Raw genomic sequence first — 57671 nt, 5'->3', positions numbered from 1 at the left:
GGACGGGGTCTACGCCACCTTCATGCCAAGGGTGGCATTTTGCTAGGCGTTTGAGGCCAAGATAAATGCCTTTGATAACGCCAAATCGTTCAATAGCTTCAATCATATAATGAGAACAGCTCGGATAGAAGCGACAGTTGTTTCCCAATAATGGGCTAATGGCGTATTGGTAGCACTTCACCAGTATTAAAAAAAAACGCTTAATCATAAAGGGTACTCTTTGGCTTATATCTAATGCTTTGCTATTTATTCATCTTGATTGGGCGGGATGTCGTTATTTTTGCCTACATGTATCCAATCAAGCTTTCTAATACAATTTTTTTAAAAAGACGGTTTTATGACGGGTCAAATTCAATTAGAAGCATCACAAATTGTCGCCTATCAAGGGGAGCCTGGGGCTTATTCTCATCTTGCCTGTAAACATACTTTTCCAGATCTTAAAACCATACACTGCGCTACCTTTGGCGAGGCACTGCAAAAGGTTGAGCAAGGTGAAGCCTACTACGCAATGATTCCGCTAGAGAACTCCACCGCTGGTCGCGTTGAAGAAATTTATCGCGAACTTAAACGAACTCAGTTGCACGTCGTCAAAGAGCATTTTGAGGCCGTCAATCATTGCCTTATTGCACGACATGGCGTTGCCATTGAGCAGATTACTCGCATTGGTAGCCATCCTCAAGCACTGGCTCAGTGCGATGATAATATTAAGGCATTGGGCGCCAAAAATGTTGCGATGTATGATACCGCAGGTGCGGCAAAGTACATTGCAGAAAATAATGAGCCAGGTTTTGCCGTCATTTCTTCTGAATTGGCAGCAGAGCTGTATGGTTTAAATATTCTCAAAACGCATTTTAATGATCGAGATGGCAATACAACGAGGTTCTTGGTTTTTTCAAAGCAACAAAAAATGCCCGAATACGAGTCGGGAAAAATCTATATTACGACCTTTATGTTTCGAGTCCGCAATATTCCCTCTGCTCTATATAAAGCCATGGGCGGGTTCGCTACCAATGGCATCAATATGTTGAAACTAGAAAGCTATATGGTGAATGGACACTTTACTGCAACACAGTTTTACATAGATGTTGAAGCACATTTTCAAGACCCTGCCATGCAGCGAGCCCTTGAGGAGCTGCGATTTTTTTCCGAAGATATCCGTATTTTAGGGACGTATTATGCGGATGCGTTTCGCACGCAGCAGTCTCAATAATACTAAATTATCTACGAAAGAGATAAGTGTAAGAAATGTGTAACTGATCCCTGTTACCTTGGAGCTATATCATGTTTGGTTGGCCCAAGGGGGATTTCAGATGAGCAGTCTCTTTAAAGTTATTTTTAATCGATGTATTCGCTTAGCTGGTAATCTGATAAAAGGCATATCGTATCTGTTTCACTTTCTTTTGCCATATTGGCGTTTCACGATCCCTGCAAACTCCCCTGCAAAAATTGCGAGTCGCTGTGATGCGTCGATACCGAAGATTATTTGGCAGACGAACTACTCGAGTCGCTGTGCTTTGCCCATTTATGTTAACTATTTGTTTAATCGTTTGATGTCACTTGAGTATGAATATCGCTACGTTAGCACACAAGAGCGTGAAGTATTTATGCGCGATCATGCACCGCAAGAGGTGTACAAAGCCTATTTAAGGTTAAATGACGGTGCAGCTCAAGCGGATTTGTGGCGAGTCACTTGCCTCTATCTTCATGGGGGCGTATATATGGATATTGATGCCGTGCTAGTGTGGCCTCTAGGAAAAACTCTTAAGCATGATGATGAGGCGCTGTATATCAAATTCAAAAAAGACTACAGCGAGTTTACGAACTACTTTTTGGCAACGGCACCGAAAAACTCTGATTATCAAGCCATCTTAAACCAAATAGTTTACAACATTAACCATCACTCAGAGCTGGTTAATAAACGGGTGTACGATACCACGGGACCATCTGCGTTTAATGAGGTACTTCAAGGCAAAAGTGTTAATGCGAAGAAGCGTGGGCATGTTTGTATTCAAGGTGCTTTCACGAATGAATACTTTCAGTATCTGGATAAGCCACGAGGAAAGTGGACGTATCTAAGGGATGATGAAGTGGTGAAGAAAAGTAGTTGATTCAGATGACTTTTTATAAAAATGCCCTGTTGTATCAGGGCATTTTTATAAGTAGCTATAGATGGGATTATTTATTGAGAAAACGTTTTACAAGGCTGCTAAAGGGAATGGGCTTTTCTGCATGCAGCCAATGCCCAGTGTCTGGAATCATTTTGAATTCCGCATTGGGGAAAAGACCTATAATGTCTTGTTGGTAATCCGCAATAATATAGTCTGATTTCTCCCCTTTAATAAACAGTGTTGGGGTTTGAATAGGGCTGTCTATTTCTGGTTTTTTTAAAATCGTCGTATAACTTTGTGCGATATTGTCGAGTGAAATAGCGAGCTTGAAGCCATTATCAGTGCGTTCTAGGTTTTTAAGTAGAAATTGACGCACAGGTAGAGACGGTTCGTATTTACTAAGTAGGCTATCCGCCTGTTTACGGGATGTAAGGTCCGCTTCATCAATGGCTTTTAGCCCTTTGATGATTTGTGTGTGGCTTGGTGGGTAGTCAACTGGAGCAATGTCTGCGACTACCAGTTTGATGATGTTGTCCGGTGCAAGGGCGGCCATTTGCATAGCAACCTTCCCTCCCATTGAGTGACCAAGTAAGTAGAACTTGTCTAAGCCTGTTTCTTGAGCCCATTGCAATATCGCTTGGGCCATATTGGTATAGGAGGCATCACTCAGGGCGCTGGATTGGCCATGATTTGGCAAATCGATACAATAGACACGAAAGGTTTCGGACCAGTTTTTCGCGATGGAATGCCAGTTGTCTGCGTTGCCAAAAAGCCCATGAAGAACGACGAGTGCTGGGCCGGATTCACCGTATTGTTTTGCGTGTATCATAGTCACCTTGTGTTTTAATAGGGCATGAGTTAATTCGCTCTATTGTATCAAGTCTTTTCACCTCCCAATAGAATTAAGGTCGCTTGAGTATGTTAGATACCTTTTTTGTCAAAGTTTTAAAGCAGCCATTGCACCTGATTGCCCTAGTAGTCGATAAATGCGGTGTCAAAGCAAACTGGATTACCGTGATCGGTTTTGTGATTGGTATGCTGGCGTTACCTGCCTTGTATTTTGGTAATGCGTCTCTGGCATTAGTGTTTGTGTTGATCAATCGAGCGATGGATGGTTTAGATGGGGCGGTAGCAAGGATAACAGCCCCATCAGATTTTGGGGGCTATTTAGATATTACCCTAGATTTTATTTTTTATTCGGCGGTGGTGTTTGGTTTTGCTCTGATGAACCCTGACGCCAATGCTTTAGCGGCAAGCTTTTTGATTTTTTCTTTTATGGGAACCGGCAGTAGCTTTTTAGCGTTTGCCATTATGGCCGAAAAGCGTCGAATCGAGCGCTTGGATTATGGAAAAAAGTCTTTGTACTTTTTAGGTGGGTTAACAGAGGGGGCAGAGACGATTGCGTTTTTGGTGTTGATATGCCTCTATCCTTTGCATTTTTCCATATTCGCCTATATTTTCGGTCTGATGTGCTGGGTAACAACGGCAACCCGTTTATATGCAGGCTACCGAACGTTGAAATGATCACACCCAAAAGAGCGAAGTGTCTTATGTGATAGGGAGGTGCTTAGAGAAGTCGTCTAGTCGCTAAAAAATGCAATTTCAATATCGCTTTTAACGATCGCGCAGCAAGCCAGCATATAGCCACTTTGCACCCAAGCAAGGGGTTCAAAAGGGTATTCAACCTGGCCCCATAATAGTTTGATGGAGCAGGAAGAGCAGTAACCTTCACGACACTGGTATTCGACGTGGATCCCTTCTCTTTCCAACTGTACAAGCAAAGGCTCATCTTCGGTTACCAGAATTTGCTTTTTCCCTAGTAGAACGCGATGAACCTTATCTCGTATTTTATCCGGTTTATTAGAGGTCAAAGTCGTCAAAGTCAGACTCGCTTAGATCGTTGTCGATTTGTCCAACAAGATAAGAGCTGATTTCTGCTTCTTGGGGGGCAACTTGGACATTGTCACTGACTAGCCACGCGTTAATCCAAGGGATTGGGTTGTGCTTAGTTTCGAAGGCGGTATCCAGTCCGACGGCTTGCATGCGAACGTTAGTGATGTATTCCACATATTGACCAAGAATTTGCGCATTGAGACCGATCATGGAGCCATCCTTGAATAAGTAGGATGCCCAATCCTTTTCTTGTTCTGCGGCTTCAACAAAAATATTGCGCATCTCTTCCTTGCATTCTTGCGCAATGATGGCCATTTCTGGATCGTCTTTACCGGATGCCATCAGGTTAAGCATGTGTTGTGTGCCTGTTAAATGCAGTGCTTCATCCCGGGCAATCAGCTTAATGATTTTAGCATTGCCTTCCATCAAGGTGCGTTCAGCAAAGGCAAAGCTACAGGCAAAACTGACGTAGAAACGAATCGCTTCAAGTACGTTTACAGAGGCCACTGTCAGGTAGAGGGCCTTTTTGAGAGAGCGCATGGATATTTCAATATCGCCATGTTCTGGCACGTGGTGCGTTCCTAGCCCTAGGGTATTGTATAGGCTAACCATTTCGATCAAGCGGTCATAATAAACAGACACGCTGTCTGCTCGCTTGGTGATTTCTTTGTTAACGGTGATGTCGTCAAAAATTTTCGTCGGGTCGTTCACAATGTTACGAATAATATGCGTATAAGAACGGCTATGAATTGTTTCACTGAATGACCAAGTTTCTATCCAAGTTTCTAATTCTGGCAAAGAAACAATAGGTAATAAAGCAACATTGGGAGAGCGACCTTGTACACTATCTAGCAGTGTTTGATACTTTAAATTGCTCAAAAAGATGTGCTGCTCGTGCTCTTCCAGTTTTTGAAAATCTTTGCGGTCAGAGGATAGGTCGACTTCTTCAGGGCGCCAAAAGAAAGACAATTGCTTTTCGATTAACTTCTCGAAAATAGGGTGCTTTTGTTGGTCATAGCGTGCAACGTTGACGTTTTCACCAAAGAACATTGGTTCTTTCATGCTATCGAACTGTTTGCGGTTGAAAGTCGAGTAACTCATTACTTGGCGGTTTCCTTAAATAGGTAGCGTTAAAAAGCGGATACCAGCTAGTGTCAGTGGTGTTTACTTTTTAAATGTCATTTTAAGTACGTGTATCTGGCGCTATTCTACTGCTAACACGGCTTTGCGAAAAGCAAGTTTGCAAAACATGAAACAAGACAACACCCCATGCCAGTGAGGTGTTGTCTTGTATATTATGGCTTAGATTTTACACGCACCACTGGCGCAATCGTCCATATCATCTTGTTGGTCGTCTGCCCCATCACGTGTGTTGTGATAGTAAAGAGTCTTCACACCCAGTTTGTAGGCCGTTAGTAGATCTTTTAAGATGACTTTCATTGGCACTTTTTGCGATTCGAACTTCTGTGGATCGTAGTTCGTATTCGCCGAGATGGATTGGTCGATAAACTTCTGCATGATACCCACAAGCTGTAAGTAACCATCGTTCGATGGGATACTCCACAATAATTCGTATTGCTCTTTAAGGCGTTCGAATTCAGGAACAACTTGTTTTAGGATACCATCTTTACTGGCTTTGACAGAGACGAAGCCGCGTGGTGGTTCGATGCCATTTGTGGCGTTACTAATTTGAGAAGAGGTTTCTGAGGGCATCAGCGCACTTAGAGTAGAGTTACGAAGGCCATGTTCCACAATGTCTTTACGTAGCGTTTCCCAATTATAGGTCAACTCATTCGATACGATGTTGTCGATTTCCTTTTTGTAAGTATCGATTGGCAAAATGCCTTTCGCATAGGTTGTTTCATCAAAGGCTAGGCATGGACCAAATTCTTTAGACAATTTGTTAGATGCCTTCAGCAGGTAATATTGAATAGCCTCAAAGGTTTTATGAGTTAAGTCATTTGCGCTACCGTCTGAATATCTGACGCCATTTTTCGCTAGGTAATAAGCGTAGTTGATGACACCCACACCCAGAGTGCGTCGCATTTCAGTGGCTCGTTGAGCTGCAGGAATTGGATAATTTTGGTAATCCAATAAGGCATCCAATGCTCGCACGATCAATTCAGACAGCTCCTCCAGTTCGTCTAGGTTGTCAAGCGCACCTAAGTTGAAGGCAGACAAAGTGCATAGGGCAATTTCCCCTTCTGGATCGTCAACGCGATTTAGTGGTTTGGTTGGCAGAGCGATCTCAAGACACAGGTTACTCTGTTTAACAGGGGCAACAGCTGGGTCAAATGGACTGTGAGTATTGCAATGGTCTACGTTTTGTAGATAAATACGCCCCGTGCTGGCACGCTCAGAAGCGAACAAGGTAAACAGGTCTGATGCTTTAACGGTCTGTTTGCGAATGGAAGGATCTTGTTCGTACATAGTGTATAAACGATCAAATTCTTCTTGGTCTGCAAAGAAGGCATCGTACAAACCAGGTACGTCCGATGGGCTGAACAGGGTGATGTTGCCCCCTTTGATTAAGCGCTGATACATCAAACGGTTAAACTGGACGCCATAGTCCAGATGACGAACACGGTTTTCTTCTACACCACGGTTGTTTTTAAGTACCAGTAGGCTTTCTACTTCTAAATGCCAGATTGGATAAAATACTGTTGCGGCACCACCACGAACACCACCTTGAGAGCAACTCTTAACAGCGGTTTGAAAGTGTTTGTAGAACGGAATACAGCCGGTGTGGAACGCTTCACCTCCACGAATAGGGCTACCTAAAGCGCGAATGGCCCCCGCATTGATGCCAATGCCAGCTCGTTGACTGACGTATTTTACAATTGCACTGGACGTTGCATTTATGGAATCCAGTGAGTCACCACATTCAATCAAGACGCAGCTGCTGAACTGGCGTGTTGGTGTGCGAATACCTGACATGATTGGGGTGGGGAGAGATATTTTAAATTTAGATACGGCGTCGTAGAAACGGCCAATCAAATCTAAACGAGTGGCTTTATCATAATTTGCAAACAAACACGCTGCGATCAAAATATAGATGAACTGCGGGCTTTCATAAATCTCGCCAGTCACACGGTTTTGAACTAAATATTTACCTTCTAATTGTTTAACCGCCGCATAGGAAAAGTTCATATCACGGGAGTGATCAATAATGTTATTTAGTTCATCAAACTCGGCTTTTGTATAGTTATCAAGCAAGCTTTGATCATAGCGATTTTGCTCAACCAAGTTTCTGACATGGTCATAAAGATGAGGTGGCTCAAAGTTACCATAAGCTTTTTTGCGTAAATGGAAGATAGCCAGACGAGCCGCTAAATACTGATAATCTGGTGTGTTCTCAGAGATTAAGTCTGCTGCGGACTTAATCAAGGTCTCGTGAATATCGGTAGTGCGGATGCCATTAAAAAACTGTATTTGTGCTTTTAACTCAACTTGTGACACAGAAACATTATCTAGGTCTTCTGCCGCCCATGTAATGACCTTGTGAATCTTCTCTAGATTGATGTTTTCTGTCTTACCGTTACGCTTAGTAACTGTGAGGGTGCTCATGGCTTAACTTCCCATTCGTGCAATGTGTAAAAAAAGAGGTGATAACTGTATCTAGTGTGTGTTTGGTATCTGACATACTAGATGTAGTGTGTATTAATACTGATGACGAGAACAATAGTGTGCATTGCTCTGAAAATCAAGGCTTGAAAATTACGCTAAAATAGGAGTGAAACCTTTCTGTGAGTAGCTACTTACCCTGTTGCCCTTGGTTAGTGGAAACTCGATGATAGGCAAGATGTAGTGCGCTTTTTTTTATGTTTTTTTATATGTCCAAAAGCGATTTTTTCTTGCCCAAACATTGATCTGAATTAATGGCTAAGCACCATTTTGGCGCTCGCGACTAAGGTAAATAAAATTAACTGATGCAGCAAGTAGATAGGTAGGGCATAGCGTCCCATCCAAGCGAGTATGCGGGTAACGAAGTGCTCAGGGATGGGGAGTTGATGAATCTTAAAGTATCCAAGTGCTATGCCGATTAAAGCAACGCCAATCCAAGGGAATGGGAAGGCAATATCCAGCGTGCTAGTGGGAAGATGCAAGGTATGGACGATATAAGGTAGTACACTAGGGAAAGACAGCCAGTTGGTAGTGTTGTAAATCAGTACAATGATCGCGCCGATAATAAACGATATAATTGGCCATTTCGTCATGGGGCGGACGAGAAATGTCAGCAGGAAGATAAAGTGCAAAATGCCAAAATAAATCCAGTTATTGGGAAAGGCTAGGTAAGTGCCCAAAGAAATTATGATAATGGCGAGCAAAAGCTTAAGGTCACGTTTCCATAAGATGATCGAATGATGCTTTTGCATCGTAAGGTAAGCGGACCAGCCAACAGCAGAAATAAAAATGGTGACGATAATGTCGCGAAAATGATTCCAGAAAGGGTTAGCAAGGGAAAACTCAATAAAGCCAAAATTGCCCAGATCCCAGCTGAAGTGAAAGATCATCATGAGTAACACCCCAAGACCTCGATAGGTATCTAACAAGGAGCTACGGAAGGCTTTCAAAGAGGCAGGTTTTTCGGGCATTGTCGACCATTATGTAAAGGTGAATGAAGTGCAGCCATCATACCGTTACTCCTTGGCCTGCTCAAGCAGTGAACTGAATCCGTTAGCGCAAGCAGGTCTTTTTGAGCAACTAAAATCATCGTTGGCTTGGGAGCAGGAGTCATTGTTAATGTTTGGCCGTGATGTACTCGTGCCAAGGCGAGTCGCTTTTATTGCGGATGCAGGGCTGTGTTATCGCTACACGGGTAAAGACCATTACGGAAAAGGTTGGCCAAATTGGTTAGCAGAGATCAGAACGCAAGCAGAAAACCTTGCTGGCCAACCTTTTAACTCTGTGTTATTGAATTGGTATCAAAATGGCGATGATTATATGGGGTGGCATGCTGATGATGAAAGAATATTGGGGCCAGCTCCTGTTATCGCTATGTTGAGTTTGGGGGCAACCCGAGACTTTCTCTTTCGCTTTAAAAGGGATCATAGTGTCAAACATAGCATTGCATTAGAGGGCGGCAGCTGGCTAGTGATGTCAGCGTCGACGCAAGTGCTATGGCAACATTGTTTGCCAAAAAGAAAACGGGTTCAAGAAGAGCGTATCAGTTTAACTTTTCGCACTCTGTTGAACCCATAGGACGCCCTTTGGTTTGACAATATCTAGTTTCAGCACCCAGATGATTATGGGGCTTTACGTTCGCGTAACCAGCTTTCTAGCTGCTTGGTAAAACACAGGCGGTCATGCAAACGGCTCGGGCGTCCTTGCCAGAATTCGATGTAATTTGGGGCTAACACATACCCACCCCAGTTGTCTGGGCAGGGGACTTTTTGGTTGGAAAAGTTGTCTTCCGCTTCTTTATAAGCGTTTTTCAGCGTCTCCCTATTATTGATTGTGGTACTTTGTTTTGAAATATAAGCGGCTAACTGACTGCCCCTAGGGCGGCTAGAGAAGTAGTGTTCAGAGTCTTCGCGGCTGATTTTTTTGATCTCTCCCTCGACCCGTACTTGCCGAGATAGCGCTGGCCAAAAAAAAGTTAGACAGGCTTTGTTGTTTTTCGCTAACTGTTGTCCTTTGTCACTGTCGTAATTAGTGAAAAAGCAAAAACCTGCATCGTCCCGCTGCTTAAGTAAAACGACACGAGCGTGGGGTTGGCCAGAGTCATCAACTGTACTGATTGTCATGGCGGTTGGGTCTTCTTGGTTAGAGGCAATGGCTTGTTCTAACCAGTGATCAAAAAACGCAAATGGATCATTACCAACGCTGTCTTCTAATAGATCTTCAAATTGATAGTCACGCCGAATAGAGTGTAGATCGCGATTCATAATTAAATCCTATAGGTTGACAGGGTCATAATTTTTGACACCTGTGTCATGAGCGCCATGATTGGTTTGGGAAACACATAGCCGCCTGACTGGAGTGCCATTTGTTTGTGTTTGGCTTCATCAATATGCATTTGTGTGAGGACAGCTTGGCTTTTTCTGTCTTGATGAGGTAACTCCAACATGTGTTTATCAAGGTGAACACAGACTTGATCTTCTGTTGCAGCAACAAAACCAAGGCTCAGCTTGTCACTAATGAGTCCAGCGCTTGCACCAATAGCAAAAGAGGCGCCGTAGAAAAATGGATTTAGAAGGCTAGGACGACTGTTTAGGTCATACAAACGTTTTTCACACCAGACGAGGTGGTCTATTTCCTCTTCCGCTGCGTGCTCCATCTCTTCTCGAACTGTCTCTAGCTTTGCTGTGGTCGCTTGGCCTGCATACAGTGCTTGTGCACAGACTTCACCGGTATGATTGATGCGCATTAAGCCAGCTGCGTGTTTACGTTCCTGTTCACTCAATGTCGCTTCAGGGTATTGATTCGCCGGCGAAGGGCGATGTTCTTTTGCGACGTGGGGAATCAGCGTTTGTAATGCACGATCAAATTGCATTACCGCTCTATCTAAAAAAGAATACATCTTATTTCCTTGTTTAACCTGGGGGCCAGGTCATTTGACGTCCACCAAGTACATGCATATGAATATGGTAAACTGTTTGACCCCCCATTTGATTGCAATTCATGACAACCCGATAGCCGTCGTCACTGATGCCAATTTGTTTGGCGACTTTGGCGGCGGCAATGGGCAGTTTACCAACAATGCTTGCATCCTCATCGGTTAAGTCATTTAGCGTACTAATGTGTCTTTTGGGTATCACTAAAAAATGACTGGGTGCTTGAGGCATGATGTCTTCAAAGGCAATGACATCATCATCCTGGTACAAAATGGTAGCAGGGATATCGCCATTAACTAACTTACAGAATAAACAGTCCATATTGTCCTCTTGTGTCTATTATTGATATTGCGCTTATTCTAGCAAGGTGCTTCTTAAGAACGTTTGACTCTTGACAAAGAAGCGTCTCTTAAGCGCTCGCCCTTGCGAATTAGGCGTGATAATTGCGTTTCAAGATGGCTATCTAAATCGCTTACGGGCAACAAGTCATCGAAACCGATTGTCTTAGCGTATTCACGCGACATTTTAACATTATCTGAAATCAGTAAGCATTGATCTTCTAGTTTCATCAAGGGGCGTATTTTTTTGTGGATGATGTGAGGAATTTGTCCCTCGTGATCAAAGGCTAAGATGATGCTGATGGTTTTGCGTTGATCTGGTTTATCTAAATAGTCCAGCAAGTCGTCAAGGTCGTTAAAATGCTCGATAGCATTAAGGTTAGAATGAAGAATTCCTAGTGCTTGATTCAGGTCATTACTGTGTTGGCCAAAAACAATAATGGAGTAAGTGTCATTATCCAATGTGTTTAAGTTGGTGTGCCGTATCTGCCAAGTAATAGGAAGTTCAATGGTGAGACGATGAAAGCCATTTTCTTCAGATATCACACAGGAACCATTTAAGGAGTTGACGAGTATATGGATATAGTTCATGCCCATATCAAACAGATCATTATTCAAGGTGAGATGAGTCGGTAATGGGTAGCTGTTTATCTCCAATATAGTGTTGCCTTCGTGACTGAGTTCACGACGGCTGATATCGACTGTCAGAGTTTGATCTGTGAAGTGTTTACACTCTTGTAAAATGGTTTCAATCAAGTGCTCTATTACTTCTGTATTATGCAAAATTTCCAAATGATTGGTGTTGTCACTGGTAATCTCAATAACCGAGTTGTCTTGATCTAGTTGCTGGAAGTGATTATAAGCGTTATCAATCAATTTAGACAAAAACAGAGGAGAAGAATCCTGTTGAGGAAAGCTATTTTTGTCTCTCGCATAGTACATGTTATCTAACCGTACGAGCAGGTTTTTTAAGTTGTTGCTCGCAGCCAAGCCATTGAAAATGAAGTTTTTTGAGAGGCTCCGGCTAGAGGTTTTTTGAACATGTTTTAATCCGTTATCAATGATGTTGACTTGGCGACGAAGGCGACTAGAGATATCGGCGATCAGTTCAAATAGGTCATTTTGCGAATGGTTCACGACATTAGCATGGCGCTTAAGCAACGGGTTTAGTTGGGCGATCATACCAACAAAATAGATCATAGTTTCTAGAACAACAGTGATCGTCAGCCCCCATTCATAAATGACGGCACTGGATATAATACCATAAGCGGACATGAGCCAAGTGGCATAACCAAGTAAAAACGTGATTCGAGCAATTAGGTAATAACCAGAAAAAGGAGTACCCGTAGCGAAGGCGCAAATGGCTAATATGGTTAAAGCTGAGATAGAGATAAATGATAACAGTGACAGATAGATAATATTTAGAGAATTTGGGTAAGCGCTATAAATAATGGCAAACAGAAGGTTTAGGCAGGCTAAGGCAATTAAATATTTATCTACCTTGGGAAACTGCAATCGTGTATCTAGGTAAAACTTGGAAAACAATACAATGGCCGCTGTACCAGCAAGGGCTGTGAAATTGTAGATACGCTCTTGGATGCCAATGGAATTAGGAAAAAACTGATAAAGCTGCCCATGAAGAGCTAGGTGAAACAGTGCAATACAAAGCAATAGCACACTGTATGCCATATACATGGGATGAGTGCTTTTTATATAGAAAAAGACATTGCTAATAAATAGGATAACTAAAAAGCCTAACAAAAGTCCGGTCAGAGAAAAGTCTCTTTGTGAGTCGACCGTTGCTTTAGATAAGGTTTTCAAATTCAACTGGACATTGATTGGCAAATGGGACGACAGTTTGAGGTAGACAGTGAAAACGGGTGGAGCATTCGTCGGTAAGGGATAAAAGTAATCGGGATGCTCAATGAGTCGATTGCTATAAGGGCGACCTTCGCCAAGCAAGGCTTGAACTTGGTCGCCAAACATAGTCGGTAAATAAAGATCCAAATATTCAAGGCGAGGCGCGTTGATATCCAAAAGTGATGGCACGTTTTTGGTTGTGCGAATAGCGATGTTAATGCGTACCCAGACATTTCCTTTGACCAATCCTAGCTGCAAAAAATCGGAGTTGATCGGTAAGAAGCGCTTGGAATAGCTTTCCGATGCGATATCTTGGATGGATAAACGACCACTTTCGTCAATTAAATATTGAGCTGACTTGGCAATGTTTAGGTCTTGATGGTTATCATCAAGCAATGCTATGTCGTTAGCCGCCCATAGAGTGCTGCTAGTCAGTAATAAAAATAGTAGAATCAGTTTCGAAAACAAAACGCTAGCTCAGTTGTCTTATTTATAAGACCACCATTATTAACTAGATAGGGGATGAAATGCTATATCCAATTTTAGAGCAATACTATGTTGTATTCGCTTTACTGCTCTTGGTCATTACTTGGTTTACACGACAGAAAACCCCTGAGGCAAGAAGAAACTATTTATATGGTTACGCTTTGATTAGCGTGGTTGGTTTCTTGCTCGGTTTTAAGTGGGTATCTGGTGTGATTTTTGGACTCATTGTTCTTGAAGTTGGGCGTTATTTTAAGAGATGGTTAGATAAAAAAGAACAACAGTTAAAGAAATAGATTCTCCGTGCAGGCATGAGAGTAAATCTCACAATGTTGTCATGCTAAACGATATTCAAAAAAGGAATAGGTTTTCTTAAGTGGAGGCCTTTTTCAGTTTCCTGTCTGGCTTTTCCTGTCATCAGTATTGTCTTCTGAGTAAGAAATATCAGGTACTTCGCTTTATCGCCTTGTCTAAGGGGCTGAGATATTTTAATTCATACAGATCTATTTTTTGCAAAGCCAATTCCGACTTTAATAGTAGGTCTTTATTTAATTTACAATATATTTACAAAGTTTTTGTTTAGTATTGATAAATAAAAAGGACAAAATATCCTCTATCTAGGAAAGATTGTGGTGCTTTGTTGTCTGACTGTCATGGCGCTATACGAGATCTAGATAATGCGAGTAGGATAACTATTGTCCGCTGTGGATGTTTCTTATACATCTGATTTCCAGCAAAGTGACGCACAGAATGTTTTGGCTTATGGGTCGAATCATCGAATCTCTTAGATGATAATGATTATCATAAATATTGCAAACTTTTTGTTGCGCCGTAAATAATGAATTGGGCAAGGTGGTATTTCGTGCCTCTGCCTGAATCGAACCTCCAAGAAAAAGTATGGCATTGACTTATCCCAACGGGTCGATGTTTTTGTCTAACAATTTATTAAGTGTTGTTTTCTATGTCTACACCTGTTGATGTAATCGCCCATCATTGGGCATTTGCTGTGTTTATAGTGGTCTCTATAGGCTTAGGTGCTGCCATGTTGGTAGGAGGGACTTTCTTAGGCGGTAGGGCGCAAGCTCGTGCTAAGAATACCCCTTTCGAATCAGGTATTGCATCGGTTGGCTCAGCTCGTCTTAGACTGTCTGCCAAATTTTATTTGGTGGCGATGTTTTTCGTCATTTTCGATGTTGAGGCTTTGTATTTGTACGCTTGGGCCGTCTCTATACGAGAAAGTGGCTGGGTGGGGTTTGTCGAAGCCACCACTTTCGTCGTTGTATTGCTTGTTGGTTTGATCTATCTGATTCGAACAAAAGCACTGGACTGGGCTCCTACCCGATCAAAAGAACTTATTAAGCAATCTGAAATCATCAAAATCGTTGACGGTTCACACAAATAATCACGAGGTCAAAACATGGATTATACGCTTACACGCATTGATCTGGATGGCGAAGATGATCGCTATCCATTAGAAACCAAAGAAACTGTCGGAGATCCGCTGGAGCAACATGTTCACCGTAGTGTTTACCTAGGCAAGCTGGAGCATGCTATGCATGACATGGTTAATTGGGGCCGTAAACACTCACTTTGGCCTTATAACTTCGGCTTATCTTGTTGTTATGTTGAAATGACCACTTCTTTTACAGCTGCTCACGATGTAGCGCGCTTTGGTTCTGAAGTATTGCGGGCGTCACCGAGACAAGCAGACTTTATGGTCGTCGCTGGCACGTGTTTTACTAAAATGGCTCCTGTTATTCAGCGCCTATACGATCAAATGTTAGAGCCTAAATGGGTGATTTCAATGGGGGCTTGTGCTAACTCAGGTGGCATGTACGATATTTATTCTGTTGTTCAAGGCGTAGACAAATTCTTGCCCGTCGATGTTTATATTCCAGGTTGTCCTCCTCGCCCAGAGGCTTATATTCAAGCCCTAAATTTGCTGCAAGATGCTGTGGGCAAAGAGCGCCGCCCATTGTCTTGGGTCGTTGGCGATCAAGGTGTTTATAAGGCAAACATGACGCCAGAGCGTGAACGTAAGCACGATGACCGTATTGCCATCACCAACCTAAGAACGCCGGACGAAATTTAATCGGGCAAGATTTGTTTTAGGCTTATCAAGATAGTGAGCAAAAATGACAAAAGCAACAAGTAAACTCGTACCTGAGTCTTGGCAGACCAGTGACCATCGCAATGATCCCGTGGTTGGTGAGCTTATCGAAAAGTTTGGTGAGTCCGTGTTTCGATTACAGCCAAGCCGAACTGGAATGCCCATTGCGTGGGTTGCTCGTGAACGTATCAAAGACGTTTTATTGTTTTTGAAAAACGTTTCCAAACCCTACTCAATGTTATATGACCTCCATGGTGTAGATGAGCGCCTTCGTACTCATCGAGAAGAGATTCCTGATGGGGTCGATTACACGGTCTTCTACCATCTTATTTCGATGGAGCGTAACCATGACATTATGTTCAAGGTGGGTCTAAGCGAAAAAGATCTAGAGCTAGCCAGTATTGTTAGTCTGTTTCCTAATGCCAATTGGTATGAGCGTGAAACATGGGAAATGTTCGGTATTGTCTTTTCTGGACACCCTAATTTACGTCGCATTATGATGCCTGACACATGGGAAGGCCACCCATTACGTAAAGATTACCCAGCTCGTGCCACAGAGTTTGATCCATTTGAGTTAACTCGTCAGAAAGAAGCGATCGAAATGGAAGCGCTAACGTTTAACCCCGAAGATTGGGGAATGGCGCGCAGCAAAGAAAATGAAGACTTTATGTTCCTTAACTTGGGGCCGAACCATCCTTCTGCACATGGTGCGTTTCGTATTGTTCTGCAACTTGATGGTGAAGATATTGTCGATTGTGTGCCTGATATCGGTTACCACCATCGTGGTGCAGAAAAAATGGGCGAGCGTCAGTCTTGGCACAGTTATATCCCCTATACCGACCGAATTGAATATTTAGGCGGTTGTGTCAATGAAATGCCTTATGTTTTGGCTGTTGAGAAATTGGCAGGCATTAAAGTGCCTGAGCGAGTGGAAGTGATTCGTGTCATGCTGTCTGAGTTATTCCGCATCAACAGTCACTTACTTTATATCTCAACCTTTATCCAAGACGTAGGCGCTATGACGCCAGTATTCTTCGCCTTCACGGATCGTCAGAAAATATACGACTTAGTTGAAGCCATTACCGGTTTTCGTATGCATCCGGCTTGGTTCCGTATCGGTGGTGTGGCCCATGATTTGCCAAGGGGTTGGGAACGACTATTAAAAGCCTTCTTAGATTGGATGCCAAAACGTCTGGAAGAATATGTGACAGCGGCACTTAAAAACACCGTACTTAAAGCCCGCTCTCAAGGGGTGGCAACCTACAATGCGAAAGAAGCTTTGGAGTGGGGGGTGACAGGTGCAGGGTTACGAGCCACGGGTATAGAGTTTGATGTACGAAAATGGCGCCCCTATTCAGGCTACGAAAACTTTGACTTTGAGATTCCCGTCGGCGGTGGTGTGAGCGATTGTTACAACCGCGTCATGCTCAAAGTGGAAGAAATTCGCCAAAGTTTGAAAATTTTGACTCAGTGTTATCACAATATGCCGTCTGGCCCGTTTAAAGCGGATCACCCATTAACCACTCCACCACCTAAAGAACGTGCCTTGCAACACATAGAAACCTTGATTACGCACTTTTTGCAAGTGTCTTGGGGACCTGTGATGCCAGCTAACGAATCTTTCCAAATGATTGAAGCGACAAAAGGGATCAATAGTTACTATCTCACCAGTGATGGTAGTACTACCAGTTATCGTACCCGTGTACGTACGCCGAGCTTCCCTCATTTACAGCAAATTCCATCAGTGATTAGTGGTAGCTTGGTATCCGATCTTATTGTGTATCTGGGCAGTATTGATTTTGTTATGTCAGATGTGGACCGTTAATCATGAATCAACCGATTAAAATAGTCACCGTAAGTGATGACAGCGATGGTTTTGTTTTGAGTGATGCCGATGCTCAGGCTATTGAGCATGAAAAACATCATTACGAAGACCCACGAGCCGCTTCCATCGAAGCTTTAAAGATTGTTCAGAAGAGTCATGGCTGGGTGCCTGATGGTGCCATCAAAGCGATTTCTGATCTTCTAGGGATACCTGCCAGCGATGTTGAGGGCGTGGCGACTTTTTATAGCCAAATTTATCGTCAGCCAGTCGGGAAACATATCATTCGCTATTGCGATAGCGTGGTGTGTCATATTACAGGCTTTGAAGACATTGTCACTGAGTTAGAAAAGCAACTCAAGATCAAACCAGGTCAGACGACGCCGGATGGCCGCTTTACCTTGCTCCCAACCTGCTGTTTGGGGAATTGTGATAAAGGGCCAACTATGATGGTGAACGATGATACTCATGTGCGTTTGGTTCCTTCTAATCTGGCAAACATTTTGGAGCAGTATCAATGAGCCTATCGATCAATAAGACGGCAGAAAGTCATCCGTTAACGTGGTGTCTTCGCGAGGATGAACAACCCGTTTGGCTGGATGAGTATCGTCGCAAAGAGGGGTATGTTGGCGTTGAAAAAGCGTTAGCTATGCACCCTGATGAAGTGGTTGGCTTGGTAAAAGACGCAGGCTTACGTGGTCGCGGTGGGGCGGGTTTCCCAACGGGACTAAAGTGGAGTCTGATGCCGAAAGATGAGTCAATGAATATCCGCTATATGATCTGTAACGCGGATGAAATGGAACCGGGTACCTACAAAGATCGTTTGTTGATGGAACAAATGCCACACCTTTTGGTGGAAGGCATGATCATCGCTGCACACGCTATCAAAGCTTATCGTGGCTACATTTTCTTGCGTGGAGAATACGTTGAAGCGGCAGAAAACCTCCGCAAGGCCATTGAAGAGGCTAAATCAGCTGGGTTGCTTGGTAAGGACATCTTGGGCAGTGGCAAAGATTTTGAGCTGTTTGTTCATACTGGTGCAGGGCGTTACATCTGTGGTGAAGAAACCGCATTGATTAACTCTCTTGAAGGCCGCCGTGCTAATCCAAGGTCCAAACCGCCATTTCCTGCTGTGTCGGGTGCTTGGGGGAAACCCACTTGTGTTAATAACGTGGAATCCATTTGTAACGTGCCAAGTATTCTTAATCGTGGTGTGGATTGGTACAAGGGATTGACAGTCAACGGCAGTAACGATTGTGGCACTAAGTTAATGGGCTTCTCGGGGCGTGTGAATAACCCAGGTTTATGGGAATTGCCGATGGGTACGACAGCGCGTGAGATATTGGAAAATTACGCGGGTGGTATGCAAGAAGGCTTAGATTTAAAAACTTGGCAACCAGGCGGTGCTGGCACAGATTTCTTGTTGCCAGAACATTTGGATTTGCCAATGGATTTTGAGCATATCCAAAAAGCAGGTAGTCGTCTTGGAACCGCGCTTGCTATGGCAGTGGATCATAAAATCAATATGGTTTCTTTGCTGCGTAACTTGGAAGAGTTTTTTGCTCGTGAATCCTGTGGTTGGTGTACCCCCTGCCGTGATGGTTTGCCCTGGAGTGTGAAAGTTCTCAGAGCAATTGAACATGGCGAGGGACAACCAGGCGACATTGAAACACTTGAGCAGTTATGTCGTTCATTAGCACCTGGTCATACCTTCTGTGCCCATGCACCTGGGGCAGTTGAGCCGTTACAAAGTGCAATAAAATATTTCCGCGAAGAATTTGAAGCGGGTATTTCAGGTCAAGCTAATAATTTGCGTGAGATTCGCGGTATTCAACCGAATCAACAGTAATTTATTCAGTTTTATTTTGTGTGTTTACGCCTATCGAATGTCGATGGGCCTGTGGGAAGCATAAGACTTATGGCAACCATTCATGTAGATGGCAAAGAATATGAAGTTGATGGAGCAGATAACCTATTACAGGCTTGTTTGTCTCTAGGGCTTGATGTTCCCTATTTTTGCTGGCATCCGGCACTGGGTAGTGTCGGCGCATGTCGCCAGTGTGCAGTAAAACAATATAAAGATGCCGATGATACGCGTGGTCGTTTGGTGATGTCGTGTATGGCGCCTGCGAGCGATGGCTCTTATATCTCGATTGAAGATGAAGAAGCGAAGGCATTTCGAGAAAACGTTGTGGAATGGTTGATGTCGAATCATCCTCATGACTGTCCAGTGTGTGAAGAGGGCGGTAACTGCCATCTACAAGACATGACGGTGATGACAGGCCACAATTCTCGACGTTATCGCTTTGCTAAGCGAACTCATGAAAACCAAGAGCTTGGGCCTTTTGTTTCCCATGAAATGAACCGCTGTATTGCTTGTTATCGCTGTACTCGTTACTACAAAGATTACGCTGATGGTACAGACTTTGGAGTCTATGGGGCGAATAATAATGTGTACTTTGGTCGTCCAGAGTCGGGCACCTTAGAAAGTGAGTTCGCCGGTAATCTGGTTGAAGTCTGTCCAACGGGTGTGTTCACCGATAAGACGCATACTGAGCGTTATAACCGTAAATGGGACATGCAATTTGCACCGAGTATCTGTCAGCAGTGTAGTGTGGGTTGTAATATTAGCCCCGGTGAACGTTATGGTGAAGTCCGCCGTATTGAGAACCGCTACAATGGGGATGTGAACCACTACTTCCTTTGTGACCGAGGCCGTTTTGGCTACGGCTACACCAATTTAGAAACACGTCCTAAGCAGCCGTTTACCTATCAAGGTGAAGAACAAGTTTCTCTTAATACAGAGCAAGCCGTACAAACCGCTAGTGACATTATCAAGAGTTCTACACGCGTGATTGGTATTGGGTCGCCACGGGCCAGTTTAGAAAGCAATTTTGCTTTGCGTAAACTGGTTGGAGCAGACAACTTCTTTACGGGTATTGAGGCTGGTGAGCAGCAACGTCTAGAGAAAATGTTGCAGATCTTGAAAACCTCTGGAGTGTATACCCCAACACTGCGTGAAATTGAAAAATACGATGCGGTGGTTATTTTGGGTGAAGACATTACGCAAACCGCTGCTCGCGTTGCTTTATCTGTACGACAAGCGGTTAAAGGAAAGGCTCGGGAAATGGCGGCTGTACAAAGTGTGGCTGAGTGGCAAATCGCGGCGATTCAAAATATTGGCCAGCATGCCAAGTATCCGATTTTTACCACACACACAGATCGTACTCGACTGGATGATGTAACGGCTTGGCATTATAGTGCGCCCGCCGCAGATCAAGCGCGTTTAGGTTTTGCCATCGCTCACGCTATTGATCCAAGTGCTCCTGCAGTAAAAGACCTTAATGATGAGTTACAGAAAAAAGCCGATTTTATTGCCTCTGCCTTAAAACAATCTCGTAAGCCTTTGATTATCTCTGGTAGCCAAGCGGGCGAAATGGCGTTGATTGATGCCGCCGCAAATATCGCCAAAGCACTCAAATCACAGGGTGTGGATGAGGTTGGTATGACATTGGTTGCCCGTGAAGTGAACAGTATGGGCTTGACCATGTTGGGTGGTAAATCACTAGATGAGGCCTTGTCTGCTATATCAGAAGGGGCTGACACAGCCATCGTACTAGAAAATGATTTGTATCAACGGGTGTCGGCGCAACGGGTAGATCAAGCCTTGGATCAATTGAAACACTTGATCGTCGTCGATCATCAATATTCTGATACATCGAAAAAAGCAGAGTTGGTGTTGTCTGCGGGAAGCTTTGCTGAAGCTGACGGGACGGTTGTCAATTTAGAAGGGCGTGCTCAACGTTTCTTCCAAGTATATGACCCAAGCTATTACAAGCCCGATACGCTTGTTCTTGCTGCATGGCGTTGGTTGCATTTAGTAAGTTCTGTGAATAATGCCCAGGCCTCTGATGCTGCTAGCCTCGACCAGTTGATTGCTGAGATCGCAAGTGACATGCCGCAATTAGCCGGTATTGTTGAAGCAGCGCCAAATGCTGATTTTAGAATTCATGGTCAGAAAATGGCTCGCTCTCCTCACCGTTACAGTGGTCGCACTGCCATGCGTGCCAATATTAGTGTTCATGAGCCTCGCCAGCCGCAAGACCAAGACTCACCGTTTGCTTTCTCTATGGAAGGCAACAATAACCCGAAAGCAGATCGTAATGAAGTGGCGTTTGCTTGGGCGCCAGGTTGGAACTCTCCACAAGCTTGGAACAAGTTTCAAGACGAAGTAGGCGGGCACTTGCGTAACGGTGATCCTGGTGTACGTTTGATTGAGGTGTCTAATCAAGGGGAATACTTCTCTGAGATTCCAGCGTCTTTTGTGGCGACAGAAGGTCAGTGGCAAGTCGCTGCAAATTACCGGTTGTTTGGTAGTGATGAACTATCGCAACGCAGTGCAGTAATACAAGAGCGTGCGGGCCAGCAGGCTGTGACGATACATCCTGCCGATGCCAAACTATTGGGCGTGAATGAACATGCCACAGTGAGCTTTGCTTGGGGTGGTCAACAATGGCAATTACCCTTGTCATTCAGTGAACACATCTGCTCTGGCACAATTGGTTTGCCGCTGGGAACGAATGGCTTACCAGCCAGTCTTGCAGGTCAAATGATCGATAATTTGCAGGAGGGACACGCATGAGCATTTTTACTCCCGAAGTTATCGCCGCTTTAATTGCCATTGGTAAAGCGTTTGCCATTTTGATGGTTGTGGTGGCGTGTGGTGCCTTTATGAGTTTTGGCGAACGTCGTTTGCTCGGCTTGTTTCAGAACCGCTATGGCCCGAACCGAGTGGGTTGGGGTGGTTCTTTGCAGCTTGTTGCCGATATGATCAAGATGTTTTTTAAAGAGGACTGGATTCCACCTTTTTCAGACCGCTTTATTTTTACCTTAGCACCTTTGATTGCTTTTACCTCTTTGTTATTGGCCTTTGCCATCGTGCCTGTCAGTCCTGGCTGGATTGTTTCCGATTTAAATATCGGCCTGTTATTTTTTCTGATGATGGCAGGGTTAGGGGTTTACGCTGTGCTTTTTGCTGGCTGGGCTAGCAATAACAAATACTCTCTTTTAGGGGCGGTGCGTGCGTCAGCACAAACATTGAGCTATGAGGTCTTTTTGGGCTTGTCTCTGATGGGCGTTGTGGCAAAAGCCGGTTCGTTCCAGCTAACTGATATCGTCAATAACCAAGCTCATATGTGGAATATTATTCCGCAGTTCTTTGGCTTTGTGACCTTTGTGATTGCGGGCATCGCGGTTTGTCACCGTCATCCTTTCGATCAGCCAGAGGCAGAGCAAGAATTGGCCGATGGTTATCACATTGAATACGCTGGTATGAAGTTTGGTTTGTTCTTTGTCGGTGAATACATCGGTATTGTGACGGTTTCTGCGTTGATTGTGACCTTGTTTTTTGGTGGTTGGCAGGGGCCATGGTTGCCGCCAATTATCTGGTTTGCTTTGAAAACAGGCTTTTTCATGGTGATGTTTATCTTGGTTCGGGCCGCGTTGCCGCGTCCTCGTTACGACCAAGTTATGTCGTTTGGATGGAAAATATGTCTGCCGATTACGCTGATCAATTTACTGGTAACCGCAGCCATCGTGCTGATTCAAAACAATTAATTTAGGGGACAACCATGACACTAAAAGAATTACTGGTTGGTTTCGGCACGCAAGTGCGCAGCCTTTGGATGATTGGGATGCACTCGTTCGCGAAACGCGAAACGCAGATGTACCCAGATGAGCCTGTGTATGTTCCGCCTCGTTACCGTGGTCGTATCGTTTTGACTCGTGATCCGGATGGCGAAGAGCGTTGTGTGGCTTGTAACTTATGTGCAGTCGCTTGTCCTGTCGGCTGTATTTCATTACAAAAAGCAGAGGACGAAGAAGGGCGTTGGTACCCTGACTTTTTCCGAATCAACTTTTCACGCTGTATCTTTTGCGGCATGTGTGAGGAGGCTTGTCCGACGACGGCAATACAGTTAACACCTGATTTTGAATTGGGTGAATACAACCGTCAGGACTTGGTTTATGAAAAAGAAGATCTGTTGATTTCAGGCCCAGGCAAGTATCCAGATTATAACTTCTATCGGATGGCGGGTATGTCTATTGCGGGCAAACCAAAAGGCTCTTCCGAAAATGAAGCGGAACCGATTAATGTGAAAGGTTTGTTGCCGTAAGGAGCGCTGCTGTGGATATTGTTTTTTATGTTGCGGCGGCCATTGCCGTACTGACCACCGTTCGAGTCATCAGCCACACAAACCCTGTGCATGCTCTGTTGTACTTGATTGTGTCGTTGCTGGCGGTAGCCGTTGTGTTTTTTTCTATGGGTGCAAACTTTGCTGGGGCGTTGGAGATCATCGTTTATGCCGGTGCCATTATGGTGTTGTTTGTGTTTGTGGTGATGATGTTAAACCTTGGTGGCGAGGAGATTAGGCAGGAGCGTCAGTGGCTGAGTCCATCTTTATGGATTGGACCTGGGATTATCTCTGCTCTGCTACTGATCGCCATGGTATATGGTATCAATAGCCTTCAACATGGTGCGATTCATTACCACATGTTGGGGGGTAAAAGTGTTGGTGTTAGCCTATTCGGCCCTTATGTTTTGGCCGTTGAGTTGGCGTCACTATTGCTTCTGGCTGGACTTGTTGTGGCATTTCATGTGGGACGAGATAAAACCAAGCTGGATTCTATGGAGGAGGAAGCATGATTCCGTTATCCCATGCGTTGATTCTAGCCTCAATACTATTTGTATTGGGTCTTAGCGGTTTGTTAGTTCGTCGAAACTTATTGTTTATGTTGATCTCTCTTGAAGTGATGATTAATGCGGCGGCGCTCGCATTTGTTGCAACGGGGAGTTACTGGCAGCAAGCAGATGGTCAGATTATGTACATTTTGGCTATCAGTCTGGCTGCGGCAGAAGCCAGTATTGGTTTGGCTTTGTTGCTGCAATTGCATCGACGTAACCAGTCTTTGAACGTAGATACTGTCAGTGAGATGCGCGGATGAATTTACTTTACTTAACTATTCTGTTGCCGTTAATCGGTTTTCTATTGCTGGCGTTTTCTCGTGGCCGCTGGTCGGAGAATTTTTCTGCTGTCATTGGTGTTGGTTCTGTTATGCTGGCGGCATTGACGACTGTTTACATTGGTATCGATTATTTGCCGAAGCTCTATGCAGGTCAGATCGTATCATTCAATCAACCTTTGTGGACCTGGATTCACCAAGGGAATTTTGATATTCAAGCCACGCTGCATTTAGATGGTTTGTCTTTCACTATGATGTGCGTGATAACGGGTGTTGGCTCGCTTATTCATCTGTTCGCTTCGTGGTATATGCGTGGTGACAAGGGCTATTCTCGCTTTTTTACTTACACCAACTTGTTTATTGCCAGCATGTTGATATTGGTGTTAGCCGATAACTTATTGTTGCTTTACCTTGGTTGGGAAGGCGTAGGGTTATGCAGTTATTTGCTGATTGGTTTCTATTATGAAGGTCGTGATAATCTCGCAGCGGCATTAAAAGCCTTCATCGTGACACGTGTTGGTGATGTCTTTCTAGCCTTTGCGCTCTTTATTCTATATACCCAGTTTGGCACGTTAAATATCGAAAAATTGGCCTCTATTGCGCCTGGTCAAGTTGCGGTGGGCTCGTCGGTTATGTTTTGGGCAACCTTAATGTTGCTTGGTGGCGCAGTAGGTAAATCTGCTCAGCTACCATTGCAAACTTGGTTGGCTGACGCGATGGCTGGTCCAACGCCAGTGTCTGCCTTGATTCATGCTGCGACCATGGTAACCGCTGGTGTGTACTTGATTGCACGTACGCATACTTTGTTCTTATTGTCGCCTGAAGTGTTGCACTTAGTCGGTATCATCGGCGCAATTACCTTAGTCATTGCTGGGTTTGCCGCGTTGGTTCAGACTGATATAAAACGTGTACTCGCTTATTCCACCATGAGTCAAATTGGTTATATGTTTTTGGCTTTGGGAGTACAAGCGTGGGATGCCGCGATTTTCCATTTGATGATTCACGCCTTCTTTAAAGCGTTATTGTTCTTGTCTGCAGGATCGGTCATTATCGCCTGCCACCACGAGCAAAATATCTTCAAAATGGGCGGGTTACGTAAGCATATCCCATTCGTGTACACCTGCTTCTTAGTCGGTGGTGGCGCTCTGGCGGCACTACCGATTGTCACAGCAGGTTTCTACAGTAAAGATGAAATTCTTTCTGGTGCGCTGGCCACTGGGCATATCAATTTATTGACTGCAGGTTTGGTAGGGGCGTTTTTAACAGGCTTGTATACCTTCCGTATGATTTTCATTGCTTTCCATGGTCAAGACCAGATCAAAGCCACTCCGGGGCGTGGTATTTCTCATTACCTTCCACTGCTTGTTTTGATGGTTTTGTCTACTTTTGTTGGTGCTCTTATTAAGCAGCCTCTTGAAAAAGCGTTACCCGCGATGCCCGGGCATGAGTCCATGGTGGTGCAGTTGATTTCTGGTGGCTGTGCTGTTGCTGGTGTTTTGATTGCGGCCTTCCTATGGCTAGGTGATAGACGTTTGGTGAGTAAAATTGCCAAGACTGGTCTGGGTCGGTTGTTGGGTCAATACTGGTTTCATGCATGGGGCTTCGATTGGTTATACGACCAATTGTTTGTGCGGCCTTACTTGGGTATTGCGCGCCTGCTTCGCCGAGACCCTATTAATGCAACGATAGACAGTCTTCGTTTTCTCGTGATCGGCTCTAATAAAGGGCTAGCTCTAAGTGAAAATGGCCAAGTTCGTTGGTATATCGCATCGATTGGAATGGGTGCGGTGGTCGTGTTAGGCCTATTGCTTTGGAGCTAATCCAGATGGGCTTTAGTGAGAGTTATCAATTGAAGAGGATCATATAACGCCATGCTATTACCTTGGCTCATTCTCCTGCCTTTTATTGGCGGTTTGTTGTGTTGGCAGAGCGAACGCTTTAGTCGAGCGTTACCTCGTTGGATAGCTGTGCTCTCCATGGTGCTAACTTTATTATTATCACTGATGATGTGGGGGCAGGGGCATTTTTCATTGGCCATGCCCCAGGGTATCCCACAATGGCAATCTGAGTTTATTTTGCCGTGGATTCCTCGATTCGGTATTTCGTTTCATTTCGCGTTGGATGGCTTATCACTGCTGATGGTGGTGTTAACGGCTTTTCTAGGCTTGCTTTCTATCGTGTGCTCTTGGAACGAAGTGGATAAGCGAGAAGGTCTTTTCCATCTAAATCTGTTGTGGATTGTCGGTGGTGTAATGGGGGTCTTCCTAGCGATCGATATGTTCCTATTCTTCTTCTTCTGGGAGATGATGCTGATTCCTATGTTCTTCTTGATCGCACTTTGGGGTCATAAAGGGTCGGATGAGCGTACACGAATTGCGACCGCGATTAAGTTTTTCATCTATACCCAGGTCAGCGGCTTGGTTATGTTGGTGGCAATCATTGGTCTGGTGTTTGTGCATTATCGTGCAACAGGGGTTTGGACCTTTGATTATAACCATCTGATTGGCACCAAGATGAGCAGTCCAGTGGCTTACCTGTTGATGCTTGGCTTCTTTGTTGCTTTTGCGGTGAAAATGCCTTTGATCCCATTGCACGGATGGTTAGCGGATGCTCATGCTCAGTCGCCTACTGCCGGCTCAGTAGATCTTGCTGGTTTGCTTCTGAAAACAGCGGCTTATGGCTTATTGCGCTTTGTGTTGCCATTTTTTCCACATGCTTCTGCCGAGTTTGCGCCGATTGCGATGTGGTTAGGGGTCATTAGTATTTTCTACGGAGCTTGGTTGGCCTTCTCTCAAACCGACATTAAGCGGTTGGTTGCATACAGCAGTGTGTCCCATATGGGGCTCGTTATGGTGGCCATCTACACTGGCAGCCAGCTTGCTTATCAAGGTGCGATTGTCATGATGATCGCTCATGGTTTGTCTGCTGCTGGTCTATTCATCCTTTGTGGTCAGCTCTACGAGCGTATAGGCACTCGAGACATGAGAGAGATGGGGGGCCTGTGGGGGCGTTTACGTTATTTGCCCGGCTTATCGATGTTTTTTGCGGTCGCCTCTCTGGGGATGCCGGGAACAGGTAACTTTGTAGGTGAGTTTATGATGTTATTTGGTAGTTATAAGGTTGTGCCTTTAATTACCATTATTTCGACGTTTGGTGTGGTGTTTGCGTCGATTTACTCTCTCGTCATGATTCATCGTGCATATTATGGTGAAGCGAAATCGGACGCGCCATTGGCAGTTATGTCGATAAGAGAGTTCTCAATGATTCTTTCTTTAGTGGTGTTGTTAGTGCTGTTGGGTATCTTTCCGCAAGGTGTGCTTGAGACGTCTCATGCTGCGATTGCCAATATTCAGCATTATTTTATGACGGCTTCATCTCTATCAATCACAGGTATATCAACCACAGGGCTGTAATTTTCCATGAGCATTAGTATTCAACAGCTGGCCGCTTTCTCGCCACTTTTGATCGTTGATCTATCGGTCATTGTGGTGATGCTTGCCATTGCTTGGCGACGTTGTCATAAAATGACGGCTGGTCTTAGTATAATTGGGCTTATTGCCGCGATCTTGTCATTGTTTTTTGTTTCCGGTGATATTCCGGCTCATCTTACGTCTCTGCTACAAGTAGATGGCTTTACCCTGTTCTATTCAGCTTTAGTACTGATAGCAGGACTCGCTACTTGTATCTTTGGCTATTCATGGTTGAAAGAGCATCAAGATAATAAAGATGAATTTTATTTATTGGTATTGATTTCAACTGGCGGGGCTATTTTGTTGGCTTGCGCAAATCATATTGCCACACTGTTCTTAGGCATTGAGCTGGTCTCTTTGCCATTGTTTGGTTTAGTTGGTTATGTTTTTCAGCAGAAGCCTTCGTTAGAAGCGTCGATAAAATATATGCTGCTATCTGCAGGAGCCTCGGCGTTTATGCTGTTTGGCATGGCGCTTTTATATGCTGACACGGGGACTTTGTCTTTTGCGGGTATTGCAAGCGGCTTAGGTCAAAGTATGGATCAGCAGCCTTTGCTGTTGGTGGGGATCGGTATGTTGCTAGTGGGGATTTGCTTTAAGCTGTCCTTGGCACCATTCCATTTATGGACACCCGATGTGTATCAAGGTGCGCCAGCTCCTGTTGCAACCTTCTTAGCAACCAGCAGTAAGATTGCGATTTTTGCTGTGTTGGTGCGCATCTTTATTGAAGCGCCTTTGATTGATTTGCCATCAGTGAAATTAGTTTTGAGTGTGATAGCAATTGCCTCGATTCTGTTTGGTAACTTTATGGCAGTTTCGCAAACGAATATTAAGCGTTTGTTGGGGTATTCTTCCATTGCACATTTGGGGTATTTGCTCATTGTGCTTGTGGCTATTAAAGACCGTCAATTGGCGATTGAAACAACGGGTGTATACTTGGTCGGCTATCTATTCGCGAGCTTGGGGAGCTTTGGAGCAGTGAGTTTACTGTCCAGCCCTAACAGAGGTCAGGATGTTGAAGAAATCTCTGACTACCGAGGTCTCTTTAAGCGTCGTCCACTTATTGCTGTGGTTATGAGTCTTATGATGTTGTCCTTAGCGGGTATTCCTATGACGCTTGGCTTCATTGGTAAGTTTTATGTTCTTGCTGTCGCGATGCAAGGCTCATTGTGGTGGTTAAGTGCCGCTGTTGTGGTGGGTAGTGCGATTGGTCTTTACTACTATTTGAGAGTGGCCGTCAGTGTTTTCTTACCTTCTCTTAATGGCCATGTTGCAGAGGTGGTTGAAACAAGTAGTTTGTCTATAAAAGCGGGTGCTTTGGTACTGCTTGTCTCTGCCGCTATTGTGGTTATCTTAGGGGTATATCCTCAACCATTAATTGACTGTGTTCAATTCGCTAAACCTTGGTAGTCTTGTTATTGGCTAGTGTGCATATTTTGTCGTTGCCAATACTCCAATAAAAATGGAAACAACAAAAAAGGCTCGTTGATGACGAGCCTTTTTTTTACGAGTGCGAATGTTATTTCTGTTCGCGAGAAATAGCACGATGACCAATGTCGGTGCGAAAGTAGACATTTTCCCAAGACAATGTATTCACCACTTCATAAGCCCCTGCTTGAGCGTCTGCAACGGTATCACCTAGAGAGACGGCACATAGTACACGGCCACCGTTGGTGACGGTTTGGCCATCTTGTATTGCTGTACCCGCTTGGAATACTTTCTGATGTGCTGGAAGAGGGGTGTTCAGACCAGAGATAGCATCGCCTTTTGCGTAATCGGCAGGGTAGCCGCCAGCCGCTAATACTACACCCAGACTAGCTCGAGGATCCCAATCGGCTTCAACGGTGTCCAGTTCGCCATTAATGGCCGCTAAACACATTTTCGCTAAGTCAGAGCGTAAACGCATCATAATTGGCTGTGTTTCAGGGTCACCAAAACGGCAGTTATATTCAAGCGTTTTAGGAGTGCCATCAGGGGCAATCATCACGCCAGCATATAAGAAGCCACGGTAGCGATTACCTTCTGCATTCATGCCTTTTACGGTTGGCATAATGACTTCATTCATAATGCGATCATGGATCTCAGGCGTCACCACTGGAGCAGGGGAATAGGCCCCCATACCACCTGTATTAGGGCCTTTATCACCGTTGTCACGGGCTTTATGGTCTTGGCTGCTGGCCATAGGGAGGACGCTTTCGCCATCCACCATACAGATAAAGCTGGCTTCTTCACCCACTAAGAACTCTTCGATGACAACGCGATTTCCTGCATCACCAAAGGAGTTGCCTTGTAACATGTCTTCCACTGCAGCAATGGCTTCGGCTTCAGTTTGCGCCAATATCACCCCTTTTCCAGCGGCTAGGCCATCTGCTTTGACAACGATTGGTGCACCTTGTTCTTTAATGTACGCGACAGCAGGCTCAATTTCTGTGAAGTTACCATAGGCTGCGGTTGGTATATTGTGACGAGCCAAAAAGTCTTTAGTGAAAGCTTTAGAGCCTTCTAGTTGAGCGGCGGCTGCGGTTGGTCCGAAAATAGACAGGCCTTCTTTTTCGAAGGCATCAACCACACCAATAACTAGAGGGGCTTCAGGGCCAACAATGGTTAGATCGATGTTTTCTTTTTTCGCAAATGCAACCAGTTCGGGGATGTCTGTCACACCAATATTAACATTTTCGACTTTGTCTTCTGTTGATGTGCCCGCATTACCTAGCGCCACAAACACGGTAGTGACGTCGTCTGATTGGGCGGTTTTCCATGCTAAAGCATGCTCGCGGCCACCGTTACCAATAATAAGAACCTTCATTATCTTATCCTTTATATTGTCAGTCAGAGGCGAATATTAGCCTCTGACTAGTCGTTCAATAGCGTTCTTTTAAAGTGACGTTTTATAATGATGTCTCTTTAGTGACGTCTCTTTAATGGCGGAAATGACGCATACCAGTAAAGACCATTGCCATGCCAGCTTCGTCTGCCGCAGCGATGACTTCTGCATCACGCATTGAACCACCTGGCTGAATGACAGCGTTAATGCCTGCTTGAGCCGCTGCATCAATACCATCACGGAATGGGAAAAAGGCATCAGAGGCCATCACAGAGCCAGCCACTTCTAAGTTTTCATCCGCTGCTTTAATGCCGGCAATTTTGGCACTGTAAACTCGGCTCATTTGTCCTGCGCCGACGCCGATGGTTTGTTCCGCTTTGGCATACACAATAGCATTGGATTTAACGAATTTTGCAACTTTCCAAGCAAACAATAAATCGTTTAATTCTGCTTCGCTAGGCTGGCGCTTAGAGACAATTTTAAGGTCATCAAGTGTGATGGTGCCATCGTCACGATCTTGAACCAACAAACCGCCGTTGACGCGCTTGTAATCAAGTGCGGCGGGTTTGTCATTCGACCATTGGCCACATTCAAGCAAACGTACATTTTGTTTCGCCGCCACGACTTCTGCTGCTTCTTTGCTTACGCTTGGAGCGATGATCACTTCAACAAACTGACGATCGACAATGGCTTGGGCTGTTTGCGCATCCAACTCTTGGTTGAAAGCGATGATGCCACCGAATGCGGAGGTTGGATCTGTCTGGAAAGCTAATTCATAAGCGTCCAACTGGTTGCTAGCGGTTGCTACGCCGCAAGGGTTGGCGTGTTTAACAATCACACAAGCGGGCTTGTCAAAGCTCTTAACACACTCAAGGGCCGCATCCGTGTCGGCGATATTGTTGTAAGATAAGGCCTTGCCTTGAAGTTGCTTCGCGGTGCTGATAGAGGCTTCTTTGGGGCTTGCTTCAACATAAAACGCGGCTTTTTGATGTGGGTTTTCGCCGTAACGCATTTCTTCTTGCTTGTTGAATTGTAAGTTGAAGGTGCGTGCGAAATCTTCACTGCCGCCACTGACTTTTTTACCAAGGAAATTAGCAATCGCTCCATCGTAGTGAGCGGTATGTTCGAACGCTTTTACCGCAAGATCAAAACGTTGTTCGTAAGTTAGGCCACCATCTTCTTTCAATGAGGTCAGAATCTCCTCGTAGTGAGTAGGAGAGACGACAATGGCAACATCTTTATGGTTTTTTGCTGCGGAACGAACCATGGTAGGTCCACCGATATCGATGTTTTCGATGGCCATTGGCAAATCGCAATCAGGGCGTTCAATAGTGGCTTCAAATGGGTAAAGATTCACCACCACCATATCGATTTCGTCGATACCATGTTCTTTCATGATGGCGCTGTCCATATCGCGACGACCAAGAATGCCACCATGCACTTTTGGATGTAACGTCTTGACTCGGCCATCCATCATTTCAGGGAAGCCTGTGTAATCGGATACTTCAGTCGCTTTGACATCATTATCAAGTAGTAGGCGGTAAGTACCACCCGTTGATAAAATCTCAACGCCTTGGGCGGTTAATTCACGAGCGAAATCGACAATGCCTGTTTTGTCGGAAACACTGATTAACGCGCGCTTGATTGGAGTAACTGTGTTGTGATTTGCCATCATGGTTCTCGCAATTGGTTTTTACTAATTAAACAAGTGAGGGGACGATCTAAACAAAAAAAGGGCGAAAATCGCCCTTTTAAAATTTTACTATAACATACCGTATTGTTTCAGTTTCTTGCGCAACGTCCCTCGGTTTAATCCTAGGATGGTTGACGCTTTAGTCTGATTGTCTTTAGTGTAGCTCATGACAGACTCGAGCAGAGGTGCCTCAACCTCGGCTAAGACTAACTGGTATAAGTCAGTCACTGGCTGCCCATCAAGATGAGCGAAGTAGTTTTGCAGGGCTTTTTCAACATTATCACGCAGTGTTTGTGATTGTTCCGAAGAAGCGGCTTGAAACGTTTGAGTATGAGTTTGTTCTACCACAGAATGACCTTCTAGTTTAAAGCTAACCGTTTATTAATACATTGTTATGATAGATCAATAAGCCCATGGCTGCTGATCTTCATAACGCTACATTAAGTACGAGGTTCGTTTGTCATATGACAAACAAAGAATTCGTTCAATTGATCGAGCTGTTCGCGCGTATTATCTATACGGTTAAATTGGCTACGAAATTGTGTTTTGTCCGCTAACGTTTGTAAATACCAACCAACATGCTTGCGAGCAATGCGCACACCAAGGTAATCACCATAAAACTCGTGCAAGGCTTTCACATGGTTGGTAACAAGTTGTTGCACATCATTAAGAGAAGGAGGTGCTAACAGCTCATTGGTCTGTAAATAGTGATTTATCTCGTTGAAAATCCATGGTCTTCCTTGAGCTGCACGACCTATCATGATGCCATCTGCTTGAGTGTAATCCTTAACAAATTTAGCGGATTTTGCATCAGTAATATCGCCATTGGCAAATACAGGGATAGACAGATGTTGCTTGATTTCAGCTATCGTATCGTATTCGGCATGACCCTGAAATTTACATTCTCGGGTACGTCCATGAATGGCTAGGGCTTGGATGCCAATATCTTGCGCCATTTTTGCCACGGCTAGACCATTCTTCTGATCTTTGCTCCAGCCTGTTCTAATTTTTAATGTAACAGGAACGTGAACACTATTTACAACCGACTCTAGTATCTCTCGAACAAGTGATTCGTCTTTAAGTAATGCTGAGCCAGCGGCTTTATTGCATACTTTTTTAGCAGGGCAGCCCATATTGATATCAATGATTTGCGCGCCTAACTCAACATTTTGTTGAGCCGCTTGAGCCATCATTTCTGGGTCGCCACCCGCTATTTGAATAGACCTCGGAGAAACTTCATCATCATGAATAAGACGATGACGACTCTTATTTGAGCCCCATAAACGAACATCGGAAGTGACCATTTCTGACACAACCAATCCGGCACCTTGCTGGTGGCATAGACGGCGAAATGGCAAATCTGTTACGCCTGCCATAGGGGCAAGAATAACGGGTTTGTCAACGCGATATGGGCCAATAGCAAATGCCATATTGTTCCTGAATACTAAATCGAATGTTAAAGATCGGCGACACCGTCGAGCGGGCGTGAATAATACCTAGTCGATAGGGATTTTTGAAGTCTTGACAGAGAAAAAATTGACTAAATTTTGTGCTTATTTCACATCTGAAGCAAAATAAGCACAAAACTAATAGGAGCGGGTGTCTGCTGGGAAAATTCTCAGCTGATGGGTAACTGCTCTATCGCCGGGATCTTGTATAGGGATAACAATGTGGATAGGGGTCTTAGGTGGCATATAAGTGATGTCTAGGAAATCTTTATCAAGGTAATTATGGGGGGCAAAGAGTCGAGCTGCGACTGGGGCTCCATTGAGGTCAAAAAACTCTAAGGCTAGTTTGGGCATAGGTTGAGCGTATCGGCTGTTATTAGTCATGATTGCATTAACAAGCAAGGCGTCAGGCTGGTTTGGGTGGCTTTGTATCCGAACGTGTTCAATGCTGATAGCTTTGATATTTTCAAACGAAGGGAGTGTGCAACCTGAATAGGCGCAAAGGGTGCGATAAAAGCCTCGGAAGGTTTCAGAGCGGCTACCTTGTTCAAAAAAAGTGGATGTCATTTGTGCAATTAATAACATCAGTCCAAGGAAGCAGCCCAGCGTCCAAATCCAGGTTTTGGCTGTTTTTTTCTTATCTACCTGCTCGGTATAATAATCGCCCATTAATGGGTCTGTGGTGCCGTAAGCGCCGATGGTATTGAGGGTGTAACTAGGTGTTGTCTCTCCTGCAGGTGAGCTTTCAGCGACGTTTTGCGCTAATGAATGCAGGGCTTGCATATAATCTGGTTCTGGCTGGTTGGGCTGCGAGTTAATACGGCTGTCTATTTTGTCTATGAGGTCACTTTGTTGTAAGTTTTTAAGCGTTCCTTCCTTTTTAGGGGGGAGGGTACTCGTACTAGAAGGTTTGGTACGAATGGCTTGTTCGACTTCTGCCAGCTCTCTTTCCCAAGGGGCTAAGTCTTTTTCCGCATGTTCTGATAACTTGGGGGAAGCTTGTTTTTGCTCCGATACAGTCGCTTGAATATCGGGGTTATCTTGCTTAACTTGTGCTGGTTTTTTAGTCGCGTTGGTAGATTTTGTATCGGCCGATCTGTGAGTGTCTGTTGTTGGCTGTGGTGATTGGTGTGAAAAACGAAAGTCTTCGGATGAGCCGGGAGCCAGATCATCTTCTGTAAACAAGGTTTGTAGCCATTCTGGGTTAACGGGTTCCTCATCTGCAGAGGTAAAGAGCATTGTGCTACTTTTGGGTGATTCAGGAGGGTTTTTAGGTGCAGGTTTTGGGGAGCTTGATGCTTCTGTCTCAGAAAGCCTGTTTTCTTGAGGTGTTTGGTGAGTGTTTTTTTTTGCCGCGTCAATATGTTGTTTGGCATCGAAAATATGGAAGCACTGACCACAACGTACCTTGCCTTTAGCCATGCTCAATACGTCATTGTTCACACGAAATGCAGTGGAACATTTTGGACAACGAGTGATGAAGCTTTCGGTCATTAGAGGGCAGCCTTCCAGTAATCGATTTCTAGGGTAAATGTCAATATTCGCTTAAAAAATCAAATTTTACAATGTGATAGACATTGTGAGCAGATTTTTATTCGGGGTTTTTGGTGCCCACGATACGAACCCATTCATCCTGCTCGACAACAGACTCAATGGTAAACCAATCTTGGTACGCCAGAATGACTTCTTCGGCTTGATTGACCAAAATGCCAGATAGGGCAAGTTGTCCGCCAGCTATAACTAACGCCGAAATGGTGGTTGCCAATTGAGCTAGCGGTCCGGCCAGAATGTTGGCGACTACAATGTCTGCTTGTAGGTCTGATTCATATGGCGGCAATTTTACCTCGATTCGGTTTGAGTCAATTTGATTACGCTCAGCATTTGCTTGTGTTGCTTGCACAGCTTGAGGATCTATGTCGATGCCAACCATTTTATTGGCTCCAAGTAATAGGCCTGCAATACCAAGGATGCCAGAGCCGCAGCCGTAATCGATGATGGTTTTGTTTTGACAATCAATTGAGTCTAGCCATTGTAAGCATAGTGCGGTGGTTGGATGGGTGCCAGTGCCAAAGGCTAAGCCAGGATCCAGCATCAATGTCACTGCATTTTCGTCAGGTACGTCTCGCCAGCTTGGGCAAACCCAAAGACGTTTGCCAAATTGGATAGGATGATAGCTGTCCATCCACTCTCGTTCCCAATCTTTGTCTTCGACTATCTCTATTTTTATATCGATGTCGGTTTCGCCAAGCGACTCTGCTTTGTGCTCAATTGCAGGGCGAATGTGGCCAATATCTGCATCGGCTTCAAAAAGGCCTGTAACTTTGGTGTGTTTCCAAAGGGGAGTGGTGTTAAGGTCAGGTTCATATACGGGGTCATCATGGACATCTTCGAACGTGACAACCATGGCGCCGCAATCTAGAAGGGTGTCTTCAAAGCTAGGAACATGATCAGGGGTAGTGTGTAGACGTATTTGAAGCCAAGGCATAAAAAGCAATCCGAATAAAACAAATCAGTGAATAGGATAACGAAGCACGAAGGGGGACGCGAGAAGAAAATGACGGCCCTTAATGATTTTAATCACTAAGGGCCGATTAAGAGAGAATCTCTTTGCCTTTTATAGGCCGAGCTTTTTCTCTAGATAATGAATATTAACGCCGCCAGCAATAAAATTGAGGTCTTCCGTTAATTCTTTTTGCATGGAGATATTGCTCTTAATGCCGTCGATAAAGGTTTCATCAAGAGCACCAGACAGACGCTTAAGCGCTTCTGTACGAGTAGGGCCATGGCAGATGATTTTCGCGATCATGGAGTCGTAAGTCGGTGGCACAGAGTAACCACTGTACAAGTGCGAGTCGACGCGAACACCCATACCACCAGGAGCATGGAAGTAGTTGACTTTTCCAGGGCTTGGCATAAAGGTTTTTGGGTCTTCTGCGTTGATTCGAGCCTCGACAGCGTGGCCATTAAGCTTGATGTCTTCTTGTTTCAAAGACAACGGTAGACCGCTTGCGATGCGCAGTTGCTCTTTTACGATGTCAACGCCCGTCACCATTTCCGTAACAGGATGCTCTACCTGAACACGAGTGTTCATTTCGATGAAGTAGAAGTTTCCGTCTTCGTATAAAAACTCAAAGGTACCTGCGCCGCGATAATTGATCTTAATACAAGCATCAACACAAGCTTGTAAGCATGCCTGACGAGAGGCTTCGTCGAGCATAGGAGCTGGTGCTTCTTCAATGACTTTTTGGTGGCGTCGTTGCAAAGAGCAATCACGGTCAAATAAATGCACCGCGTTACCTTGTCCGTCAGCGAGGACTTGCACCTCAACGTGGCGAGGGTTTTGTAGGAATTTTTCCATATAAACCGTACTATCACCGAAGTAAGAGCCTGCTTCAGACTGTGTAACACTGATTGACTTAAGTAGGCTGCCTTCGTTGTGAACAACGCGCATACCACGACCACCACCACCCGCAGCGGCTTTAATGATAACGGGGAAGCCTATTTCGCGAGCAATGCGAAGACATTCATCTGGATCGTGAGGAACGGGGCCGTTCGATCCTGGGACCGTGGGGACACCTGCTTCTTTCATCGCTTTAATCGCAGATACTTTATCGCCCATCAGACGAATGGTTTCTGCTCTTGGACCGATGAAAGCAAATCCAGAACGTTCTACCTGTTCTGCGAAGTCTGCGTTCTCAGCAAGGAAACCGTATCCGGGGTGAATACCGGAAGTATCCGTTAATTCCGCTGCACTAATAATCGCAGGCACATTCAAGTAACTGCCTGTGGAAGGGTTGGGTCCGATACAGATAGACTCGTCTGCTAAGCGAACATGAAGTAAGTCGCGGTCGATTTTAGAGTGAACCGCAACGGTTTTGATGCCGAGTTCTTTACACGCGCGTAAAATACGCAACGCGATTTCGCCTCGGTTTGCAATCAATACCTTATCTAGCATGATGAAACCTATTGCTGTGGATTAAACGATGGTAACAAGTGGTTGATCAAATTCAACGGGCTCGCCGTCTTCAACAAGAATGGCGCCGATAGTACCGGATTTGTCCGCTTCGATCTGGTTCATCATTTTCATCGCTTCTACGATACAGATGGTATCGCCTGCATTGACTTGTTGGCCAACTTCAACGAAAGGCTTTGCGCCAGGTGCTGAAGATTTGTAGTAAGTACCAACCATTGGAGAGTTAACGGTGTGGCCTGAAATAGTGGCCGCCGCCTCAGGGGCTGCAGAAGACGCTGCTGGAGCCGATGCTGGAGCTTGTTGAACAGGGGCACTGGCCATCATTTGTGGAGCCATTTGAACTGGAGCACCGCCACGACTGATACGAACTGCTTCTTCGCCTTCTTTGATTTCGATCTCATAGACATTTGATTCTTCTAAAAGCTCGATTAGTTTTTTAATTTTGCGAATATCCATTGTTACTCTCTTCTGTCGGTGTTTATTGTTTAGCGCTTTTGGTAAAGGCTAATCATTAAGAATCTGGCATGCTCTGAATATAAAGAGCCTTTGTAAAAATAGGAGCAAAACTTTGTTCGATTCCTATTGTAACGCAAGACTCAAGTGTGAAGGGCAGAGCTATGTGACGGGAAATTATCGTTAAAAAACGCGATATTGTCCAGTTATGCAGTAAAAAAACACATAAAATAGCGGTGAGGTCTATTTTTGATCAGCTGTAAACCTTTTTTCGTTGGGTTTATTTCTTGTTTGCTTTTCAATTTGTTACAAACTTAAGTCGTGTCAATACGTCCTGTTTACTGGGTTCTCCAATTAATGAGAGGGACTTTTGTTCTTGTCCTTGAGCATTTATGAAGAGTAAGGCGGGTGGGCCAAAAATGTGAAAGTGTTTCATAAATGCTTTGTTATCCTTGGTATTATCGGTGACATCTACTCGTACCAGTTGAACTTGTTTGAGTAAGGGTTGTATCTCTTTTGCTTGAAAGATTTCATGTTCCAGTATTTGGCAACTAATGCACCAGTCAGCATAAACATCTAACACGATGGGGCGCGTATCACCATTGTCAATCACAGATTGCAATTCTGATAGGTTGTGGATAGTAGTTTTAAAAGGGACGGCTTGAGTCTGATGGCTTGTCACACTTTTAATAGGCGTTAGCGGAGAGTTGGCATCGGTTGTGCCTCCATATAGCTCTACCGCCCCAATGAATGTAAAGAGAAGGGCAAAAAACCAACGAACAGGGTGTGAGTTGTTCATTTTTATTTGGTGCCAAAAGTAGCTGGCGATTCCTAGTGCTAGCGCCCCCCATAAAAACAATTCAATGCTGGCTGGTAACCAGCGAACTAACAGCCAGATCGCAATGGATAGCAGACCAAACCCCATGATGGCTTTTATGTCATTCAGCCAGGGGCCGCTTTTAGGAAGTATTTTGGCGCCAAACAGGCCCACTAACAAAAGAGGGATGCCCATGCCAAGCCCCATTACGAATAGTATGAGGGCTCCATACCAAATATCACCTTGGCTTGAAATGTACAGTAACACTCCTGCCATTGGGGCGGATAAACAAGGAGAAACGACTAATGTGGCAAGAACACCTGCCAGAAATGTATTCAGCGTTGAGCTAACACTGGTGTGGCGATTATTATTCGTTTGCTGTAAGCGTGTTTGCCAAGCGGCGGGCAGGCGTAATTCAAAGACACCAAACATAGACAAGGCTAAGAGAATAAATAAGGCGGCGCTAATGCTTAATATAATAGGGCTTTGTAATTGTGCTTGTAGATTTAACCCTATGCCAAAGGCACCAGCTAATGCGCCAATGGCGCTATAGGTTAGAGCCATGGCGAGTACGTAGATGGCACTGTAATAAAAGGCTCCTAGTCTGGAGCGGCGAGTACCTACAACAATGGCGCTAACAATGGGTACCATTGGCAAAACACAAGGTGTGAAAGAGAGCAATAGGCCAAATACAAACACGGCGAACAGAGCGACCCCAAAAGAGCTTTCCATTATTGTTTGGCTAATCGAATTGGCTTGTGACAAGGTTACTTGGCTAGCATCCGACTTGTTAACAGGACTGTTTTGTATTGCCTGTGATTGTGCGGAGGGCTGACCTTTTATGGGCTTGGGAACGGTGAACTCAATAGGAACTGTTTGTGGTGGATAGCAAAGCCCTTTGTCTGCACAGCCCTGGTAATGCAATTTGGCATGGATGATCGTGCCTGGTGCTAATGTGGTTTTATAAGAGATAGGTAGAAAAAGAGAATGTTTATATATAATAACTTTGCCAAAATAAGGGTCGGTTTTGTGTTCGCCATCTGGGAATTGAGTAATCTCCAGTTTGTCCGCTTGAGGACCAGAAAGTGAAATACGACTCTGGTATAAATAATAACCGTTAGCAATGTTCCAGTGGGCGACCAATTTGCCGTTTTGAGAGGTATCGAAAGACAGTTGAAAAGCGTCTTGTGCCTTTAAAAATGAGGGTTCAAAACTGCTTTGAGGGGCGTTGAAATTAAAGGCATAGGCTGTGCCTTGAAGAAAGAGTAAAACAAATAGACAAATTAATCGCATAACAATCTACATAGAATGAGTTGAACGCGTGACTTTATTCCTTCACGCTGACAGTCTATATAGACTATCAATCCTTGCAGAAGTTGCTAGTTAAAAGGGGTTAAATTGAAAATAAAAACATTATTTTTATTATTTTCAGTGGTTTACCTTGTTGGTTGCCAAGAAAATATTAAACAGACAACACAAAACTCTCCGATTTCAGAGTCCAATAAAGCGGTCAGCCCAAGTAACAAAAAGGGCCAACCGAAAACGCACCAATACAGTAAGACGAAGCTTAGTCCCTATAAAACAGTAACAGCTCGTCTTATTTGGAAAGGGGAGCGGGCATTAGCAGAAAATCGTTTGCTTACACCTGTGGATGATAATGCCAACTTATATTTTCAAACGGCGCTTGGTCGTGACCCCGGTAACTATAAGGCGACAATGGGTATTAAAAAGATTGTTGATACCTATATTGACTGGGCTTGGCGGGCGGCGATTCAAGGGCGTTATAAGCAGGCTACGACTTACCTTAATTCTGCTGGCTCGGTTAATCCTGAAGATCCAGTTATTAATGAGATGAAGGATCGCATTGATGGACTTAAAAAACGTCGTCAGCAAGTAGTATCTCAACGAGTAGAGCCTGCTCGGACTCCGACGGATAGTCAGCATAAGGTAACGAATACCTCTGAAAAGATGGTTAAAAAAGTGCAAAAAGCTAAAAATGGTCAATACTTTTTGCCAAAAAACCTATTTAGTTTGAGTGATGACGAGATACTTGCGAAAATACAACCGATAATTGACAAAGTGGCAAAAGATAAAAGTGAAATCGTCATCTATTGGCCAAATGATAAACAAGCGCGTTTGCTGTATCAGATTATTAACAGTCGAATCAGTGAGTTTAGAGTGCATGCTATGATCTATCATCGCAGCGACTATTTAATAGAATTACAAAAGGATTAAGGTGAGGTAATGGCGAGTATGATGCATAAGTTTGGCTCGATGTTTAGAGGACAAGAGCGCTCTCCGTGGTTGTGGAAGGTCGTGTTAGGAGTGATCCTATTATTGGTCATCGTGCTTACTGTGATTGGTATGTATTGGAGTAATGAGCCAGCTCAGTTTGATGTTAATAAAGTGGCTAGAGAAACAGCGACTGAGCATGGTTATGACCCCAACAAGCCTTTGGTGGTTGGCTATACAATCGGCAGTACATTGCACGAGTTAGTGAGTACCTTGTTGAATAAGCCGGGTGGTTATATTTCAAATGATGTCATGCCACCGGGTGTGTTTATGGACAACATGCCTTCTTGGGAGTTTGGGGTGTTAGTTCAGGTTCGAGATTTATCTCGGGCAATGCGTAAAGAGTTTAGTCGTTCGCAGTCGCAATCAACAGAAGATGTGAATCTAAAAGTCGCAGAGCCTCAATTTAATTTTGATAACAAAAGCTGGGCATTACCTTCTAGTGAGAGTGAATACCGCCGTGGTAATAAAGAGTTGATGGATTATCTAAATCGGCTGGCAGGTACGTCAGGTTCTGGTAATCCAGCGAAGTTTTATGCGCGTGCGGATAACTTGGTGGATTGGTTGTCTGATGTGAATACTCGCCTTGGTAGCTTGGCACAACGCTTATCGGCAAGCGTTGTTGATGAGAACATGACGCCTGCTGGGGTATCAGATGAAGATGCTGCCGGTGGGGGGCATCAACGGGCGTATCATCGTACTCCTTGGATGCAAATAGATAATGTGTTCTATGAAGCTCGTGGAACAACTTGGGCGTTACTTGAGATTTTACGAGCCGTTGAAGTAGACTTTGCGCCGACCTTAAAAGATAAAAACGCTTTGGTTAGCCTAAGACAGATTATTCATGAATTAGATGCGACTCAAGACACCGTATGGTCGCCGATGATCCTCAATGGTAGTGGTTTTGGTGTGTTAGCAAATCACTCTTTGGTGATGGCATCTTATATTTCTCGTGCCAATGCGGCTTTGATTGATTTGCGTCGATTGTTGCAGCAGGGCTAGTATCTGTCCCTAGCACTTAAGGAGTCCATGGTGTTTAGTCTACGTGTTGCGACCATTGATGATGTGCCTGATATTTTGGCCATCTACCGGCAAGGCGATGACTTTGCTTTGTCTGGTGATCGCAATAAAGATATTAACCTGATAGACGTTATGGAGTGGGTTGAAAGTGCCACACCAGAGCGTCCCATGTTTGTCGTGAGCGCTGGGGGAGAGGTTATTGGTTGGGGCGCATTAGAGCCCTTTTACGGTTTGCCATCGTTTGATATGGCTGCAGAAGTAAGTGTTTATTTGTTGCCTCAATGGCGAGGAAAAGGTGCGGCAGCGGCGTTTATACAATACCTGGCCGATCATAAAGACGCACTGCACTTTTCTCATCTGGTGGCGTATATCTACGCGAGAAATACGCTCAGCCTACGATTTTTCAAAAAGCAGGGCTTTGAGTCTTGGGGGGTGCTTCCCAAGATAGCTTCATGCCAAGAGCTCCAAGAAGATGTGTTCCTGCTAGGGAGAGTGTTTTGCTAAACGCTCTCCCTTCGTTTTAGTCTATTCTTGTTCTTCTTAAGCCTATTTTTGACACTATATTGGCGTTGTCATCTATCACATAGGTTCAAAAACGGATCCAAAGCTTGGTACAAACAGCTTGTTATACATGCGGCTGGCGTAGTCGTCTGTCATGGATGACATATAGTCACAGATAATTCTCATACCATCATGCCCTTTTTCATGGGTTGTCTGATGCCACTCTTTGGCGATTTCTTTCGGTAATAATCGAATTGGGTCAGCAGCTAATGCTTCAAACATTTCTAAGAGCATTTGCTGGCCTTTATACACCAACATTTGCACTTCTGGCTTTTGAATAATGTGTCGCATTTCAAACGCTTTTAATAACGCCAGTGCTTGACGTTGACCTTCGGGTAAAGTGACCTGGTAACGCAATAAAGGATGCTCGAAGGAAGCATTTTCTTCGACTTGGCAAGAGGTGATGAACCAGCTAACCAAGCTGCCAATGGCCTCTTTTCTGAGATGACTTTCTCGACTAAATAATTGGCCGCGCAGTGTGGTGAGATTGCTATGAAAAAAAGAGGTTCCTAGATCCGCTAGTTTAGGCTCCAAATGCTCTAGCCACATTTCTTTTGTGACCATGCCAAGCACGATGGCATCTTCTAGATCATGAACTCCGTAAGCAATGTCATCGGCAAGATCCATTATACTGGTATCAAAACTGGCATGATTGGATTTAGCATGGGTATTAGGGGCGGGGCGGTATATCTCTTGAAATCGTGCTTTGTCGCTTGCGCTAAAAGGAGCAATAATCCAATCAAGCAAGTCTTGTTCTTCTTTATAGACGCATTTGGGTGGTGTCCATTGTGAGGCTTTGAATTGGCGGAGTCGTTCCGGTTTGGAGGGATAGTGCCCCACCACATCCTGATAGAGTACAGGGTATTTTAAGATACCGAGCAAGGACCTTCTGGTGACATCCATGCCATATGTTGGTGAGTAAGAGCCGCGCTTACCTAAAATTCTCAGGGATTGTGCATTACCCTCAAAACCGCCGTTATTTTGCATCATAAAATTCAGCGCGACTTCCCCACCGTGACCAAAAGGTGGATGGCCAATGTCATGGCTTAAACAAACGGTTTCTATTAAGGCATCTTCTGCAAGCCAAGTCTGAAAGTCAGCGTTTGCCGGGGAGCTGTGCCTTAGTTGATGGACGATACCATTACCAATTTGCGCAACTTCGAGCGAGTGAGTTAAGCGTGTTCGACTGTAGTCATTTTGGCGGATGGCTAGAATTTGTGTTTTAGATTGCAAGCGACGAAAAGCAGCACTGTGAATGATCCGAGCGCGATCTCGTTGGTAAGGGGTTCTATAATCGTTTTCTCTGGCGGGTTTGGGACCTGATTGTCTTTCATACCAAGGTAACAGTGAATAGTCTTCTTTCATCATGCTCATAATTTATTATCTAAGGAATGATCAGTCTTTCATTAAAACACGACTTAGGTCAATGCTCTGAATGATGGGCTTCGTATAATAACCTTACTATAAGGAATCGTTATGCTTAATACACATCATTTAGAAACATTTAAAACACTGGTTGAAACAGGCAGCTTTACGCAAACAGCACAGCGCTTGGGGTTAACACAGCCAGCGGTAAGTCAGCATATTAAGAAGCTCGAGCAAGGACTTGGGGCAACTTTGTTGGTGCGTCATGGGCGAACGACAGAGTTGACTGCAGCGGGAAAAGTTCTGGTTCAGCATATTAATGAGCTGGAAAACTGCTATGCACGCTTTATTAGTCAATGGGATAAGCGTATTGCTGGTTCGAAAAAAGAAATGGATCAGTTGGCTGTTGGCTGATAGGGGCTATAGTAGATGTCGTTTTACCGTATGGTTTGGTTAAACGACATCGGTATTTAGTCTGTTATTGCTGCGCGGTTGGAATCAGGTTGCCAATGTGCAATCCACATTCTTTATGCTCAGATTCTTCCCACCACCAACGGCCTTCGCGTTCATGCTGGTTTGGTAGGATTGGTCGTGTGCATGGCTCGCAGCCAATACTGGTAAAGCCCTTGGCATGAAGCTCGTTATAGGGTACATCAAACATTTTGATGTAGTTCCATACGTCCTCAGATGACCAATTGGCCAATGGGTTGAACTTATAAAGCGGCTTGTCTTCTTTACTAAAAGCGCTATCTAGTTCAGCGAAAGCGAGCACGTTGCGAGTGCCTGGGCTTTGATCTTTGCGTTGGCCCGTCACCCATGCATCAACTTGTGCAAGTTTACGTTTTAATGGCTCGACTTTGCGTATACCGCAACATTCTTTGTGGCCGTCTTCGAAAAAGCTAAATAGCCCTTTCTCTTTGGTGAAGTGTTCTAACGCCTCTCGATCTGGAGACATAATGTCAATGTCAATCTGATAATGTTTGCGGACTTGTTCAATAAAGCGATACGTTTCTGCGTGCAGTCGCCCTGTGTCTAAAGAGAACACTTGAACATTTTTCTTGGCTTTTACTGCCATATCAATGAGTACAACATCTTCTGCGCCACTAAACGAAATGGCAATGTTATCGAATGCTTTTAAGGCATTGTGGAGGATTTTTTGTGCTTGGTCTTCATCATTGTTGGCAATAAAAGACGCTAAATCAAAAGTAGACATAGGATTGTTAACCGTCGTCAAATGTATGTTGGGTCTACCATATCAAGTTGTGTGTTGTATGCAAAATACGAAAGCACACTAACCTTATTCTTTGTGTATATTTTGATAATCAGTTAGCAATATTGATATTTTTATATTGAGCTAAGGTCTCGTAAAGGCCATACAGAATGCCTGCTGTGACACCCCATATGCGAATATCTTGGTAATCTATTTCAAAGTAGCCACGCGAAACATTGCCGAGTTTCTTTTTACGAAAGCGATAATTGCTGGGCGTAAGGAGATGGCTGAGTGGTACCCAATGAACCGATTTGACTTCGTCTTCGCATAAGCTCATTTTACTGAGTCGAGTCATTTCGGCGATAATGGGCTTGATGCAAAACCCCGAAATAGTACAGTACTCACCCAGCTCGCCAATCAGATCAAAACAATCTGGGGCAAGGCCGATTTCTTCAAAGGTTTCACGCAATGCTGTGTATTGAATGCTGGCATCTGTCGGGTCATGCTTGCCACCGGGGAAAGCTATTTGTCCTGGATGATTGCGCATATGAAGGGCGCGTTTGGTAAGTAGCACATACAATTGTTCATCGTCTGGATTTTGCCAAATAGGGATCAGGACGGCGGCTGAACGGTATTTTAATTTGTATGCGCTTGGTGATAAGTCTTTGTCTGGATTGTAAATAGGATGAACATCTTGGGTGTGGTCTAATGCTGTACGTATCTCATCCATAGAGGGTTGAAGGGGTAAGGCGTCTAAAAACTGCGATATATTGGGCATAATACGGCCTACTTCAAAAAAACATGTTCAAGAGTATGGGTCAACTTACCTACCTTGGTAAAGGTTTCTTGGTATTCCGCTTCGCAGATTGAATCCGCGACAAGTCCACCACCAGCCCAACAGTGTATATTTCCCTGATCGGCCACGAGAGTTCGGATGGTAATGCTTGAGTCCATTTGGCCATTGGCGCTGAAATACACGATGGAACCGCAGTAGGCGGAGCGTTCATCTGGTTCAAGCTCATCAATAATTTGCATGGCTCTTATTTTTGGGGCGCCGGTGATAGAACCGCCAGGAAAGCTTTCATGAAAAACATGAATAGCTTGGTCTCGCGAGTCTATGCAGCCTTCAACAGTCGATACCAAATGATGAACATTGGCGTAACTTTCAAGAGCAAATAGAGATGGCACTTTAATGCTGCCAGTTAGACAGGTGCGGCCAAGGTCATTCCTCAATAGGTCAACAATCATAAGGTTTTCTGCACGATCTTTCTTTGATTTTAGTAAGGTATCGGCATTTTTTTTATCTGCTTGAGGTGTTTCGCCTCGGGCAATTGTGCCTTTTATCGGCTTGGACTCAATTCGGCCTTTATCGCAGAGTAGGAAGCGCTCTGGTGAATGGCTTAATATCGCTTGGTCTGGTGATAGAGCTAAATAGGCTGAAAAAGGGGTGGGGCACACCGCTCTTAACTGTTGGTAAGCGGTGAATGGGTCTCCATGGTAGGTACTCGAAAAACGCTGTGCTAAATTGACTTGGTAGCAATCCCCCGCTTGAATATAGGCTTTTACCTGATTAAATTTTTTCGCGTAAGAAGAGGCGCTCATATTCGATGTGAATCGACTATGCAACCTAAACTCTGAGGCCTCTTTTTGGTGGTTATCTTTTTCTTGATGTTGTGTTTTTTCTAATAGAGAAAGGATTGAGTTTGATTCTTCAAGAGAACACCAAGGGGTGATGATTAACTGAGTGCTACGACGAGGGTGGTTTGTCACAACAGTCCAGCCATACAGACCGAGGCTGAGTGTATCAAGTTGTATGTCGTGATTAACTGAGTCGGGCAGTTGCTCAACATAGTGACCACTTTCATAGCCATAATACCCTAGTAATCCGCCAATAAATGGGAGGTCTGTGGGGGCATTTTTCGTCCAATCTTCCTGTACAATGTGGGTATATAGCTCGTTGAGAAGCGCCATCGGGTTATCTGTGTCACTGAGTCTGTATAATACCTGATCACGCCAATCGATTAATGTGTTATGGGACTTGGGGTGAATGCGAGCAAGTGGATTGGCGACGAGTATGTCGAATTGGGTATCTGGAAAATGTTCATGGTTGCTGTCCAGTATGGCAGGGTAGGGTAAGTGTCTTATTGCTTGGAAGAAGGGCAATAATGAACTCTGATATGGTAGGTCTATCAGTGTTATTTCTGGCATAATAAGGCAACCGCTCGTGTAAAAAAATATTGTAGTCTTTAATAGGGGCTCATACAGGGTTATTACAAGTGTCTGATGTATTTTTTCTTTCTTTAAAGAATGGTCGTATTGCCTATCGTCTCTATGAAAATCCCGAGGCGGATACAGATCGAGCCTGTTTAATGTTGCATGGCGCTGGAGTCGACGGAGATATTACGTATTCACCTATGTTGCCATTTTTAAAGAAATGGCGGCGTATTCTTATACCTGACTTAAAAGGTATGGGAGCGTCTTACCACCATGGTGGTAAAGAAGCCCCCGTGACTATTACTGAGCTGACAAGCGAAGTTGAGGCACTTTTACTGTCCTTGGATTGGCGTGAGTTTGACATGGTGGGGTATTCTTTAGGCGGTCTGATTGCGCTTAACCTTAATCATCACCGAGTAATGGCTGGGTTATCATCAGTAAAAATGGTGTTACTTGAACCTGCTTCTCTTGATAGGGAGGACCTTCAATCACTGATTGAGGTGCGTAAAAAGTATCGCCAAGCCTCTCAAACGATTCGTGAAACGGGTGATGTTGAGCTGGGAGTGGCTAATTTTATGAACACGGTCTCGCCCAATCGTCGCAAGAATCCAGCCGCTGAGTCGACAACACAATCTCGTCTGGCTCATCGTCCATTGGGTTTTGCTTTTGCTTTGGATGCGGTAACAAATCATGTGGAAGTCATTGCGGCAGCCCCTGAGTATAGGCAGGCCATGATCGAAGCTGCGAAAGAGGTGTATTTGCTCTCTGGGGAGTTAAGCAGCGACTCTCTCAAAGACCATTATCAATTGTTGAGTGAGCGCTACGAGGGCTGGCGTCATAAGGTGTTCAGTGGCTGTGACCATTCGTTGCCTTTCCAAAAACCACGACAAATTGCCAAACTTATTGATAAATGGTTTTTCCCCTCCTAGCATGTTGTGAGGGCGATTTGTAAACAAGAATATTACTGAGTTGGAGACAAGGAGGTTTCCGCATGTATCAACCCCATCAGCATGGTTTTGCTTTCATTGAAGTATTGTGTGTGCTCGCCATTCTATCCATTTTGTCTTTTTTTGGTGCCACTCACTTTTTTGTCTATCAAAAAGAGCATCAAGACAGACAGATGTTACAGGATGACATGGATAGTTTGTCTGAAGCATTGCTTGAAGCCCGCCAGATGGCGATTAAATCTGGGGCAATGAGTTTTGTGTGTGGAGGTGAGGATTGTAGTGGGATATGGTCCTCAGGGTTTGAAGTTCGACAGCGAGAAGGTTATGCCAAAGAATATCGGCGGGTACAATTCGATCATGATGTAAGCGTTCATTGGCAAGGGTTCCCCTCGAATAAGTCTCGTATTGAGTTTCTTCCTAATGGTCTGTCTAGCTACCAGAATGGTACTTTTGTATTTTGTTTGGGTCGTTGGACCGCTAACATTGTTCTGAATCAAAGTGGGCGTTTTTATCGTTCTAAAGTTCGTCGAACAGGTGAGTCATGTGTGTAATATTCGCCATGGACAGGGTTCGAGCGACCTCTTCTAAATTTTCCTGCTCTAAAAAGGGCCCTCAAAGCCGATTTACGCTATATCAACGCCGATATGCTCGAAGTCGGCAAGCGGGTTGGATAATCTTCGAAATACTGATAAGTCTCGCTTTATTAGGGTTGGTACTGACGTTAGCTCAGCGTCAAGCCATTGTGCAATGGCAAACCATTGAGCATTCTGAAGCTAACCAGATAAAACGTGAAAATCGTTCCAGAGCCGATGCAATGGTAAGCCTGACTGGTCAGGACACTTGGCGAGAACATGTTGGCTTCTCTTCTTCATATAGACAGACTTACCCACTTTGCCAGCATTGTTCTGGCGAGGGGCTGCAGCAGTGGTTTGATGCCGCACAAAGTGCTTCGTTGGATACTTTCGCGGGTGGTAAGGAAGAACGGCGGTATGAATAAGCGATATAGGTTGCGTGGCGGTTTGTTGCTTGAGGTGATGGTAGCCTGTGCTTTGATGACTATTATTGTCCCTTTGATCGGCCGAGCTATCTGGCAACTTCAAGCGCGTGATGCACTAGCGAGTACGTATGCAGAGCAAGACACTTTTTCCTCTGCATTAGCGTCTCAGTTTACCGCGCAATGGTCACGCCTTCGTCCTGCGGGCTGTTCTCCGAATGAGCATAGTCAATTACGGATTGGTAAGGGTGGGGAGGTGCCTAAACGTTTGCAGAGGCGAGATGTGGATGATCATTCCGATTGGCTACAAGCGACGGACAGTGGTGCTTGTCGACTTTCGATTCGATCATTGCATAGTCCTTTAACGTTAACCAATGAATGTGGTTTTTCGACAGGTGAAAGGGCGAATGTATCGACATGTTTGGGAAATGTTAATGCTCGCGTCACTCGGGTATCTGCACAGAGTACAACCTTTCAACTGTCTTCATTAACTGTGATGCCCACAGACTCAAATAAGGCTGTTTCTTTAGTAGGCCAGACGGGAGTATTGGAAAGTCGAGCCCCTTTTTATTGGTACGTGGGGCCGGGGAAAAATCATCAGCCCGCATTTTGGCGTACGCCGGTTTTTAGTGGGCGCTCGCTGGCACTTTGGTTGGGTCTAAAGAGACTTGCTGTGTTTCCTTTACTGGATGACAATCAGGACGGTAACGTGGATGCGATTGATAAAGACTATGGTACCTATGATATGAACAAGGTATTAGGATTGTGGGTGGAATATCTTTATCAGTTAAATGATTGTGAGGTGGCAAAGACAGCACAAATTCAACGAACTTACCACTCGATGCGCGGAGAACAATGGCACTATAACGCTCCCTGCGAAGGCGTTGCCAATACCATTGTGGTGTTTACTGGCTAGAGGTTGGATAAGGTAGAAAAGCAAAGGAGGTAGTGTGCAAAGTCGGTTCATCTGTCATCAAGGAGGTTGGGTTTCATTGCCTATTATTGTGTTTTTGGTTGTGGTGGCAGGAGTATCCTTTGCCTATCAGAAACGCTTGCAAACCCACTTAGCGTGGCGTGGAAAGCGGCAAGAAATCGATCAGAATCAGCGACTTTGGCAAGCTTTCTCTGAACAAGTAGTACAGCATATCGCCTTGTCATCGGCGCAAAAAAGCTCCTGTCCAGGATTTTGTGCGTTGGCAAATAACGACTCTGTTTCTCATTACAGCTTGTGGCGTTATAAAAGGGCACGGCTCCACTATCAATTTGATCAGATAGCATTAGGTGCGAACACACATTTTTATCGATTATGTGCTCATAAAATTAACACCATACATCAAACGACGTATTTGATTCACCTTCGATATCATTGTTGGTGGTGGCACAACCATCACATCGTTAGTCATGGTTTTGTCACCGTGACAAAATGATTTGTCTGAGTGTTTATTAATTTTTTTGTTTATGGAACAGTTGTAAGTGTTCTTTTGTGCAAAAAGCATGAGCATCTTGGTCGTGAACGGCATGTGAGCGAGGCACATAGGTTCGACATTGCTCGCAACGAACCATGGGTTCTTCATCGTTTGTAGTATGGCTTTTCTTAGGCTGATTCACTTTTGAGGTGGCTTTTGCTCGGTTAAAAGCAATGAATTGGCGATATATCCACCAGCCAATAAGGAAAACTGCAATAAAAACGATCAAACGTACGATCATATACTTTACCTAGGTTGGGTAATTCCAGACAATAAGATGCATATTCTAACAGAGTTTACGAGATAGCAACTGTATGACATTACGAATCGCAATGGCACAGCTAGATATGCTAGTTGGTGACATCACAAAAAACACTCAAGCTGTTATTGATGCGGCCAACCAAGCCCGTGATATAGAACAAGCTGATGTGATCGTTTTTCCAGAATTAACGCTCACTGGTTATCCTCCTGAAGATTTACTGTTGCGCCCAAGTTTGGATGGCCGTGTCGAATCTGCTTTATTAAAGATTCTTGATGAGGTTCAGGGGATTTATGTTGTTGTTGGTTACCCCCGTCGCATTGATGGTGACTTGTTTAACTGTACAGGTGTTATCTATGAAGGAACGTTGCTGGGGGAATATGCTAAGCAAGAACTGCCAAACTTTTTAGTATTTGATGAAAAACGCTATTTTAGTGAAGGTCGAGATGCCTGCATTGTGGACATTAAAGGGGTTAAATTTGGCTTAACCATTTGCGAAGACATCTGGCACCCAGGTCCCATTGCACAAGCTAAAGAGGCGGGTGCTGAACTCATTCTAAACTTAAATGCATCGCCGTTTCATATTGAAAAAATGGGCCAGCGTGAAGCCTTGCTTCATCAGCGAGCGACGGAAGTGAGCTTGCCCATTGTCTATGTTAACTATATGGGAGCCCAAGACGAATTAGTCTATGAAGGCGGCTCTTTTGTGGTGAATGCGCGCGGTGAGAAAGTATCGCAAGCCCCTTGGTTTGAAGCAGGCTTATACTGTGTTGATGTGATCGTTGATGAAAGCCAACCGAATAAAGTTATGCCGGTGGCTGGAGACATTTCGCCAGCACTGGATGTTGAAGCCAGTGTTTATCAAGCGATGGTTCTAGGGCTGCGTGATTATATTAATAAAAATCGCTTTAAAGGCATTGTGCTTGGCTTGAGTGGGGGAATTGACTCCGCCTTGTCCTTGGCGGTGGCGGTGGATGCCATTGGCGCAGACCGTGTTCAGGCAGTGATGATGCCCTATACTTACACTTCTTCTATGAGTTTAGAGGATGCTGAAGAAGAGGCAAATTTATTGGGTGTGAAGTACAGTGTGTTGCCTATTGAGCCTATGGTGTCCGCATTTAGCGATGCTCTAGCACCTGAGTTTGCTGGTTTTTCTAAAGATACGACAGAAGAAAACTTGCAAGCACGTACTCGTGGCGTGGTTTTAATGGCTATTTCCAACAAAAAAGGCTTGATGGTGCTGACAACTGGCAACAAAAGTGAAATGGCGGTTGGTTATGCAACGCTTTATGGGGACATGGTTGGTGGTTATTCAGTTTTGAAGGATGTCTTTAAAACGCTCGTTTTTAAACTATGCCGTTACCGTAATTCATTGGGCTACGTGATCCCTGAGCGTGTGATTAGTCGTCCACCCTCGGCAGAGTTAGCACCCGATCAAGTCGATGAAGATTCTTTGCCAAGCTATGATGTGCTTGATGAAATTCTGCACATGTACATTGAAAAAGATTTGAGTGCCGAGGCTATTTTGGCGACGAAGCAGTTTGATCGCGACACCGTCTATCGCGTTTTGCGTCTTGTCGATGTGAACGAATACAAGCGCCGTCAAGCGCCAACAGGGGTGCGTATCACGGCGCGAGGTTTCGGACGAGATCGTCGTTATCCGATAACGAATGGCTGGCACATCGGCGACTAGCATAGTCAATGCGTTGAGTTAATCGCTCTTCATCGTTTTTCCTAAAAAGGAAGGGTTATTCGGCCTTTCGCTCGTTTTGTTTATTCAAGTCGAAGCTAAAGGTTAATGCCTCACTCAATGGGACTGGGTGGCAAAGGTAGTAACCCTGTATCTTTTCTACTCCCAAGTATTTTAAAGTATCTGATTCTTCTTGGGTTTCAACACCTTCTCCCAGTACTTTACTATTGGTTTCTTTGGCAAAGCTGGTTAAGGCGGTGATCAACGCTCGACGGCCATTATCTGCGTTGACATTACTAATTAAACTTCGATCTAGTTTGATGATGTCTGCTTGTAATTCTAGGATATGATGAAAGCTGGCGAATCCGGCACCAGCATCATCAACAGCAAGTCGCATGCCTCTTCTTCGGAAAGGCTTCAGAGCTTCCTGAAAGGCTCGATAATCATCGATGACTTCTCGCTCTGTAACTTCTAACACGATTCGATGAAGTGGTGCTGTATCAAATAACTCACGAAAGCGCTCAGAGTATAAGTGCTTAGGTGAGATGTTTAGAGTGATATAAAAGCAATCAGGGATGTATTCAAGATGCTTAAGAGCCGTTTCAATGGCAAACATCTCAAGTTCTTCACCAAGTCCTGCTTGCTCTGCTAAGTCAAACCAATAGTCCGGTGATTGAATGGGCTCGATATTGAAACGTGATAAACATTCAAATCCTAGAACGCGCTTTTTAACAATATCGTATATGGGTTGAAACACGATAGAGAGTAGTTGGTTCTGAAAGATAGTGGTGATCTGGTTGCGTAATGTTTGTTTGATAGTATTTTGCTTTATTCTTTCTTCTAAATTACGAGCGGCGACCTTAGCAAATAGCTTCATCAAAGATAAGTCTTTTAGAGATAGCGTAGGATCAGGCTTTTCGCTGAAACAGCACAGTGTGCCATACACTGACTCATCAGAGAAAACAATCGGTACGCCAATATAGCTGCCGATATTGAGTTGATGGGTGATGCTGAGGTGTTTAGTAATATCGTTGAGAGATGTATCTGGAATGATTTCTGGTAAAATCTTGTCAACGATTAACTGGCAATAGGTATTCTCACATAGATCAGTATGGCCACTTTTAAGAGCCGTTTCGTTATCATGATTGATATCGATCTGGTATATTTCACGTTGACCATTATGAAAGCGAGAAAGAAAAGCAACATCCATCCCTAAATGAACACGTACCGCATTAATGAGGTAGTCGAGATCGTAGCTTGGGTCATGGGAGGTTATCGTGTTGGACGATTGTCCTGAGATGATACTAAGCATCGCTTGTTTTTGGGGCTCGATTAAATCGCTTTTATAATGTGGTCCCATACGGTGGCCTTACGTTGAAGTGCTGACGTGTTTCTTTGTGAGCGTATTGATTCTTGATTAGGTTGATTGTATAGGGATATTCACTAGCTTACTGTAAGAGTCTGTATTGATATGTAGGAAAATTATGACGGAAGTTGTCTTACTGAAAAGACCGTAAGGAGGCGTGTTTTACCTGTATGTAATGGAATGAATTTGCTCAATTATCGTTAAAAATGTAAAAAAAGTGTTTGTATGTACTTGTCACGTTCAATTTGTGTCGTTTTTTTGTATCCTATGCAAAGCTTTTAATTTGTAGGAATAAAATGTTTCGCTTTATCCTGATGGGGTTGTTGTTTGTGTCAAGTGCTGCCTTTGCTTCGCTATCTTCATGCGACATACATGACATGAACAGTTTGATTGCCTGTTTGAGCCATTCTGAGCGGCTGAAAATTGTACCTAAAACGATCAATAATGGACATTGGGTATATACCATTCAAGCAACGAAAGACAGCGACACGCCGAACGTATTTATCGCGACTTTATTGTCTTCATCGAGTGTGCACTATATTGATCGTCCTGTGGAGATGACCATTCGCTGTAAAGACAAGAAAGCCAACTTCCAAATTCACTGGAAAGGTGTGAAATTAAAAGAGGGCTCTCCTTCGGTTATTTACCACTTTGATAATGGGCCAAACCAGTCAGCGGAGTGGGATACTGCGCTAGGACGCCAATCTTTGGAAGTCTCTAAACCGATGGACTTTATTCGTGAGCTGGCTAAGTCAAAACAGTTTATGGTTCAGGCGACAACGGCGCATTCACCATCGGTCAATGCAGTCTTTAATACCTCAGGACTTGCCAATTTAATGCCAGTAATGAAGGGGCTTTGTTATTAGTATTATGGTTTCGTTATAAACTAAAACACCAGAAACTAATACTATAAGCACTGACTACATTCAGTTTTGATAAGGCAGGGAAGTCTTTTAATTTGACTTGTCCACCATTAAATTTTGGGCGAATGCCATTGATTCTGATTTTTCTTGATGTCAATGAGTCTGCCGTTATTTCATAACGTCTTTTCTTTGTTCCAAACCCCTGACACTGGATGATTTTGTGGCGTGCCGACATGTTAAGAATCATGAGAGTACACTTGCCTTCTTTTCGAGCACTGTGGCAGTAGACTAATACATCTGAGTCACTGCTTTTGACATCATAAACTTCTTTACCCATCAACTTCTTCCAAAGCCAACTAAGCCAGTAGTCAGGATTGAGTTTAAGAGATTGACGGTTAATCAGTGCATAATCTCCACCGATCAAGCTCTGCCTGATCATCACTTTTTGGCCAAGGCGCGCGCCCCTCCCTAGCTGATCGGCCCACCAAAAAGAAGAGGCAAAGCGATCGGACAGTTTGGCTTCCCCGCCGCACTGTGCTGAGCCTGTTTCACCTGTCCATATGTCTGCTTGTGGTTGATACTTGTTTCGATAGGTTGTGAGCTGTGTTAAATAGCGTTGAAAGTCCAGTAACGAGCGAGGTGATAAGGTGTTTCGTAGCGTAGCGGCGCGAGTGCGGATAGGAGAACGGCTGCTTTGAAAAGGATAGTAATGCCAGTCAACAATATCGAGCTTTTCGTTTAAAGAGGACAGAAAGCTTGGGGTGATGTTGCTAAAGGGTTTAATGGTTTCGCCTAATCTAGGCCAAAAAGCACTGCCAGGACCGGCTATTTTACTATTTGGGCTATGGTGTCGAATGGCACGAATAAAGGTGTCGTAATCTTTCGCAAGAAGACGAGCTCTGGGTTGAGAGGTGATGCCATGAAAAGCCCAGTAGGCATTGAGTTCATTGCCAAGCTCGCAAATAGCGATGTGCTGGTGGTTGTCTTGACTGTATTTGAGTAACTTGATGACCTCGTCAGCTTGCCAATGGCCATGTTGTTGGCGATTAAAAAGGCCATATTTAAATGTGAACATAAGGGAGAGTTCCAAGCGTTCACAGAACTTATGTAAGTCATCCCACATGGTTTTGCGTAATACCAAAGTATCGCTGGAGGTATTTGTTGTGTCAAAGTATTGGATATTGTCTGCCTCAGAGCCTCCAACCCTTAAATAGGCGGGTCCTAAGGTTTGTACTAATTTGTCCAACTTTCCAGGTTGCAGATTTAACGGTGGAATTTTTTTGGTCCCCAATCCCTGTTGGCTGCCGGTACTCCCTTCCCACCAGAAACCTCCTGCTAGAACAGAGATATCGATTGAAAAGGAAAGATACTTATCATCTACCTGAGTAATAGAGCCAGTCTGATTTAGGCTAATGATGACATTGTTATTTTGAGTTTTTGTCGTTTGACGCATTACGCCGCGCCGATAAGGCCAACGTATTAGCCGATTTCGTTTAAACAAGGAGTAAGCCTCCACATAGGCATTATTAGCTTTCTTCTAATGTATTAGTATGCAAAGGGAATATGACACTTAGAAGAAAAAGCCGACCTGCTCTCTTCCTTATTCACAGAATGAAAAGGTGTTGGTCGTATCTAATCAGTGAATGAGCAGGTGATAGAGTGCTTAGCTGTTGCCGAACCACAAACGGCTTGATAGGCGCTTGGGCTATTTAATAATGAGTAGTGCGCATCACTGTCCCGACATAGATCTTCAAATCGCTCTTTTTTTTGTATAAATAACTCGCGTTCATAAAGAGAGTCATTATTAGCCAACGTGGTATTGTTTAATTCGGTAAAGTTGTCTTCTCTGGCTTTCTCTGCCCGATACTGTAATTCGTCGTACTGCATACGAACCTGATGGCAGTAGCCACTGTTTGGCTCGGTTTCAAGACAAGCGTCAAGAGTATTTTCTAAATCGGCGAGCTCCTGGGCATAGTCGTCTTCAGGTAGGCTATTTTGACGCTGTCGTGCTCTAAGTCTCTCTAACTCTGTGGCTTCAATTGCCTTTCGGTCAGCGTTTAACGCTTTTTCTTGGTTGAGGCAAGAACGGCCAAAAGCGACTAGGTCAAGGGCATAAGCTTGATTGCTGATCGAGAGCATAGCGCAGATGAAAATGCTAGTGAAACCAGTTACAGACCAAGATAACGTATGACATTTCATAATCGTTTATACCCAAAAAGAACATAGAGTTAAGTTTATCTTAATCCCATTCATATGTAACAAGGATTAGACCGCATAAAAGAGTATTCAGTGTTTTTCGGTTCGGTGTTGGGTCTATATTATACTTATTGTGTGTGTCTTTCGATGCTCTCCAGAAAAGTGAATAAGTTACGATTATTAATTTTACTTACGAATTGCTATCATTTTATTGACAAAAATATTAGTGTTAAATCAAATACACCTTTGCATCAGCGTTTTTGATCTTTCGACGAACACCTCAATTTTTAAAGTGGCTTATTTAGCCGGTGAGAGACATCTATTCATTGTTATCTATTAGTCTAATCTGGGGGTAGGTC

At 44.3% G+C, this 57671-nt stretch carries 56 protein-coding genes (1 of these 56 cut by a window edge); 29 read left to right on the top strand and 27 right to left on the bottom strand.

What is annotated here, in order from left to right; translation table 11 throughout:
* Window positions 1-208, bottom strand: the 5' portion of a protein-coding gene (gene yidD / locus MSP8886_RS09885; protein ID WP_217491339.1) for a membrane protein insertion efficiency factor YidD. It extends 56 nt beyond the left edge of the window; only the first 208 of its 264 coding nucleotides appear in the window; the start codon lies at window positions 206-208; its stop codon lies beyond the left edge, outside the window.
* A gap of 129 nt (window positions 209-337) precedes the next feature.
* Between yidD and MSP8886_RS09880 the strand changes: the two genes are divergently transcribed.
* Complete coding sequence (locus MSP8886_RS09880) at window positions 338-1210, top strand: prephenate dehydratase (RefSeq protein ID WP_067015741.1); 873 nt, start codon at window positions 338-340, stop codon at window positions 1208-1210.
* Between the two features lie 100 nt (window positions 1211-1310).
* Window positions 1311-2108, top strand: a complete 798-nt coding sequence (locus MSP8886_RS09875) for a glycosyltransferase family 32 protein (RefSeq protein ID WP_067015738.1) — start codon at window positions 1311-1313, stop codon at window positions 2106-2108.
* 67 nt (window positions 2109-2175) lie between these two features.
* Here MSP8886_RS09875 and MSP8886_RS09870 read toward each other — a convergent pair whose 3' ends face one another.
* Window positions 2176-2937 (bottom strand): alpha/beta fold hydrolase, encoded by a 762-nt coding sequence (locus MSP8886_RS09870; protein WP_067015734.1) that lies wholly within the window; start codon window positions 2935-2937, stop codon window positions 2176-2178.
* Window positions 2938-3026: 89 nt separating this feature from the next.
* Between MSP8886_RS09870 and MSP8886_RS09865 the strand changes: the two genes are divergently transcribed.
* Window positions 3027-3632 carry a CDP-alcohol phosphatidyltransferase family protein gene (locus MSP8886_RS09865; RefSeq protein ID WP_067015732.1) on the top strand — a complete coding sequence of 202 codons (606 nt, stop codon included), beginning with the start codon at window positions 3027-3029 and terminating at the stop codon, window positions 3630-3632.
* A 56-nt stretch (window positions 3633-3688) separates the two neighbouring features.
* Here the strand turns inward: MSP8886_RS09865 and yfaE are convergent, their stop codons facing one another.
* From yfaE to MSP8886_RS09845, 4 genes are all read right to left on the bottom strand, one after another.
* Window positions 3689-3988, bottom strand: coding sequence for a class I ribonucleotide reductase maintenance protein YfaE (gene yfaE / locus MSP8886_RS09860; RefSeq protein ID WP_083200895.1), 300 nt, complete (start codon window positions 3986-3988; stop codon window positions 3689-3691).
* On the bottom strand, window positions 3969-5102 hold the full coding sequence (gene nrdB / locus MSP8886_RS09855) for a class Ia ribonucleoside-diphosphate reductase subunit beta (RefSeq protein ID WP_067015729.1): 1134 nt from the start codon (window positions 5100-5102) through the stop codon (window positions 3969-3971). Before nrdB ends, yfaE begins: the two co-directional genes overlap by 20 nt.
* Before the next feature lie 201 nt (window positions 5103-5303).
* On the bottom strand, window positions 5304-7568 hold the full coding sequence (gene nrdA / locus MSP8886_RS09850; protein WP_067015726.1) for a class 1a ribonucleoside-diphosphate reductase subunit alpha: 2265 nt from the start codon (window positions 7566-7568) through the stop codon (window positions 5304-5306).
* Window positions 7569-7876: 308 nt separating this feature from the next.
* Complete coding sequence (locus MSP8886_RS09845) at window positions 7877-8596, bottom strand: heparan-alpha-glucosaminide N-acetyltransferase (protein WP_067015723.1); 720 nt, start codon at window positions 8594-8596, stop codon at window positions 7877-7879.
* Between the two features lie 28 nt (window positions 8597-8624).
* Here MSP8886_RS09845 and MSP8886_RS09840 point away from each other — a divergent pair, with 28 nt between their 5' ends.
* Entirely contained in the window at window positions 8625-9203 is a 579-nt protein-coding gene (locus MSP8886_RS09840; protein WP_083200894.1) for an alpha-ketoglutarate-dependent dioxygenase AlkB family protein, read from the top strand.
* A gap of 44 nt (window positions 9204-9247) precedes the next feature.
* Here MSP8886_RS09840 and pdxH read toward each other — a convergent pair whose 3' ends face one another.
* Genes pdxH through MSP8886_RS09820 form a run of 4 tightly spaced genes read right to left on the bottom strand, consistent with a single transcriptional unit; the run spans window position 9248 to window position 13224 of the window.
* Window positions 9248-9889, bottom strand: a complete 642-nt coding sequence (gene pdxH / locus MSP8886_RS09835; protein WP_067015720.1) for a pyridoxamine 5'-phosphate oxidase — start codon at window positions 9887-9889, stop codon at window positions 9248-9250.
* A 2-nt stretch (window positions 9890-9891) separates the two neighbouring features.
* Window positions 9892-10524 (bottom strand): 2-polyprenyl-3-methyl-6-methoxy-1,4-benzoquinone monooxygenase, encoded by a 633-nt coding sequence (gene coq7, locus MSP8886_RS09830; RefSeq protein ID WP_067015717.1) that lies wholly within the window; start codon window positions 10522-10524, stop codon window positions 9892-9894.
* 13 nt (window positions 10525-10537) lie between these two features.
* The gene (locus MSP8886_RS09825) at window positions 10538-10879 is read right to left on the bottom strand and encodes a histidine triad nucleotide-binding protein (RefSeq protein WP_067015714.1); all 342 of its coding nucleotides are present in this window, start codon (window positions 10877-10879) and stop codon (window positions 10538-10540) included.
* Between the two features lie 53 nt (window positions 10880-10932).
* Window positions 10933-13224: a 7TMR-DISM family protein gene (locus MSP8886_RS09820; RefSeq protein WP_067015711.1), complete on the bottom strand. Its 2292-nt coding sequence runs from the start codon at window positions 13222-13224 to the stop codon at window positions 10933-10935.
* A 59-nt stretch (window positions 13225-13283) separates the two neighbouring features.
* On the opposite strand from MSP8886_RS09820, the gene MSP8886_RS09815 reads away from it, so the two are divergent.
* From MSP8886_RS09815 to nuoN, 14 genes are all read left to right on the top strand, one after another.
* A complete protein-coding gene (locus MSP8886_RS09815; protein ID WP_067015708.1) occupies window positions 13284-13535 on the top strand; it encodes a hypothetical protein in 252 nt (83 codons plus the stop codon).
* 665 nt (window positions 13536-14200) lie between these two features.
* A complete protein-coding gene (locus tag MSP8886_RS09810) occupies window positions 14201-14641 on the top strand; it encodes an NADH-quinone oxidoreductase subunit A (protein WP_067015705.1) in 441 nt (146 codons plus the stop codon).
* A 15-nt stretch (window positions 14642-14656) separates the two neighbouring features.
* Window positions 14657-15331 carry a NuoB/complex I 20 kDa subunit family protein gene (locus MSP8886_RS09805; RefSeq protein ID WP_067015701.1) on the top strand — a complete coding sequence of 225 codons (675 nt, stop codon included), beginning with the start codon at window positions 14657-14659 and terminating at the stop codon, window positions 15329-15331.
* Between the two features lie 43 nt (window positions 15332-15374).
* A complete protein-coding gene (nuoC, locus tag MSP8886_RS09800) occupies window positions 15375-17174 on the top strand; it encodes an NADH-quinone oxidoreductase subunit C/D (protein WP_067015698.1) in 1800 nt (599 codons plus the stop codon).
* A gap of 2 nt (window positions 17175-17176) precedes the next feature.
* The gene (nuoE, locus tag MSP8886_RS09795; RefSeq protein WP_067015695.1) at window positions 17177-17692 is read left to right on the top strand and encodes an NADH-quinone oxidoreductase subunit NuoE; all 516 of its coding nucleotides are present in this window, start codon (window positions 17177-17179) and stop codon (window positions 17690-17692) included.
* Window positions 17689-19020, top strand: coding sequence for an NADH-quinone oxidoreductase subunit NuoF (gene nuoF / locus MSP8886_RS09790; RefSeq protein ID WP_067015693.1), 1332 nt, complete (start codon window positions 17689-17691; stop codon window positions 19018-19020). Before nuoE ends, nuoF begins: the two co-directional genes overlap by 4 nt.
* A gap of 69 nt (window positions 19021-19089) precedes the next feature.
* Complete coding sequence (nuoG, locus tag MSP8886_RS09785) at window positions 19090-21813, top strand: NADH-quinone oxidoreductase subunit NuoG (RefSeq protein ID WP_067015691.1); 2724 nt, start codon at window positions 19090-19092, stop codon at window positions 21811-21813.
* Window positions 21810-22787 (top strand): NADH-quinone oxidoreductase subunit NuoH, encoded by a 978-nt coding sequence (gene nuoH / locus MSP8886_RS09780; RefSeq protein WP_067015688.1) that lies wholly within the window; start codon window positions 21810-21812, stop codon window positions 22785-22787. Before nuoG ends, nuoH begins: the two co-directional genes overlap by 4 nt.
* Window positions 22788-22801: 14 nt before the next feature.
* The gene (gene nuoI / locus MSP8886_RS09775) at window positions 22802-23344 is read left to right on the top strand and encodes an NADH-quinone oxidoreductase subunit NuoI (RefSeq protein WP_067015685.1); all 543 of its coding nucleotides are present in this window, start codon (window positions 22802-22804) and stop codon (window positions 23342-23344) included.
* A gap of 11 nt (window positions 23345-23355) precedes the next feature.
* Window positions 23356-23874 (top strand): NADH-quinone oxidoreductase subunit J, encoded by a 519-nt coding sequence (nuoJ, locus tag MSP8886_RS09770; RefSeq protein WP_067015682.1) that lies wholly within the window; start codon window positions 23356-23358, stop codon window positions 23872-23874.
* On the top strand, window positions 23871-24173 hold the full coding sequence (gene nuoK / locus MSP8886_RS09765) for an NADH-quinone oxidoreductase subunit NuoK (RefSeq protein ID WP_067015680.1): 303 nt from the start codon (window positions 23871-23873) through the stop codon (window positions 24171-24173). The genes nuoJ and nuoK overlap by 4 nt, the downstream gene beginning before the upstream one ends.
* Window positions 24170-26011, top strand: coding sequence for an NADH-quinone oxidoreductase subunit L (nuoL, locus tag MSP8886_RS09760; protein ID WP_067015677.1), 1842 nt, complete (start codon window positions 24170-24172; stop codon window positions 26009-26011). The genes nuoK and nuoL overlap by 4 nt, the downstream gene beginning before the upstream one ends.
* A 51-nt stretch (window positions 26012-26062) precedes the next feature.
* A complete protein-coding gene (nuoM, locus tag MSP8886_RS09755; RefSeq protein WP_067015674.1) occupies window positions 26063-27604 on the top strand; it encodes an NADH-quinone oxidoreductase subunit M in 1542 nt (513 codons plus the stop codon).
* Between the two features lie 6 nt (window positions 27605-27610).
* Window positions 27611-29071: an NADH-quinone oxidoreductase subunit NuoN gene (gene nuoN, locus MSP8886_RS09750; protein ID WP_067015670.1), complete on the top strand. Its 1461-nt coding sequence runs from the start codon at window positions 27611-27613 to the stop codon at window positions 29069-29071.
* A 109-nt stretch (window positions 29072-29180) separates the two neighbouring features.
* On the opposite strand, the gene purD is transcribed toward nuoN, so the two are convergent.
* From purD to dsbD, 9 genes are all read right to left on the bottom strand, one after another.
* The gene (gene purD / locus MSP8886_RS09745) at window positions 29181-30467 is read right to left on the bottom strand and encodes a phosphoribosylamine--glycine ligase (RefSeq protein WP_067015667.1); all 1287 of its coding nucleotides are present in this window, start codon (window positions 30465-30467) and stop codon (window positions 29181-29183) included.
* A 112-nt stretch (window positions 30468-30579) separates the two neighbouring features.
* Window positions 30580-32157, bottom strand: coding sequence for a bifunctional phosphoribosylaminoimidazolecarboxamide formyltransferase/IMP cyclohydrolase (purH, locus tag MSP8886_RS09740; protein ID WP_067015859.1), 1578 nt, complete (start codon window positions 32155-32157; stop codon window positions 30580-30582).
* A 90-nt stretch (window positions 32158-32247) separates the two neighbouring features.
* On the bottom strand, window positions 32248-32526 hold the full coding sequence (gene fis, locus MSP8886_RS09735) for a DNA-binding transcriptional regulator Fis (protein ID WP_067015664.1): 279 nt from the start codon (window positions 32524-32526) through the stop codon (window positions 32248-32250).
* A 92-nt stretch (window positions 32527-32618) separates the two neighbouring features.
* Complete coding sequence (gene dusB / locus MSP8886_RS09730; protein ID WP_067015662.1) at window positions 32619-33608, bottom strand: tRNA dihydrouridine synthase DusB; 990 nt, start codon at window positions 33606-33608, stop codon at window positions 32619-32621.
* A gap of 156 nt (window positions 33609-33764) precedes the next feature.
* Window positions 33765-35120: a DUF3426 domain-containing protein gene (locus MSP8886_RS09725; RefSeq protein ID WP_067015659.1), complete on the bottom strand. Its 1356-nt coding sequence runs from the start codon at window positions 35118-35120 to the stop codon at window positions 33765-33767.
* A gap of 97 nt (window positions 35121-35217) precedes the next feature.
* On the bottom strand, window positions 35218-36111 hold the full coding sequence (gene prmA, locus MSP8886_RS09720; RefSeq protein WP_067015656.1) for a 50S ribosomal protein L11 methyltransferase: 894 nt from the start codon (window positions 36109-36111) through the stop codon (window positions 35218-35220).
* Between the two features lie 129 nt (window positions 36112-36240).
* Entirely contained in the window at window positions 36241-37581 is a 1341-nt protein-coding gene (gene accC / locus MSP8886_RS09715; protein WP_067015654.1) for an acetyl-CoA carboxylase biotin carboxylase subunit, read from the bottom strand.
* A gap of 21 nt (window positions 37582-37602) precedes the next feature.
* On the bottom strand, window positions 37603-38055 hold the full coding sequence (gene accB, locus MSP8886_RS09710) for an acetyl-CoA carboxylase biotin carboxyl carrier protein (RefSeq protein WP_067015651.1): 453 nt from the start codon (window positions 38053-38055) through the stop codon (window positions 37603-37605).
* Window positions 38056-38350: 295 nt separating this feature from the next.
* On the bottom strand, window positions 38351-40162 hold the full coding sequence (gene dsbD, locus MSP8886_RS09705; RefSeq protein ID WP_067015648.1) for a protein-disulfide reductase DsbD: 1812 nt from the start codon (window positions 40160-40162) through the stop codon (window positions 38351-38353).
* 105 nt (window positions 40163-40267) lie between these two features.
* Here dsbD and MSP8886_RS09700 point away from each other — a divergent pair, with 105 nt between their 5' ends.
* The 3 genes from MSP8886_RS09700 to MSP8886_RS09690 are packed head-to-tail and all read left to right on the top strand — an operon-like array spanning window position 40268 to window position 42685.
* Complete coding sequence (locus MSP8886_RS09700) at window positions 40268-41104, top strand: tetratricopeptide repeat protein (RefSeq protein ID WP_067015645.1); 837 nt, start codon at window positions 40268-40270, stop codon at window positions 41102-41104.
* 18 nt (window positions 41105-41122) lie between these two features.
* Entirely contained in the window at window positions 41123-42163 is a 1041-nt protein-coding gene (locus MSP8886_RS09695) for a DUF2333 family protein (RefSeq protein WP_370737025.1), read from the top strand.
* Between the two features lie 27 nt (window positions 42164-42190).
* Entirely contained in the window at window positions 42191-42685 is a 495-nt protein-coding gene (locus MSP8886_RS09690) for a GNAT family N-acetyltransferase (RefSeq protein ID WP_067015642.1), read from the top strand.
* A 75-nt stretch (window positions 42686-42760) separates the two neighbouring features.
* Here MSP8886_RS09690 and MSP8886_RS09685 read toward each other — a convergent pair whose 3' ends face one another.
* The gene (locus MSP8886_RS09685; protein WP_083200892.1) at window positions 42761-44116 is read right to left on the bottom strand and encodes an anti-phage deoxyguanosine triphosphatase; all 1356 of its coding nucleotides are present in this window, start codon (window positions 44114-44116) and stop codon (window positions 42761-42763) included.
* A 102-nt stretch (window positions 44117-44218) separates the two neighbouring features.
* Between MSP8886_RS09685 and MSP8886_RS09680 the strand changes: the two genes are divergently transcribed.
* Window positions 44219-44521, top strand: a complete 303-nt coding sequence (locus MSP8886_RS09680; protein WP_067015637.1) for a LysR family transcriptional regulator — start codon at window positions 44219-44221, stop codon at window positions 44519-44521.
* Window positions 44522-44585: 64 nt separating this feature from the next.
* Here the strand turns inward: MSP8886_RS09680 and MSP8886_RS09675 are convergent, their stop codons facing one another.
* From MSP8886_RS09675 to pabB, 3 genes are all read right to left on the bottom strand, one after another.
* Window positions 44586-45320, bottom strand: coding sequence for a phosphoadenylyl-sulfate reductase (locus MSP8886_RS09675; RefSeq protein WP_067015634.1), 735 nt, complete (start codon window positions 45318-45320; stop codon window positions 44586-44588).
* A 109-nt stretch (window positions 45321-45429) separates the two neighbouring features.
* Window positions 45430-46095: an NUDIX hydrolase gene (locus MSP8886_RS09670; RefSeq protein WP_067015631.1), complete on the bottom strand. Its 666-nt coding sequence runs from the start codon at window positions 46093-46095 to the stop codon at window positions 45430-45432.
* Window positions 46096-46103: 8 nt separating this feature from the next.
* Window positions 46104-47525, bottom strand: coding sequence for an aminodeoxychorismate synthase component I (pabB, locus tag MSP8886_RS09665; RefSeq protein WP_067015628.1), 1422 nt, complete (start codon window positions 47523-47525; stop codon window positions 46104-46106).
* Window positions 47526-47593: 68 nt separating this feature from the next.
* Between pabB and MSP8886_RS09660 the strand changes: the two genes are divergently transcribed.
* From MSP8886_RS09660 to MSP8886_RS09640, 5 genes are all read left to right on the top strand, one after another.
* Window positions 47594-48460, top strand: a complete 867-nt coding sequence (locus MSP8886_RS09660) for an alpha/beta fold hydrolase (protein ID WP_067015625.1) — start codon at window positions 47594-47596, stop codon at window positions 48458-48460.
* Window positions 48461-48522: 62 nt separating this feature from the next.
* Window positions 48523-49029, top strand: coding sequence for a GspH/FimT family pseudopilin (locus MSP8886_RS09655; protein WP_067015622.1), 507 nt, complete (start codon window positions 48523-48525; stop codon window positions 49027-49029).
* A complete protein-coding gene (locus MSP8886_RS09650) occupies window positions 49020-49475 on the top strand; it encodes a hypothetical protein (protein WP_067015619.1) in 456 nt (151 codons plus the stop codon). Before MSP8886_RS09655 ends, MSP8886_RS09650 begins: the two co-directional genes overlap by 10 nt.
* Entirely contained in the window at window positions 49468-50388 is a 921-nt protein-coding gene (locus MSP8886_RS09645) for a PulJ/GspJ family protein (protein ID WP_067015616.1), read from the top strand. Before MSP8886_RS09650 ends, MSP8886_RS09645 begins: the two co-directional genes overlap by 8 nt.
* A 34-nt stretch (window positions 50389-50422) precedes the next feature.
* Window positions 50423-50899 (top strand): hypothetical protein, encoded by a 477-nt coding sequence (locus tag MSP8886_RS09640; RefSeq protein WP_067015614.1) that lies wholly within the window; start codon window positions 50423-50425, stop codon window positions 50897-50899.
* Window positions 50900-50915: 16 nt separating this feature from the next.
* On the opposite strand, the gene MSP8886_RS09635 is transcribed toward MSP8886_RS09640, so the two are convergent.
* Window positions 50916-51179, bottom strand: a complete 264-nt coding sequence (locus MSP8886_RS09635; RefSeq protein ID WP_067015611.1) for a PP0621 family protein — start codon at window positions 51177-51179, stop codon at window positions 50916-50918.
* 73 nt (window positions 51180-51252) lie between these two features.
* On the opposite strand from MSP8886_RS09635, the gene MSP8886_RS09630 reads away from it, so the two are divergent.
* Window positions 51253-52890: an NAD+ synthase gene (locus tag MSP8886_RS09630; protein ID WP_067015608.1), complete on the top strand. Its 1638-nt coding sequence runs from the start codon at window positions 51253-51255 to the stop codon at window positions 52888-52890.
* 55 nt (window positions 52891-52945) lie between these two features.
* On the opposite strand, the gene MSP8886_RS09625 is transcribed toward MSP8886_RS09630, so the two are convergent.
* A complete protein-coding gene (locus tag MSP8886_RS09625) occupies window positions 52946-54247 on the bottom strand; it encodes an EAL domain-containing protein (RefSeq protein ID WP_083200891.1) in 1302 nt (433 codons plus the stop codon).
* Window positions 54248-54549: 302 nt separating this feature from the next.
* On the opposite strand from MSP8886_RS09625, the gene MSP8886_RS09620 reads away from it, so the two are divergent.
* Entirely contained in the window at window positions 54550-55119 is a 570-nt protein-coding gene (locus MSP8886_RS09620) for a hypothetical protein (RefSeq protein ID WP_067015605.1), read from the top strand.
* 13 nt (window positions 55120-55132) lie between these two features.
* Here MSP8886_RS09620 and MSP8886_RS09615 read toward each other — a convergent pair whose 3' ends face one another.
* Complete coding sequence (locus MSP8886_RS09615) at window positions 55133-56569, bottom strand: glycosyl hydrolase family 79 N-terminal domain-containing protein (protein WP_067015602.1); 1437 nt, start codon at window positions 56567-56569, stop codon at window positions 55133-55135.
* A 179-nt stretch (window positions 56570-56748) separates the two neighbouring features.
* A complete protein-coding gene (locus MSP8886_RS09610; RefSeq protein ID WP_067015600.1) occupies window positions 56749-57315 on the bottom strand; it encodes a hypothetical protein in 567 nt (188 codons plus the stop codon).
* Window positions 57316-57671 lie beyond the last annotated feature (356 nt).

The sequence above is a fragment of the Marinomonas spartinae genome (assembly GCF_900089775.1).
Classification (GTDB): domain Bacteria; phylum Pseudomonadota; class Gammaproteobacteria; order Pseudomonadales; family Marinomonadaceae; genus Marinomonas; species Marinomonas spartinae.
Note: the sequence above shows the minus strand (reverse complement) of the source record. Positions and strands in the feature narration are given on the sequence as shown.

Coding starts and splice junctions, on each gene's coding strand:
- nuoF (WP_067015693.1), top strand. CDS start 17,689: ATGAGCCTATCGATCAATAAGACGGCAGAAAGTCATCCGTTAACGTGG.
- MSP8886_RS09845 (WP_067015723.1), bottom strand. CDS start 8,596: ATGCCCGAAAAACCTGCCTCTTTGAAAGCCTTCCGTAGCTCCTTGTTA.
- purD (WP_067015667.1), bottom strand. CDS start 30,467: ATGAAGGTTCTTATTATTGGTAACGGTGGCCGCGAGCATGCTTTAGCA.
- MSP8886_RS09725 (WP_067015659.1), bottom strand. CDS start 35,120: ATGACCGAAAGCTTCATCACTCGTTGTCCAAAATGTTCCACTGCATTT.
- MSP8886_RS09870 (WP_067015734.1), bottom strand. CDS start 2,937: ATGATACACGCAAAACAATACGGTGAATCCGGCCCAGCACTCGTCGTT.
- MSP8886_RS09625 (WP_083200891.1), bottom strand. CDS start 54,247: ATGGGACCACATTATAAAAGCGATTTAATCGAGCCCCAAAAACAAGCG.
- MSP8886_RS09815 (WP_067015708.1), top strand. CDS start 13,284: ATGCTATATCCAATTTTAGAGCAATACTATGTTGTATTCGCTTTACTG.
- MSP8886_RS09610 (WP_067015600.1), bottom strand. CDS start 57,315: ATGAAATGTCATACGTTATCTTGGTCTGTAACTGGTTTCACTAGCATT.
- MSP8886_RS09670 (WP_067015631.1), bottom strand. CDS start 46,095: ATGCCCAATATATCGCAGTTTTTAGACGCCTTACCCCTTCAACCCTCT.
- MSP8886_RS09680 (WP_067015637.1), top strand. CDS start 44,219: ATGCTTAATACACATCATTTAGAAACATTTAAAACACTGGTTGAAACA.
- prmA (WP_067015656.1), bottom strand. CDS start 36,111: ATGCCTTGGCTTCAAATACGTCTACACACTACCCCTGATCATGTTCCT.
- nuoG (WP_067015691.1), top strand. CDS start 19,090: ATGGCAACCATTCATGTAGATGGCAAAGAATATGAAGTTGATGGAGCA.
- nuoM (WP_067015674.1), top strand. CDS start 26,063: ATGCTATTACCTTGGCTCATTCTCCTGCCTTTTATTGGCGGTTTGTTG.
- accB (WP_067015651.1), bottom strand. CDS start 38,055: ATGGATATTCGCAAAATTAAAAAACTAATCGAGCTTTTAGAAGAATCA.
- MSP8886_RS09685 (WP_083200892.1), bottom strand. CDS start 44,116: ATGAGCATGATGAAAGAAGACTATTCACTGTTACCTTGGTATGAAAGA.
- dusB (WP_067015662.1), bottom strand. CDS start 33,608: ATGGCATTTGCTATTGGCCCATATCGCGTTGACAAACCCGTTATTCTT.
- dsbD (WP_067015648.1), bottom strand. CDS start 40,162: ATGCGATTAATTTGTCTATTTGTTTTACTCTTTCTTCAAGGCACAGCC.
- MSP8886_RS09805 (WP_067015701.1), top strand. CDS start 14,657: ATGGATTATACGCTTACACGCATTGATCTGGATGGCGAAGATGATCGC.
- MSP8886_RS09615 (WP_067015602.1), bottom strand. CDS start 56,569: ATGCGTCAAACGACAAAAACTCAAAATAACAATGTCATCATTAGCCTA.
- purH (WP_067015859.1), bottom strand. CDS start 32,157: ATGGCAAATCACAACACAGTTACTCCAATCAAGCGCGCGTTAATCAGT.
- MSP8886_RS09645 (WP_067015616.1), top strand. CDS start 49,468: ATGAATAAGCGATATAGGTTGCGTGGCGGTTTGTTGCTTGAGGTGATG.
- nuoL (WP_067015677.1), top strand. CDS start 24,170: ATGAATTTACTTTACTTAACTATTCTGTTGCCGTTAATCGGTTTTCTA.
- MSP8886_RS09675 (WP_067015634.1), bottom strand. CDS start 45,320: ATGTCTACTTTTGATTTAGCGTCTTTTATTGCCAACAATGATGAAGAC.
- nrdA (WP_067015726.1), bottom strand. CDS start 7,568: ATGAGCACCCTCACAGTTACTAAGCGTAACGGTAAGACAGAAAACATC.
- nuoH (WP_067015688.1), top strand. CDS start 21,810: ATGAGCATTTTTACTCCCGAAGTTATCGCCGCTTTAATTGCCATTGGT.
- MSP8886_RS09650 (WP_067015619.1), top strand. CDS start 49,020: ATGTGTGTAATATTCGCCATGGACAGGGTTCGAGCGACCTCTTCTAAA.
- MSP8886_RS09865 (WP_067015732.1), top strand. CDS start 3,027: ATGTTAGATACCTTTTTTGTCAAAGTTTTAAAGCAGCCATTGCACCTG.
- nuoN (WP_067015670.1), top strand. CDS start 27,611: ATGAGCATTAGTATTCAACAGCTGGCCGCTTTCTCGCCACTTTTGATC.
- accC (WP_067015654.1), bottom strand. CDS start 37,581: ATGCTAGATAAGGTATTGATTGCAAACCGAGGCGAAATCGCGTTGCGT.
- MSP8886_RS09630 (WP_067015608.1), top strand. CDS start 51,253: ATGACATTACGAATCGCAATGGCACAGCTAGATATGCTAGTTGGTGAC.
- pdxH (WP_067015720.1), bottom strand. CDS start 9,889: ATGAATCGCGATCTACACTCTATTCGGCGTGACTATCAATTTGAAGAT.
- MSP8886_RS09620 (WP_067015605.1), top strand. CDS start 54,550: ATGTTTCGCTTTATCCTGATGGGGTTGTTGTTTGTGTCAAGTGCTGCC.
- nuoI (WP_067015685.1), top strand. CDS start 22,802: ATGACACTAAAAGAATTACTGGTTGGTTTCGGCACGCAAGTGCGCAGC.
- MSP8886_RS09695 (WP_370737025.1), top strand. CDS start 41,123: ATGATGCATAAGTTTGGCTCGATGTTTAGAGGACAAGAGCGCTCTCCG.
- MSP8886_RS09880 (WP_067015741.1), top strand. CDS start 338: ATGACGGGTCAAATTCAATTAGAAGCATCACAAATTGTCGCCTATCAA.
- nuoE (WP_067015695.1), top strand. CDS start 17,177: ATGAATCAACCGATTAAAATAGTCACCGTAAGTGATGACAGCGATGGT.
- pabB (WP_067015628.1), bottom strand. CDS start 47,525: ATGCCAGAAATAACACTGATAGACCTACCATATCAGAGTTCATTATTG.
- nrdB (WP_067015729.1), bottom strand. CDS start 5,102: ATGAGTTACTCGACTTTCAACCGCAAACAGTTCGATAGCATGAAAGAA.
- MSP8886_RS09825 (WP_067015714.1), bottom strand. CDS start 10,879: ATGGACTGTTTATTCTGTAAGTTAGTTAATGGCGATATCCCTGCTACC.
- MSP8886_RS09635 (WP_067015611.1), bottom strand. CDS start 51,179: ATGATCGTACGTTTGATCGTTTTTATTGCAGTTTTCCTTATTGGCTGG.
- coq7 (WP_067015717.1), bottom strand. CDS start 10,524: ATGTATTCTTTTTTAGATAGAGCGGTAATGCAATTTGATCGTGCATTA.
- nuoK (WP_067015680.1), top strand. CDS start 23,871: ATGATTCCGTTATCCCATGCGTTGATTCTAGCCTCAATACTATTTGTA.
- MSP8886_RS09655 (WP_067015622.1), top strand. CDS start 48,523: ATGTATCAACCCCATCAGCATGGTTTTGCTTTCATTGAAGTATTGTGT.
- MSP8886_RS09690 (WP_067015642.1), top strand. CDS start 42,191: ATGGTGTTTAGTCTACGTGTTGCGACCATTGATGATGTGCCTGATATT.
- MSP8886_RS09875 (WP_067015738.1), top strand. CDS start 1,311: ATGAGCAGTCTCTTTAAAGTTATTTTTAATCGATGTATTCGCTTAGCT.
- MSP8886_RS09810 (WP_067015705.1), top strand. CDS start 14,201: ATGTCTACACCTGTTGATGTAATCGCCCATCATTGGGCATTTGCTGTG.
- nuoC (WP_067015698.1), top strand. CDS start 15,375: ATGACAAAAGCAACAAGTAAACTCGTACCTGAGTCTTGGCAGACCAGT.